Source organism: Moheibacter lacus (genome assembly GCF_014042165.1).
GTDB classification, from domain to species: domain Bacteria; phylum Bacteroidota; class Bacteroidia; order Flavobacteriales; family Weeksellaceae; genus Moheibacter; species Moheibacter lacus.
The window spans coordinates 1-57,671 of sequence record NZ_JACDZE010000004.1 but is presented as its reverse complement, the minus strand read 5'-3'; the positions used below and the strand labels follow the sequence as shown (position 1 = coordinate 57,671).

The 57,671-nt window shown below is 36.8% G+C and carries 53 protein-coding genes and 3 pseudogenes (1 of these 56 running past the window's edge); 35 read left to right on the top strand and 21 right to left on the bottom strand.

All coding sequences use genetic code 11. The features are described 5' to 3' along the window. The 10 genes from HU137_RS10855 to HU137_RS10810 all read right to left on the bottom strand — a co-directional run. Positions 1–56 carry the 5' portion of a DUF4403 family protein gene (locus HU137_RS10855; protein WP_182043877.1) on the bottom strand. It extends 1,303 nt beyond the left edge of the window, so 56 of the gene's 1,359 nt are visible here — the first part of the coding sequence; it begins with the start codon at positions 54–56; the stop codon falls past the left edge of the window. 120 nt (positions 57–176) lie between these two features. Continuing rightward, positions 177–2,087: an acetate--CoA ligase gene (acs, locus tag HU137_RS10850; RefSeq protein WP_182043876.1), complete on the bottom strand. Its 1,911-nt coding sequence runs from the start codon at positions 2,085–2,087 to the stop codon at positions 177–179. A gap of 146 nt (positions 2,088–2,233) precedes the next feature. Beyond that, entirely contained in the window at positions 2,234–2,602 is a 369-nt protein-coding gene (locus tag HU137_RS10845; protein ID WP_182043875.1) for a response regulator transcription factor, read from the bottom strand. Next, positions 2,599–5,247, bottom strand: coding sequence for a sodium:solute symporter family transporter (locus HU137_RS10840; protein ID WP_182043874.1), 2,649 nt, complete (start codon positions 5,245–5,247; stop codon positions 2,599–2,601). The genes HU137_RS10845 and HU137_RS10840 overlap by 4 nt, the downstream gene beginning before the upstream one ends. A gap of 34 nt (positions 5,248–5,281) precedes the next feature. Next, a complete protein-coding gene (locus tag HU137_RS10835; RefSeq protein WP_182043873.1) occupies positions 5,282–5,476 on the bottom strand; it encodes a hypothetical protein in 195 nt (64 codons plus the stop codon). Positions 5,477–5,651: 175 nt separating this feature from the next. After that, on the bottom strand, positions 5,652–7,364 hold the full coding sequence (locus tag HU137_RS10830; RefSeq protein WP_182043872.1) for a sodium:solute symporter family protein: 1,713 nt from the start codon (positions 7,362–7,364) through the stop codon (positions 5,652–5,654). A 17-nt stretch (positions 7,365–7,381) separates the two neighbouring features. After that, a complete protein-coding gene (locus HU137_RS10825; protein ID WP_182043871.1) occupies positions 7,382–7,639 on the bottom strand; it encodes a DUF4212 domain-containing protein in 258 nt (85 codons plus the stop codon). Positions 7,640–7,657: 18 nt separating this feature from the next. Beyond that, a complete protein-coding gene (locus HU137_RS10820; protein ID WP_182043870.1) occupies positions 7,658–8,878 on the bottom strand; it encodes a hypothetical protein in 1,221 nt (406 codons plus the stop codon). A 170-nt stretch (positions 8,879–9,048) separates the two neighbouring features. Beyond that, complete coding sequence (locus HU137_RS10815; protein WP_182043869.1) at positions 9,049–9,468, bottom strand: IS1/IS1595 family N-terminal zinc-binding domain-containing protein; 420 nt, start codon at positions 9,466–9,468, stop codon at positions 9,049–9,051. Between the two features lie 780 nt (positions 9,469–10,248). After that, entirely contained in the window at positions 10,249–11,370 is a 1,122-nt protein-coding gene (locus HU137_RS10810) for a M23 family metallopeptidase (protein WP_182043868.1), read from the bottom strand. A gap of 156 nt (positions 11,371–11,526) precedes the next feature. Here HU137_RS10810 and HU137_RS10805 point away from each other — a divergent pair, with 156 nt between their 5' ends. The 7 genes from HU137_RS10805 (at position 11,527) to HU137_RS10775 (ending at position 18,786) form a co-directional block, all read left to right on the top strand. Then, complete coding sequence (locus HU137_RS10805; RefSeq protein WP_182043867.1) at positions 11,527–12,300, top strand: ParA family protein; 774 nt, start codon at positions 11,527–11,529, stop codon at positions 12,298–12,300. Between the two features lie 39 nt (positions 12,301–12,339). Continuing rightward, positions 12,340–13,221 carry a ParB/RepB/Spo0J family partition protein gene (locus tag HU137_RS10800; RefSeq protein ID WP_182043866.1) on the top strand — a complete coding sequence of 294 codons (882 nt, stop codon included), beginning with the start codon at positions 12,340–12,342 and terminating at the stop codon, positions 13,219–13,221. 77 nt (positions 13,222–13,298) lie between these two features. Then, entirely contained in the window at positions 13,299–13,892 is a 594-nt protein-coding gene (locus HU137_RS10795) for a DUF5683 domain-containing protein (RefSeq protein ID WP_182043865.1), read from the top strand. 96 nt (positions 13,893–13,988) lie between these two features. After that, positions 13,989–14,693, top strand: coding sequence for a 4-hydroxy-tetrahydrodipicolinate reductase (gene dapB / locus HU137_RS10790; protein ID WP_182043864.1), 705 nt, complete (start codon positions 13,989–13,991; stop codon positions 14,691–14,693). A gap of 53 nt (positions 14,694–14,746) precedes the next feature. Next, complete coding sequence (gene lepB, locus HU137_RS10785) at positions 14,747–16,300, top strand: signal peptidase I (RefSeq protein WP_246361547.1); 1,554 nt, start codon at positions 14,747–14,749, stop codon at positions 16,298–16,300. Positions 16,301–16,376: 76 nt separating this feature from the next. After that, positions 16,377–16,982: a WbqC family protein gene (locus HU137_RS10780; RefSeq protein ID WP_182043862.1), complete on the top strand. Its 606-nt coding sequence runs from the start codon at positions 16,377–16,379 to the stop codon at positions 16,980–16,982. A gap of 196 nt (positions 16,983–17,178) precedes the next feature. After that, on the top strand, positions 17,179–18,786 hold the full coding sequence (locus HU137_RS10775; protein WP_182043861.1) for a S8 family serine peptidase: 1,608 nt from the start codon (positions 17,179–17,181) through the stop codon (positions 18,784–18,786). Positions 18,787–18,923: 137 nt separating this feature from the next. On the opposite strand, the gene HU137_RS10770 is transcribed toward HU137_RS10775, so the two are convergent. After that, the gene (locus HU137_RS10770; RefSeq protein WP_182043860.1) at positions 18,924–20,459 is read right to left on the bottom strand and encodes a YifB family Mg chelatase-like AAA ATPase; all 1,536 of its coding nucleotides are present in this window, start codon (positions 20,457–20,459) and stop codon (positions 18,924–18,926) included. A 68-nt stretch (positions 20,460–20,527) separates the two neighbouring features. On the opposite strand from HU137_RS10770, the gene cdd reads away from it, so the two are divergent. The 4 genes from cdd (at position 20,528) to HU137_RS10750 (ending at position 26,941) form a co-directional block, all read left to right on the top strand. Next, positions 20,528–21,004, top strand: a complete 477-nt coding sequence (gene cdd / locus HU137_RS10765; RefSeq protein WP_182043859.1) for a cytidine deaminase — start codon at positions 20,528–20,530, stop codon at positions 21,002–21,004. Between the two features lie 53 nt (positions 21,005–21,057). Next, the gene (pdhA, locus tag HU137_RS10760) at positions 21,058–22,062 is read left to right on the top strand and encodes a pyruvate dehydrogenase (acetyl-transferring) E1 component subunit alpha (protein ID WP_182043858.1); all 1,005 of its coding nucleotides are present in this window, start codon (positions 21,058–21,060) and stop codon (positions 22,060–22,062) included. Positions 22,063–22,064: 2 nt separating this feature from the next. Continuing rightward, on the top strand, positions 22,065–23,672 hold the full coding sequence (locus tag HU137_RS10755) for a pyruvate dehydrogenase complex dihydrolipoamide acetyltransferase (RefSeq protein ID WP_182043857.1): 1,608 nt from the start codon (positions 22,065–22,067) through the stop codon (positions 23,670–23,672). A gap of 71 nt (positions 23,673–23,743) precedes the next feature. Continuing rightward, positions 23,744–26,941, top strand: a complete 3,198-nt coding sequence (locus tag HU137_RS10750) for a T9SS type A sorting domain-containing protein (RefSeq protein ID WP_182043856.1) — start codon at positions 23,744–23,746, stop codon at positions 26,939–26,941. Positions 26,942–27,052: 111 nt separating this feature from the next. Here the strand turns inward: HU137_RS10750 and gcvT are convergent, their stop codons facing one another. The 5 genes from gcvT to HU137_RS10725 all read right to left on the bottom strand — a co-directional run bounded on the left by gcvT (position 27,053) and on the right by HU137_RS10725 (position 30,770). Beyond that, the gene (gcvT, locus tag HU137_RS10745; RefSeq protein WP_182043855.1) at positions 27,053–28,129 is read right to left on the bottom strand and encodes a glycine cleavage system aminomethyltransferase GcvT; all 1,077 of its coding nucleotides are present in this window, start codon (positions 28,127–28,129) and stop codon (positions 27,053–27,055) included. Positions 28,130–28,197: 68 nt separating this feature from the next. Further along, the gene (locus HU137_RS10740) at positions 28,198–28,836 is read right to left on the bottom strand and encodes a response regulator transcription factor (protein WP_182043854.1); all 639 of its coding nucleotides are present in this window, start codon (positions 28,834–28,836) and stop codon (positions 28,198–28,200) included. Further along, positions 28,826–29,581: a sensor histidine kinase gene (locus HU137_RS10735; RefSeq protein ID WP_182043853.1), complete on the bottom strand. Its 756-nt coding sequence runs from the start codon at positions 29,579–29,581 to the stop codon at positions 28,826–28,828. The genes HU137_RS10740 and HU137_RS10735 overlap by 11 nt, the downstream gene beginning before the upstream one ends. Then, a complete protein-coding gene (locus HU137_RS10730) occupies positions 29,554–30,192 on the bottom strand; it encodes a hypothetical protein (RefSeq protein WP_182043852.1) in 639 nt (212 codons plus the stop codon). Before HU137_RS10730 ends, HU137_RS10735 begins: the two co-directional genes overlap by 28 nt. A gap of 20 nt (positions 30,193–30,212) precedes the next feature. Further along, positions 30,213–30,770 carry a hypothetical protein gene (locus tag HU137_RS10725; protein ID WP_182043851.1) on the bottom strand — a complete coding sequence of 186 codons (558 nt, stop codon included), beginning with the start codon at positions 30,768–30,770 and terminating at the stop codon, positions 30,213–30,215. Positions 30,771–31,078: 308 nt separating this feature from the next. On the opposite strand from HU137_RS10725, the gene HU137_RS10720 reads away from it, so the two are divergent. From HU137_RS10720 to HU137_RS10685, 8 genes are all read left to right on the top strand, one after another. Beyond that, a complete protein-coding gene (locus tag HU137_RS10720) occupies positions 31,079–31,702 on the top strand; it encodes a YiiX/YebB-like N1pC/P60 family cysteine hydrolase (RefSeq protein WP_182043850.1) in 624 nt (207 codons plus the stop codon). A 28-nt stretch (positions 31,703–31,730) separates the two neighbouring features. Further along, complete coding sequence (crcB, locus tag HU137_RS10715; RefSeq protein ID WP_220457220.1) at positions 31,731–32,105, top strand: fluoride efflux transporter CrcB; 375 nt, start codon at positions 31,731–31,733, stop codon at positions 32,103–32,105. 4 nt (positions 32,106–32,109) lie between these two features. After that, the gene (locus HU137_RS10710; protein ID WP_182043849.1) at positions 32,110–32,670 is read left to right on the top strand and encodes an inorganic diphosphatase; all 561 of its coding nucleotides are present in this window, start codon (positions 32,110–32,112) and stop codon (positions 32,668–32,670) included. Between the two features lie 213 nt (positions 32,671–32,883). Beyond that, entirely contained in the window at positions 32,884–34,689 is a 1,806-nt protein-coding gene (locus HU137_RS10705; protein WP_182043848.1) for a helix-turn-helix transcriptional regulator, read from the top strand. 650 nt (positions 34,690–35,339) lie between these two features. Further along, a complete protein-coding gene (locus HU137_RS10700) occupies positions 35,340–36,539 on the top strand; it encodes a DegT/DnrJ/EryC1/StrS family aminotransferase (RefSeq protein ID WP_182043847.1) in 1,200 nt (399 codons plus the stop codon). Between the two features lie 2 nt (positions 36,540–36,541). Next, positions 36,542–37,024, top strand: coding sequence for a SixA phosphatase family protein (locus HU137_RS10695; RefSeq protein WP_182043846.1), 483 nt, complete (start codon positions 36,542–36,544; stop codon positions 37,022–37,024). Continuing rightward, complete coding sequence (gene ppk1, locus HU137_RS10690) at positions 37,021–39,099, top strand: polyphosphate kinase 1 (RefSeq protein ID WP_317169921.1); 2,079 nt, start codon at positions 37,021–37,023, stop codon at positions 39,097–39,099. Before HU137_RS10695 ends, ppk1 begins: the two co-directional genes overlap by 4 nt. Before the next feature lie 10 nt (positions 39,100–39,109). Continuing rightward, positions 39,110–39,994, top strand: coding sequence for a Ppx/GppA phosphatase family protein (locus tag HU137_RS10685; protein ID WP_182043845.1), 885 nt, complete (start codon positions 39,110–39,112; stop codon positions 39,992–39,994). 9 nt (positions 39,995–40,003) lie between these two features. Here HU137_RS10685 and HU137_RS10680 read toward each other — a convergent pair whose 3' ends face one another. Beyond that, positions 40,004–41,077, bottom strand: coding sequence for a tyrosine-type recombinase/integrase (locus HU137_RS10680; protein WP_182043844.1), 1,074 nt, complete (start codon positions 41,075–41,077; stop codon positions 40,004–40,006). Between the two features lie 192 nt (positions 41,078–41,269). Between HU137_RS10680 and HU137_RS10675 the strand changes: the two genes are divergently transcribed. After that, complete coding sequence (locus HU137_RS10675) at positions 41,270–42,436, top strand: tetracycline-inactivating monooxygenase Tet(X2) (protein ID WP_008651082.1); 1,167 nt, start codon at positions 41,270–41,272, stop codon at positions 42,434–42,436. 208 nt (positions 42,437–42,644) lie between these two features. On the opposite strand, the gene HU137_RS10670 is transcribed toward HU137_RS10675, so the two are convergent. Continuing rightward, on the bottom strand, positions 42,645–44,171 hold the full coding sequence (locus tag HU137_RS10670; RefSeq protein ID WP_182043843.1) for a SulP family inorganic anion transporter: 1,527 nt from the start codon (positions 44,169–44,171) through the stop codon (positions 42,645–42,647). Between the two features lie 655 nt (positions 44,172–44,826). Here HU137_RS10670 and HU137_RS10665 point away from each other — a divergent pair. The 9 genes from HU137_RS10665 to HU137_RS10630 all read left to right on the top strand — a co-directional run bounded on the left by HU137_RS10665 (position 44,827) and on the right by HU137_RS10630 (position 51,008). Further along, positions 44,827–45,357, top strand: a complete 531-nt coding sequence (locus HU137_RS10665) for a GNAT family N-acetyltransferase (protein WP_182043842.1) — start codon at positions 44,827–44,829, stop codon at positions 45,355–45,357. Positions 45,358–45,587: 230 nt separating this feature from the next. Continuing rightward, a complete protein-coding gene (locus HU137_RS10660; RefSeq protein ID WP_182043841.1) occupies positions 45,588–46,406 on the top strand; it encodes an AraC family transcriptional regulator in 819 nt (272 codons plus the stop codon). A 76-nt stretch (positions 46,407–46,482) separates the two neighbouring features. Next, positions 46,483–46,959, top strand: a complete 477-nt coding sequence (locus HU137_RS10655) for a hypothetical protein (RefSeq protein WP_182043840.1) — start codon at positions 46,483–46,485, stop codon at positions 46,957–46,959. A 2-nt stretch (positions 46,960–46,961) separates the two neighbouring features. Then, positions 46,962–47,390: a DoxX family protein gene (locus HU137_RS10650; RefSeq protein WP_182043839.1), complete on the top strand. Its 429-nt coding sequence runs from the start codon at positions 46,962–46,964 to the stop codon at positions 47,388–47,390. Between the two features lie 2 nt (positions 47,391–47,392). Further along, positions 47,393–48,682, top strand: coding sequence for an APC family permease (locus HU137_RS10645; protein ID WP_182043838.1), 1,290 nt, complete (start codon positions 47,393–47,395; stop codon positions 48,680–48,682). A 389-nt stretch (positions 48,683–49,071) separates the two neighbouring features. Next, the gene (locus HU137_RS10640) at positions 49,072–49,446 is read left to right on the top strand and encodes an ArsR/SmtB family transcription factor (protein ID WP_182043837.1); all 375 of its coding nucleotides are present in this window, start codon (positions 49,072–49,074) and stop codon (positions 49,444–49,446) included. Next, positions 49,443–50,042, top strand: a complete 600-nt coding sequence (gene merTP, locus HU137_RS10635) for a mercuric transport protein MerTP (RefSeq protein ID WP_182043836.1) — start codon at positions 49,443–49,445, stop codon at positions 50,040–50,042. The genes HU137_RS10640 and merTP overlap by 4 nt, the downstream gene beginning before the upstream one ends. Before the next feature lies 1 nt (position 50,043). Then, a complete protein-coding gene (locus HU137_RS13010) occupies positions 50,044–50,250 on the top strand; it encodes a GDCCVxC domain-containing (seleno)protein (protein ID WP_246361546.1) in 207 nt (68 codons plus the stop codon). Between the two features lie 197 nt (positions 50,251–50,447). Next, entirely contained in the window at positions 50,448–51,008 is a 561-nt protein-coding gene (locus tag HU137_RS10630) for a DUF305 domain-containing protein (RefSeq protein WP_008992243.1), read from the top strand. A 277-nt stretch (positions 51,009–51,285) separates the two neighbouring features. On the opposite strand, the pseudogene HU137_RS10625 reads toward HU137_RS10630, so the two are convergent. Continuing rightward, positions 51,286–51,558, bottom strand: a pseudogene (locus HU137_RS10625) (transposase); the annotation flags it as partial. A 341-nt stretch (positions 51,559–51,899) separates the two neighbouring features. On the opposite strand from HU137_RS10625, the gene HU137_RS10620 reads away from it, so the two are divergent. Then, positions 51,900–52,895 (top strand): ligand-binding sensor domain-containing protein, encoded by a 996-nt coding sequence (locus tag HU137_RS10620; protein ID WP_182043835.1) that lies wholly within the window; start codon positions 51,900–51,902, stop codon positions 52,893–52,895. A 275-nt stretch (positions 52,896–53,170) separates the two neighbouring features. On the opposite strand, the pseudogene HU137_RS10615 reads toward HU137_RS10620, so the two are convergent. Beyond that, positions 53,171–53,443, bottom strand: a pseudogene (locus HU137_RS10615) (transposase); the annotation flags it as partial. A gap of 358 nt (positions 53,444–53,801) precedes the next feature. Between HU137_RS10615 and HU137_RS10610 the strand changes: the two are divergent. The 5 genes from HU137_RS10610 to HU137_RS10590 all read left to right on the top strand — a co-directional run bounded on the left by HU137_RS10610 (position 53,802) and on the right by HU137_RS10590 (position 57,081). Next, positions 53,802–54,494 (top strand): helix-turn-helix transcriptional regulator, encoded by a 693-nt coding sequence (locus HU137_RS10610; protein WP_182043834.1) that lies wholly within the window; start codon positions 53,802–53,804, stop codon positions 54,492–54,494. Between the two features lie 77 nt (positions 54,495–54,571). Then, the gene (locus tag HU137_RS10605) at positions 54,572–54,964 is read left to right on the top strand and encodes a RidA family protein (RefSeq protein WP_182043833.1); all 393 of its coding nucleotides are present in this window, start codon (positions 54,572–54,574) and stop codon (positions 54,962–54,964) included. Further along, positions 54,964–55,542, top strand: a complete 579-nt coding sequence (locus HU137_RS10600; RefSeq protein WP_182043832.1) for a YdeI/OmpD-associated family protein — start codon at positions 54,964–54,966, stop codon at positions 55,540–55,542. The genes HU137_RS10605 and HU137_RS10600 overlap by 1 nt, the downstream gene beginning before the upstream one ends. Positions 55,543–55,694: 152 nt before the next feature. Further along, the gene (locus HU137_RS10595) at positions 55,695–56,261 is read left to right on the top strand and encodes a Crp/Fnr family transcriptional regulator (RefSeq protein ID WP_182043831.1); all 567 of its coding nucleotides are present in this window, start codon (positions 55,695–55,697) and stop codon (positions 56,259–56,261) included. 79 nt (positions 56,262–56,340) lie between these two features. Beyond that, positions 56,341–57,081, top strand: a complete 741-nt coding sequence (locus HU137_RS10590) for an SDR family oxidoreductase (protein ID WP_182043830.1) — start codon at positions 56,341–56,343, stop codon at positions 57,079–57,081. A gap of 291 nt (positions 57,082–57,372) precedes the next feature. On the opposite strand, the pseudogene HU137_RS10585 reads toward HU137_RS10590, so the two are convergent. After that, positions 57,373–57,645, bottom strand: a pseudogene (locus HU137_RS10585) (transposase); the annotation flags it as partial. Between the last annotated feature and the right edge of the window lie 26 nt (positions 57,646–57,671).

The window sequence follows — 57,671 nt, the reverse complement described above, 5'->3', positions numbered from 1 at the left end:
TCGGTTTGGGCGAATGAAAATCCACTTAAAATCAATAAACCGACGATGAATAACATTCGAAAATAATTTGACTTCATATAAGGCAAAATGAATCGTTATCATAACAAGATTTGCACCAAAAAATTGTCCGAATAAAAATTTATCCGGACAATCATTTTTTATGATTTGAATTTCAACTAGTCGATGCGTTCATTTTTGATTTCTTCTACGATCTCCGGATTTAAAAGCGTAGAAATATCCCCGAAATTGGAGAAATCTCCTTCTGCTATTTTGCGAAGGATCCTACGCATGATTTTACCGGAACGGGTTTTTGGAAGACCGGAAACGAATTGGATTTTGTCCAATTTAGCAATCGGACCGATGTGACTTGAAATATGTTCGTTGATCTCACGCCTCAAATTATCACGATCGCGTACTTCTCCTGTTTCTTTTAACGTAATATAGCCATAAAGTGCATTTCCTTTCACATCATGTGGAAAACCTACGATCGCTGATTCTGCAACTGCCGGATGCTCGTTGATCGCATCTTCAATCGGTGCCGTTCCAAGGTTATGACCTGAAACAATTACGACATCATCTACTCTACCAGTTATCCTGTAATAACCCACTTCGTCACGTAATGCGCCGTCACCTGTAAAATATTTCCCTCGGAAAGCAGAAAAATACGTATCCACAAATCGTTGATGATCACCCCAGATCGTTCTTGCCATTCCCGGCCAAGGGAATTTGATGCAGAGACTTCCTACGACTTGGTTGTCTTCCAGTTCATTTCGGCGTTCATCCATCAAAACCGGTTGAATCCCCGGAAGTGGTAGCGTCGCATAAGTCGGTTTGGTCGGCGTAATAAATGGAAGTGGCGCAATCATGATTCCACCAGTTTCGGTTTGCCACCAAGTATCGGTAATTGGTGCTGTCTTTTTCCCGACATTGTTGTTGTACCAATGCCAAGCTTCTTCATTAATCGGTTCACCAACGGAACCCAAAACCTTGATGGAGGATAAATCATGGTTTTCTACAAAACTGAGATTTTCTTTGGCAAGTGCACGAATCGCTGTAGGAGCGGTATAAAATTGTGTAACTTCATGTTTATCAATCACATTCCAAAATCTACCAAAATCAGGATACGAAGGAACGCCTTCAAATAAAACCGTTGTCGCACCATTTAAAAGTGGACCATACACGATGTAGGAATGACCGGTAATCCAACCGATATCAGCCGTACACCAATAGACATCGTTTTCTTTGTAATTGAAAATATTTTTAAAGGTATAAGCTGTGTAGACCATATATCCGCCTATCGTATGTACCATTCCTTTTGGTTTTCCTGTAGATCCTGATGTATATAAAATGAACAATGGATCTTCTGCGTCCATGATTTCGGCGACATGATCTTTGGCTGCATTTTCCAGTAATTCTTCCATCCAAAAATCACGTCCTTCTTTCATTTGGATTTCAGAGTTGGTTCGTTTTACGACCAAAACTTTTTCAATGGTTGGACAGTTCACAAGTGCATCATCTACAATTCCTTTTAAATCGATGGATTTACTTCCTCGGTAAGCTCCATCTGAAGTCAAAACCAGTTTACAATCAGAATCTTGTATGCGTGATGATAAAGCTGATGCGGAGAAACCGGCAAATACGACCGAATGAATCGCTCCTACCCTTGCGCAGGCCAATAAAGCGATGGCCAACTCGGGTATCATCGGAAGATAGATACAGACCCGATCTCCTTTTTGGATGCCTTGTTCTTTCAACACATTGGCCATTTTACAAACCCTTTCGTGCAATTCTAAATACGAGATATGCTGTGCTGGTTCATTTGGATTATTGGGTTCAAAAATGATGGCTGTCTTCTCACCTCTTTTATTCAGATGCCGATCGATACAGTTTTTTACAATGTTAACTTTCCCGTTTTTGAACCATTTGATGTCCGCATGGATCATATCATATTCCAGTACTTTGTCCCATTTTTGGTACCAATTGAAATTCTCATCGGCAATGGTTCCCCAAAATTCTTCCGGATTTCGTACTGATTTGTTATAGATTTTAAAGTAGTCTTCTAAACTTCCGATTTCGTAGTAATTCATTGTGTCAATTAATTTTAATAGTTAAAAATACAAATTTAATATGCGTTAAAAAAAGTATATTTACTAATTTGGTATACATCAAAAGCATTTATTCCCATTCAAAACAAAGGTTTTGAAATCAATTGACCCTAAACCATATATCAAAATCAGGCTTCCATCAATTCATTGACTTTCTCTACGACATTTTTTAAAGAAAAAGGTTTGGTAATATAAGCATCAACACCCATTTCCAACCCTTTCTGGATATCATCTTCTTTATTTTTGGCGGTTAAAAACACAACCTTACAGTCTTGCAGTCTTTTATCTGATCTGATTGTATTTAAGGTTTCATAACCGTCCACTTTTGGCATCATGATATCGAGGATGATGGCCTCTGGAATTTCATTTTCCAAAATAGATAAAGCTTCTTCACCATCTCTTGCAATAAATACTTCAAAATCATTTTTTTTAAAGGTATATTCAAGCGTCATCACGATATTGGGTTCATCATCTACGATTAATATTTTTTTCTTCATTTGATGAATTTAGGGATTATAAAACAAAAGGTAACGCCTATTTTTTCATTTTCTGCCCAAATTTTTCCTTTATGAGCATCGATAATTTGTTTACAAATCGTCAATCCAAGACCACTACCAATCGGCTTTTTCAATGTTTGTTGACTAGATTGAAAGAATTTATCAAACAATAAATTTACATCATCTTCCGGAATATGTTTTCCGTTGTTATAAAATTTAAAAAGGGTTTCGTTTTCTGATTCAAAAACTGAAATTTCTATCTGCGGATGCTCTTTGTCACTAAATTTAATGGCATTTGAAACCAAATTTTGGATGACTTGGATGATTCTTTCTTGATCAAATTGAATTGGATTCAAATTCGCAGGAATATGAAATTCTATTTCTATATTTTCTTTTTGGATCAATTGATTCAAAGGGCTCAATGCTTGATTTAGGGTTTCCAGTATTTTGTGCTCATTCAGATGAATTTTCTGATTTCCCGATTCAAATTTCTCTAAATCCAAAACGGTATTGATCAATCGATTCAACCGATCAGATTCAGTTATGATATTTTGTAAAAATTTCATTTTCAGTTCTTCCGGCACTTCATGATCATCATGTAATATTTCGCCTGCTGCGCGAATGGCGGTAATGGGCGTTCTTAATTCATGGGTTACCGTACTAAGGAATTCGTCTTTTTGTTTGTCTTTTATCAGCAATTTTTCGTTGGCCAACTTCAATTGAGCCGAAAGATTTTTTAATTCATTTGAGGTTTCGGTCAGTTTTTTATTCAGCATGATGGTTTCTTTAGATTCTTCCAAAATGGTCAAAACTTCAGGTAACGTAATTTTCTCTTCTTTGACCACACTCGAAATCAAAATGCGCGCTGAAGCCGTTCCGATATGTCCTGTCAATAAATTTTCTGCAAACTTTATCAATCGGGAATCTGCTTTTTCTTGCTTTTTATCGACATTGTACTTCAAATTAAAAATATTCAAAGCTCTTTTGGTTCTTGCTTCACCTAAAAATCGGATCAAAACTTGTTCGATGTCACGCGTATAAGCTGTTCCCTTCCAAATAAATGCGTTCTCATGATTGTTCGTGTATTGATCGATATCGACATACATTTCTGCATAATTTCGTTCTCTATAATTTCCCTTAAAGCTAACTGAGACGGCGGCATAAGTAAAAACATTGACCCATAAACTCCAAAAAAGTGCATGCGGAATGGGTTCTAAGAATTCAATTCCCAATAGTTGAAATGGTTTGAGTGCAGAAATATGAAAAGGACCATCTGAAATAAACGTAGATGAACTATCATAAACGCCTATAAAAGTCGGTAAAAGCAGGGTATAAAAACAAACCAAAAATCCGAGGATGATTCCGGATATTGCGCCCGCTTCTGATCCTCTTTTCCAAAATAAAGACCCAAAAAACACCGGTCCAAGTTGGGCGATAATCACAAATGAAATCATCCCGATCGAGACCAAATTATAATCTAAAACTAAAAATCGATAGATGAAATAGGCCAAAATGATCAATAAAAAAATGCTGATTCGACGGATATTTAAAATGCGACTTTCATTTTCCCTTGGTTCTACAGATTTTAATTGTCCTAAAAAACCATAAGGAATCAATATATTATTACTCAACATCGTAGACAAACCGATACACGAAACAATGATCATGGAAATGGCGGCTGAAAATCCACCTAAAAATACAAGGACAGTAATGAATTTGTTTCCAAATAATTGCGGAATCAATAAAGCATATAAGTCAGAATTTACTTTTTCACCTTCAAATAAAATATTTCCACCCCAAGCGATCGGATAAACAAATAAATTGAAAATCAACATATACAAGGGAAACAACCATATCGCTGTTTTGATATGACTTTCTCGGTTGTTCTCTATGACGGTCATTTGGAATTGTCGAGGCAGTAAGAATATAGCAAACATGGAAAGTACACAAAGGAAAAACCAATTCACACCGCCGGAAAGACTGCCAATCGTATTGCGTTGATCAAAATTCGCAAACTGACTTGCTTTTGCATAAATATCCCCAAATCCGTCAAAAACAAAAAAAGTCACATAAACCCCAACCAACACAAAGAAAAACAATTTCAACACGGATTCCATTGCGACAGCCGTAACTATCCCGATTCTTTTCTGCGAAGCATCACTATAACGAGTTCCATAATATGACGCAAATCCAGCCAAAACAATGGCTACATAAGTGGTCGTGTCATTAAAAATATGCGTGGATTCAGTTTGGGTTACGACATGAAAGGTTTCTGAAATCGCTTTGAGTTGTAAAGAAATATAGGGCAATATCCCAAATATACAGATCAAAGTCACCAGCCCACCTAAAATCCTACTATTTTGATACCTGAGCGAAATAAAATCAGCCAAACTGGAAATCTTATTGATACGCGAAATCCGCAAAATCTTACGTAAAACCACTATCCAAAAGGGAATAATGATAATAGGACCTATATAAGTAGTCAAATATGTAATACCGGAATGAGCCGCCACACCTGTACTTCCATAGTAAGTCCAAGCTGAACAGTATACAGCCAAAGAAAGCGAATATACATAGGGATTATTTAACAATCGACTCTGTCTCTTTTTTTCACTCCAATGGGCTACTGCAAATAAAATCCCCATGTAGAACAATAAAATTACCAGAAGAATCAAGACATTATTCACCGTATCGCTTTATTATTAAGAAACTGAACAAACTGGTCAATGCCCAAACCGAAAAAATATACACATAAAAAACCGGCATTCCTCCTATTTGTCCACGGTAATCTGCTACTAAAACCAAAGGCAAGTTAAAGGCAATCAAAAGGAAAATCGATATAATGACCAATTTCTGTTCGTGGCGTTTTTTCATCTATTAAAATTTCCATCAAAAACCTATGATTCAGGCACTTAATCATTTTGGAGATTATCGAACTTTGCTCTGACAAATGCCCACTATGGGTTTTCATACTAAATTTTGTTAAAAATACGAATTCTACTTCCAAAAATGGAAGTAGAATTCGAAATTCGAAACCAATTATCAATTATCAATGATTTACGGCTTCACCTGCGCCAGAAGGAATCCTGATGTTTTCTACTATTTCTTGAACTTCTTCCGGAGGAGCCGGTGTAAACTGATTGATCACCAGTGCAACGATAAAGTTCACCAACATCGCAATCGTTCCAAATCCTTCAGGAGAAATCCCAAACCACCAACTCTCTTTTAGTCCTGCAACTGCGTCTTTTCCTCCATCAAATATTCCAAATTTAAATTTCAACATATAGAAAAGCATCAATGACATTCCCACTACCATACCGGCAATCGCGCCTTCTTTGTTCATCTTTTTATAGAAAATACCCAAAATAATGGCCGGAAAGAAAGAAGCTGCCGCCAATCCAAATGCAAGCGCCACAACAGCTGCGACAAATCCCGGAGGATTGATCCCGAAATAGCCGGCAACACAAACCGCCAAAGCTGCAGAAATACGCGCTGCCCATAATTCTCCTTTTTCTGAAATATCCGGTTTGACCATTTTTTTGATCAAATCATGCGAAACCGAAGACGAAATTACCAGAAGCAGTCCGGCAGCTGTTGATAGCGCTGCAGCCAATCCTCCAGCTGCAACCAATGCTATGACCCAATTTGGAAGTTGTGCGATTTCAGGATTAGCCAAAACCATGATGTCGTTATCGATGGTCAATTCATTTGCATTGGCATCTGCAACATATTGGATTTTCCCATCTTGGTTTTTATCATCAAAGGCCAATAATCCGGTTTCTTCCCAATTACTGAACCATTGAGGCATGCTAGCATATTCATTATTGCTAACGGTTTCGATCAAATTCGTTTTGGCAAAAACCGCAATTGCAGGTGCTGTCGTATACAAAATAGCGATGAACAACAATGCCAAACCTGCAGATTTTCTGGCATCTTTTACTCGTTTCACCGTAAAAAACCTAACAATTACATGCGGTAATCCTGCCGTACCTACCATCAAAGCGAGTGTAATGGCAAAAACATCTATGGTGGATTTCGTGCCGCTCGTATATTCGGCAAAGCCCAATTCGGTTTGCAATCCATTGAGTTTATCCAACAAATAAACGCCAGAACCATCTGAAAGCGTACCGCCCATCCCAAATTGTGGAATCGGATTGTTGGTCATTTGGATCGAAATAAAAATGGCCGGAACCATAAAGGCAAAAATCAAAACACAATATTGTGCAACTTGTGTGTAAGTAATTCCTTTCATTCCTCCTAAAACCGCATAAAAAAGCACGATGATCATCCCGATGATCACGCCGGTATTGATGTCCACTTCCAGAAATCTTGAAAAAACAACACCTACACCCCGCATTTGACCTGCGATATAAGTAAAAGAAACGATCAGTGCACAAATTACTGCAACAGCTCTAGCTGTTTTAGAATAAAATCGGTCACCGATGAAATCCGGAACGGTAAACTTCCCAAACTTCCTCAAATAAGGCGCTAAAAGCAATGCCAATAAGACATATCCGCCTGTCCAACCCATCAAATAAACTGCCCCGTCATATCCGGCAAATGAAATGATTCCCGCCATCGAAATAAAAGAGGCCGCACTCATCCAGTCTGCCGCTGTTGCCATTCCATTTGCAAGTGGCGAAACTCCTCCACCTGCAACATAAAATTCTTTAGTAGAACCGGCTCTCGACCAAATTGCAATTCCGATGTAAAGCGCAAAAGAAATTCCTACTATGATATAAGTCCATATTTGTACATTCATAAAATTCGTTTTAAAGGTTAGTTATCGTATCCGTATTTTTTATCCAACTTGTTCATCAAGACTACATACACAAATATGAGGATGACAAACACATAAATAGATCCTTGTTGCGCAAACCAAAACCCTAACGGGAATCCGCCCAATTTCACGGCATTCAACGCATCTGCAAAGATGATCCCGGCTGCGTACGAAACTAAAAACCAAATGGTCAGTAAAATGGATAGATACTTTAAATTCTCTTTCCAATATGCTTTTGCTTTATTGTCTAAATTCATAATGCTTATTTTAAATTTTTATAAAAAGATCATCGCTTGGATGGTGATTTGGTCGTTTTGATTTTCAGGTAAATCAAATGCTTTTTGGTATTCCACTGTCAATTTTGCATTTTGACCATCGATGTACCAATTGGCGCCGGCGCGTAGTTCTTTTGCCGGTTCGATTAAACCTTTGAAATCTCTGTGCGAATAAGCCACATAGGGCTGGATGCGGTTTCTGAATTTATTTTCTTCTGCAGATTTCGGAATCAAATAGCCGACATGACCATAAAATTGACCGCCATTTCCATAAATCCTACCATTTAAATAATCTTCACCCATCTTTGAATTTTGGTAACCGGCATACGCTGTGATTGCTCCTCCTGAACTCCCGATCGGTGAATCATAAAAAACATCTGCTCCTATATGCGAAACGTCCTCCGCTTCAAGGGTTCCGGCATTATTAAAAGCGATCCCATCCGGATGATAGAAAAATCCTGCACCGACATTCAGGACTTTTTTGGTTCCCAAATAGGTTCCGACTTTATAAGGAAGAAAATTGGATTCGCTGTCCAGAAATTGATATTCAAAATAGCCTGAATAAGCATATTTTCCTTCATTTAAAAGAGCTTTTCCTAAATAGGCTTCCTGACCTGACTCCAAAACGGTATTGGCATCGCCATCGAGTGAATTGGTCAGCACATCATTTACTGAAGCTCGATACTCCAATTTCCCTATTTTCCCTTTGGCATAAATCCCCAAATGACGCGCAAACTGATCTGTCAACCCGAGCGTACTCCATGAAGACCTGTTGTTATCCATGGTCAAAAAATTCAAAGTACTTGCACTGTTCAGTCGGCTGATTCCGTTCCAATAATGTAATCCGGCACCAACCTGAAGCTCAGGAATCACATTAAATTCTCCCCAAGCATCATGGAGAAACAATTGCGCATCTCCATTTTTACCTGTTGGAGATAAATTGTTGTCATTCAAAGAATTCAACCCAAAATGTGTCAAAATCATAAAACGTTGACTGATCTGCGCATACATTAAAACCCGGGCACGACGCACCGAAATTCCATCATTTGGGCTACTTCCCTCTACATCCTGCGCCCAAAATTGCCCCCAAGAAATAAAACGAAGGTGTTTGCTTCCATCCTCATTGAATTTGATGTTCAATCCTCCAGTGTATTCGTCGGCATATTGCGCCATTGAAAATATCCCCAAAGAAAAAAGGATGATAAAAAATTTGTTCCTCATAGTGTAATTAATTTTAGTGTTAATTGCACACTTCAACTTGAATAAAATAGATTTTTCAAGTCATTTACAATTATTTATACAACAATTGTCCAAGTGTATAGCGAACACTAAAATGAATTAATCCTAAAAAAAATAAAAATTAGATATATATTTTTGCTAATTTACAATAGCTAATCTTTAAAACGCTCCCATTTGATCAACATGAACTTATCTCCAAGCTCCGTTATGACCATTCCCGCACCTGATAGATTCTGTTTATTTTTCATGAATTCTACAATTTCTTCATGGTTATAAATTTTATAAGTAGGATGATAGTCTTTATGTACAGGTTTTTTGATTTTGAACTCTTTCACCCAATTGCTGACTGAAACATGAGAAATACCCAAAATCCTTTCAATTTCACGGTAACTCAACCCTTCCAGATAAAGCTGCAAGGCTTTGGTCACATAATAATCATCAATCTTTTTCCCGATCTTGTTGACGGTAAAAAAATAATTGCATTTTTTACAGCGGTACCGTTGTTTATCGTTTACGATTCCACTTTTAACTATTTGCTTATGGTCACATCGGGGGCAATTGGAAATCATCATGTATATTAATTTTCCATAAATATACCAATTTTGCAAATTAATTTAAATGTTAAATAATCATTACGTTTAGATAAAATCAACAAATACCAAGATTTTGGTATAGCTACAACCAAAAATTTGCCTTTAATTTGTGCCAACGAAAAAGCTTTAATGGCTTTTCATAGGTTTAGGTTAGTTAGGTTATACCCTCGTTCTTTCAGTACGAGGGTATTTTTTTTATTTCCCAATCTAAAAATACCAAGATCTTGGTATACCGAGAGCGAAGAAAACGTCCTTACTTTGCCACATCGAAAAGCCATAATAGCTTTTCATAGGTTTAGGTTAGTTAGGTTATACCCGCATTCTTAGAGGATGCGGGTATTTTTTTATCTAAAAACATGAGAATACCAAGATCTTGGTATATTCCAATCTAAAAAAACAACCTTACTTTGTACCAACGAAAAAGCTTTAATGGCTTTTCATAGGTTTAGGTTAGTTAGGTTATACCCGCATTCTTAGAGGATGCGGGTATTTTTTTTGTAGTTCGCTGAATTTTACTTCTATTTCCCCTAGATTTACAGGGATGGATTTTAATTTAATCCTTTAAAAAATTATCTTAAAGATGAGAAAACTGAAGGGTTCGACGAGTACCGCGAGTCAATTGCTTTAACTCATAGCTTTTAGTACTTGTATTACATTCGCTGAATCTCTTTCCTCGATTTCAAGATTTTGACATGCGAAGCATCGATGGACTCCTTAAATAAATGATGAATTCGTGAATAAATTTTAAAGACGTTCATTTTAAAACTCAATCACATCACTTTCAGAAGGCAATTGATGCTGGCAGCTTTCTGACATGGTTGGCACAAATGGAACTAAGGGCGATTCATCTAGATAACCCGGTGGCAGAGCGCCCAGTTTGGTAAAGTCCGCAAAACGATATGGAAGACTTTCCATGAAAAATCCATCGGAATATTCGGTTATGCTTTGGTTCTCCGGATTGGTCAATACATGCATATGTAGATGTGGTCCGAAAGAGTTCCCTGAATTGCCCAATCGGCCTATTTCCTGACCGGTGGTCACCTCATCGCCTACTTCTACCAAAACGGAATTGGGCACCATATGACAATAAGTCCCGATGCTTCCGTCAGGATGTTTGATGTAAACGACATTTCCCGTCGCATTGTCAATACCGGTTTCATAATCCAATTCGCCCGGCGTTTGGTTATCGGGAATATCGGATCGTGTAAAAACAACGGTACCGCCCTCAGCCGCCAAAATAGGTAAGTTATAACAATGCCAATCTGAGAGCTGCGTCCCATCATTTTCATAAGGCAATCCATCTATCAATAATGCATAGTCAATCGCATAACGTTGTGGGTTATTGCCAAATAAATAGCCATTTTGGTCTTCATCAAAAATCGGTTCCGGATAAGAAAACAAGGCTCTGGTATGATAGGAATTGGCTCCGGGAGCGCCTTCTGCGATCCAAACTCCGTGAGGAACCGGAAATTGGATGGTGATCGGATCAGGGAAATCGGAAGGCAAGGTTAAATTGAAATCAAATTCTTTTTCATTTCCCATTGCATCTAAATAAGTAAACCTATGGTTCAATTGTGAAACATTCCAACCATTTTCAGGAAAAGGAAGCCAGATACTTGCCAAATGCATGTCTTCGCTCGAATTAAAATCGGTATAAGTCAGCAATTCGTTTTCAGCATTTGAAATATCAACTTTTTGAACGGATGGTGTTTTGATGTGCATTTCATAGACCAACCAAGTCCCGGAAGTATTCACCATTTTTACCGGTGGTGATGGAAGAGCAACATAAAAATCGGAAGGAGTGCTTTGGGCTTCGTCATTTTTACATGCAAAAAGCCCAATCAAGATCAAAAGACCTAAAAAGATTTGTTTCAAAGACATCATAGAGAGTTTTAGATTTTAAAGATAATCAAAACTGATTTACAAATAGAAGCACAAGGCTGTTTATAAAAATTAAGGATTGAATTTTATTCCTCGTTTTAGTTGTTGTATTTTTACCCGGAATTCAAAAAAATCAAACGTATTCAGTAGCATTTTATGGGGAAAATAATTGCCATAGCCAATCAAAAAGGAGGCGTAGGAAAAACCACAACCGCTGTCAATTTAGCAGCTTCGTTGGGTGTATTAGAAAAAAAGACTTTGTTGATTGATGCAGATCCGCAGGCCAATGCAACCTCCGGCCTGGGTTTAAATGTAGAAGAAGTAGAAGAAGGAACTTATGAAGTGCTCGAACATGAAATTACAGCCAAAGAAGCCATCCAAAAAACGGACTCTCCAAATCTGGACATCATTCCGGCACACGTAGATTTGGTAGCAGCAGAAATCGAAATCGTCGATCATGAAAACCGCGAATATTTACTCAAAGAAGCACTCAAAGAAATCAAAGACGATTACGATTACATCATCATCGATTGCGCTCCATCACTGGGCTTGATCACTTTAAATGCTTTGACCTCAGCTGATTCAGTCGTGATTCCGATCCAATGCGAATATTTCGCGCTGGAAGGTTTGGGGAAACTTTTGAATACAATCAAAGGCGTTCAACAACATCACAATAAAAACCTAGATATCGAAGGGCTTTTACTCACTATGCATGATTCGCGTTTACGACTTTCCAACCAAGTGGTAGAAGAAGTCAACAGCCATTTCCCACAAATGGTTTTTGATACGATCATCCAACGAAACGTCCGGCTTTCAGAAGCGCCGAGTTTCGGGGAAGCGATCATCGCCTATGATGCCGGAAGCAAGGGTGCGGAAAATTATTTAAATTTGGCCCGAGAATTATTGGTGAAAAATAACGATACTGTCTAAACTATTTTAAATTCAACATTTAAAATAATTATAAAAATTATGGCAAAAACGAATAATAGTCGACTAGGAAGAGGACTTTCTGCTTTGTTAAAAGACGAACCAAGTGTGGTTTCAGCTTCGGACAAGGGTGCAGAAAAGTTGGTAGGAAATATCGTAGAAGTCGATTTAAAGAAAATCAAAACCAATCCTTATCAGCCCAGAACCAATTTCGACAAAAATGCACTGGAAGATTTGGTAAAATCCATTGCGGTGCTTGGTGTGATCCAACCCATTACGGTTCGTAAAATCGATGATGGATATGAATTAATTTCGGGAGAAAGAAGATTCAGAGCTTCGCAAATCGTAGGATTGGAAACCATTCCGGCTTATATCCGATTGGCAAACGATCAGGAAATGCTCGAAATGGCATTGGTCGAAAACATCCAACGACAGGATTTAGATGCCATCGAGATCGCCCTTTCGTACCAAAGACTGCTTGATGAAATCAATTTGACCCAAGAACAATTGAGCCATAGAGTCGGAAAAGACAGAACTTCTGTTTCCAACTATTTGCGACTTTTAAAATTGGACCCCATCATCCAAACCGGAATCCGCGACGGCATGATTTCCATGGGACATGGTCGCGCTATCATCGCCATTGACGACATCGATTTGCAATTGGAAATTTATGAAAAAGTCATTGCAGACAATCTTTCTGTACGTGAAACAGAAAAACTTTTGCAACTTTATAAAAAACCGAACGCAAAGAAAATTTCGAAATCAAAAGAATTACCCAACGAATTCAAACGCTCTCAACTTTTGATTGCAGAGAACATTCAGTCCAAAGTTGAAATCAAAAGATCACAAAACGGAAAAGGAAAAATCATCATCGATTTCAGTTCTGATCAGGAGTTTGAGCGAATTCGAAAAATATTGGAATGAAACCGAAATGATTAAAATAATTATTTTTAATCATCAAAGGTTACATGTGAACATTGAAAAGCAATAATAATAAACACATGAAAAATCAGATCCTAACCATACTTCTCATTTTACCCATTTTGGCTTTTTCACAAGTCGAAAACGATTCTGTACAAACTACCGAACCTATCACGGAAATCGTCGCAGTAAATGAAACAGAAAAATTGGATACGATCGACTATCTGACCATGAAAAACCCGATCAGGGCTTCGTTATATTCTGCTATTTTACCGGGAATGGGTCAGATTTACAATAAAAAATGGTGGAAAGCACCGTTGGTTTGGGGAATACTGGGAACCGGAGCCGGATTTATCATTTATTATAACAACCAATACAAAGAATACCGAGGTTATTATTTGGACAAATTGTATGGGTATGAATTGGAAAATCCGACACTGAACAACATGAGTGTGGAACAATTGGCCAATATCCAAGACGATCGAAAACGTACACGGGATTACGCCATCGCACTGACAGCACTCGGATATATTTTAAACATCGTGGACGCAACGGTTGATGCACATCTCTACGGCATCAAAAAAGATCCCGATTTATCTTTTCAACCCATCATGCTACAAAACCTCCAAACCGCTGAACTCGCCATGGGATTTGGGGTGAGTTATAAATTTTAGTGATGGAGTGGTTGAGTGGACGAGAATGGATGTTGGATGTTCTAAGATTAACTTTAAACTTGAAACCTCAAACTTTAAACTTTTAAACAAATTTAAATGAACATAGCAATCGTCGGATACGGAAAAATGGGCAAAGCCATTGAAGAAATCTTAATCGAAAGAGGTCATCAAGTCGTTGCGAAATTGAATCGAAAACCTAAAGCTGAAGATTTGAAAGATGTAGATGTTGCCATCGAATTTTCCAATCCTGAGGTCGCTTTTGAAAACCTAAAAGTATTACTTGAGAATAAAATACCAACTATTTCAGGTACAACAGGTTGGTTAGCTCATTTAGAAGAAATCAAAACGATCAATCAAGAAAATAATGCGGCTTTTTTATATGGTTCCAATTTTAGTTTGGGAGTGAATTTATTTTTCGAATTGAACCATCATTTAGCGAAATTGATGGCGAAATATCCCGAATACAAAGTCGAAATCGAAGAAATCCATCATACCCAAAAACTGGATGCACCGAGTGGAACCGCCATTTCGCTCGCAGAGCAAATCATGGAAAATTCGGCTATAAAAAATTGGGAGTTAGACTCAAAAACTTCAGAGGAAAATCTCCCCATTTACGCCAAACGCATCGACCATGTTCCCGGAACGCATACCGTTTCTTACCATTCTGAAATCGATTCTATCGAAATCAAACACACCGCACATACGAGAAAGGGATTTGCATTGGGCGCAGTTCTAGCTGCAGAATGGATCCATGGAAAACAAGGTTTTTTTACGATGAAAGACGTTTTGGGTTTAAATTAACAAAGACATTCGCCGAAAATCTTAAATTAGCAGACTTAAAATAAAAATTGAATATGTTACTCTACTGGTTAGTCGCTTTTATTCTTTACAACATCATCTACGGAGCATCCACTTGGCAATTGTACAAAAATGCAGGCAGAAAGGCTTGGGAAGCTTTCATTCCTTTTTATAATTTCTGGATCGGTTTAGACCTCATCAAACGACCGAAATGGTGGATCATCCTATTTTTCACTCCAATTGTTGCACCGATTATGTGGTGGGTTTATTGGGTAGATTTCGGAAGAAGTTTCGGGAAAAGAACTTGGACAGATGCGATTTTGATGGTGGTAACCGTTGGACTCTATTCTTTTTATTTAAATTATGTAGAAAAACCCGATTATGAAGGACCAGAAGAACGAAAAGGAACTTTTATTGCAGCACTATTATTTGCTGTCGTTTTGGCGACTTTGGTGCATACATGGTTCATCCAGCCGATGGTCGTACCGACTGGTTCTATGGAAAACACGATCAAAATCGGGGACGCACTTTTCGTGGAAAAAGTAAGCTATGGAATCAGAGTTCCATTCACTCCTATCGGAATTCCTTTTTCAGAATTCATCAATAGAAAAGCTTATGTCGACCAAGCCAGATTACCATATATGCGATTGCCGGGTTGGAGAGATTTAAAAGCCAACGATATCGTGGTTTTTAATTATCCGACCGATTCTGCTTTTGATGCGATTGACCGTAAAGATGCCTATGTAAAACGTTTGGTGGGAATGCCCGGTGATTCTATCGAATTTGACAATAGTGTTTTAAAAGTAAATGGAAAACCTTTCATTCCGAAAAAGGATGCTTGGGTTCAACACAGTTATTTGGTGATTTCAAAAGTCCCTTTCAGTCCACAATTGATGTATGAAAATTATGGATTACTGGAAGGAACTGATTTTGGTGTAATTGGAAGAAGTGACAACCAATACACGTATATTTTCAAAGCCTTGACAAAATCCATGGCAGAGGATTTCAAACGAAATCCAAATGTCATTTCGGTGGATCAAAAAATCACCCCAAAGGGTCAAAAAGACGAACGCAAATACGCAAATGGTCAAATCGACAGTACTTATACGATTTTCCCCTTGGATAAAAATTGGAACCAAGACAATTATGGACCGCTTTATATTCCGAAAAAAGGCGATGTTGTGAAATTGGATAAAAATTCGATTACCCAATATTACAATATCATCAAAAATTATGAACGCAACGATCTGAAAATTGAAGGTGATAAATATTGGATCAATGGAAAAGAAACCAACCAATATGAAATCAAACAAGATTATTTCTACATGATCGGTGACAACCGAAACCAATCTTTGGATGCGCGTTTCTTTGGCTATGTTCCGGAAGAAAACATCATCGGTCGACCTATTTTTGTTTGGGCCAACATGAACGGAATGTTTGAACCGGCACCGAACAAGTTCATTTGGAGTCGATTCATGACTTCGATCAACAACGATAATCCGGACAAAAAATCCTATGGTCTTTATGTATTGATCGCTTTGATCGCTTTCTTTACTTGGGATTATTTCCGTATCAAAAAGAAAAAAGCTAAAGAAGGCAATAAAAACTAAGCCTTCCCAACCTTGTCAAGGTTAATCTTCAGAATGAAATAATCTTGACAAGGTTTATTAAATAAATTCACTTAAAATGATTTTTCCAATCTTTTATTTCGGCCCTATTTCCTATTTCGCAGCTCTGGTTCAGGCTAAAAGTTTTCAATTGGAAGCTTATGAACATTTTCCGAAACAAACCTTCCGGAACCGATGTTACATCCAGGGTGCAAACGGAAAATTGCGATTGGCGATTCCCACAAAACACAATGGCGCAAGGGTTTTCAAAGACATTCAAATTTCAGATGAATACAATTGGCAGAAAGAACATTTTAAATCCCTCGTTTCAGCTTATAAAAGTTCGCCGTATTTTGAATACTACGAAGATGATTTGGCACCGATTTTTGAATCCAAAGAGAAATATTTACTCGATTTGAATTTAAAAACGATGGAATTTATTGCTTCGAAATTAAAATTGGATTTAACTTATAATTTGACTGAAACTTATGAAATCGTTTCAGAAGAATTGGATTTCCGAAATCAATTTAGTGCTAAAAAAGAACCAACCGGAAATTTTCCGGAGTACTTTCAAGTCTTTGATGAGAAGTTTGAATTCATGCCCGATTTGAGCATTTTGGATCTAATTTGTAACGAAGGACCAAAAGCTTCGACCTATATCTCAAATCTCATCCAAAATCACTAAGATTTTGATTTAAAACACTTTGTAGGTTGAGAAATTGTACAGAATTTATAAAAAAATATGATTTACACCTTTCTCTTACAGACCTTTTCAGTAAAAGTGTAGATCATTTCGACTCAAAATTCGGTGAAGATTTTATCAATAAATTGATGGAAGTTGGATGATAGAAAAATGAATTGTAAAAGTAAATAAATAAGAAATGAATAAAATTATCATGACGTTGGGAATGGCATTTATGCTTTCTTTCAGCGGATACGGACAAGATGCAGTAGCAGAAACTACTATGGAAGTATGGTACAATGCTGACAAAGAAGCTACCGGGAAATTTGGTGTGAATACAGAGAAAGCGCATCAGTTTTTAAAAGAAAACAAACGCAAACCGACAGATTTTATCGTTGGTGTTTTGGATGGTGGTGTTCAGGCTGACCATGTTGATTTGGCTGATAATATGTGGATCAATCCAAAAGAAAAAGCCGGAAACGGAAAAGATGACGATAAAAACGGATATATCGATGATATTTACGGTTGGAATTTCATAGGTGGAGCTGATGGTAAAAACGTAGATGGTGACACACTTGAAAAAGTAAGGATGTACAAATACACCTATTTACCAATGTTTGAAAGCAGCGATGCAAACAAAAATGCGGAAAATAAAACCAAACATCCGGAAGCTTATGCTGATTACCAATCCATAAAAGCAGAAATCTCGTCCAAACTTGCAGAAGCCAAAGGTTACCTACCGCAATACCAAGGCATGATGGATATGGTCAACAAAGGTTTCCCGGCTTTGATCAAGGATTTTGGAGATGTTCCGGTTACTGAAGAAAATTTAGGAAAATATACGCCGACTGAAGAGTCGATGATGGGATTACAGTTTTTCGCTCAAATTCCAAAAGATTATTGGGATGGAAAAACCATGCAGGCTATTTATGATGAATTGAAGGACGAATTTCAAGGTGGATTGGATTATTTGAACGGACAAATCAATTATCACTACAATGTTGATTTTGAATCAAGAGGAATAGTCGGGGACAATTATGATGATAAAAAAGAAAAAAATTACGGAAACGCTGATGTTGAAGGACCAGATGCAGGACATGGAAGTCATGTTGCCGGATTGATTTCAGCTGTAAGAGGAAACAACCGTGGAATCGATGGAATTGCCGGAAACCATGTAAAAATCATGGGCGTACGCACTGTTCCAAATGGAGACGAACGCGACAAAGACGTTGCCAATTCCATTCGTTATGCTGTAGACAATGGAGCAAAAATTCTGAATATGTCATTTGGGAAAAGTCATTCGCCCGATAAAGAATTGGTTTGGGATGCGATGCGTTATGCAGAAAAGAAAGGTGTTTTATTGGTCAAAGCAGCCGGAAATGACAATGAAAACATCGACGAAATAATTCATTATCCGACCAATTTTGACGAAAAAGGAAATCCAATTATTCAGTCATTATTGACCGTAGGTGCTTCCACAGAAGATCCCTTGGTTTTAAAAGCGAGTTTTTCCAATTTTGGTAAAAAATCGGTAGATGTTTTTGCGCCGGGAGCCGACATCATGTCGACTGTTCCACATAACAAATACAAATCAGAAAACGGAACGAGTATGGCTTCACCGGTTACAGCCGGAGTTGCGGCTTTGGTTTGGTCTCACTATCCAAAGTTGACTGCACTTGAAGTAAAAGAAATCATCATGAATTCAGTCAATAAAGATCCACAATTAACGGACATTTCAGTTACAGGTGGTGTCGTAGATGCCTATAAAGCAGTTCAATTGGCAGAAGAAATGTACAAGAAGAAATGATGGATAATGCCATTCAACATTTATAGCATAAAATCCCGTTTGAGTTTTCAGGCGGGATTTTTTGGTAAAAATTAGGAAAATTGTATTTATAGCCCCCCTCCTCACTCTCCAACTCAATCTCTCAACCACTCTCCAACTCAAATCCCCCAGCCTTCTCTATCCAAACTTCGGTATTGGATCGCTTCTGCTATATGATCGCTTTTCAAATCATCACTCCCTTCCAAATCTGCAATGGTCCTGGCGACACGCAAAATCCGGTCATAAGCTCTGGCAGACAAATTCAATTTCTCCATGGCATTTTTTATCAACTTTTTCCCGGTTTCGTCCAATTGACAATAAACATCCAATTCCTTTGGTCCCATTTGCGCATTGCTATGAATTTTATTCAAATCTTGGTACCGAAGCGTTTGGATATTCCTCGCATTGACCACTCTTTTTCTGATTTCGATGCTCTTTTCACCATTTCTCTCCGCAGACAAATCATCAAATGGAACCGGATTTACTTCGATATGTAAATCAATTCGATCGATTAATGGTCCTGAGATTTTGTTCATATAGCGTTGCATTTCTTGAAGAGAAGAAGTATTGTTCGGATCATCAGGAAAATAACCGCTCGGACTTGGGTTCATCGAAGCGACAAGCATAAAGCTCGACGGATAGGTCACTGTAAATTTCGCTCGGGAAATGGTGATTTCCCTATCTTCAAGCGGTTGCCGCATCACTTCAAGAACCGTTCTTTTAAATTCGGGCAATTCATCTAAAAACAAAACCCCATTATGCGCAAGCGAAATTTCTCCGGGTTGAGGAAATGAGCCGCCACCCACCAAACCTACGTCTGAAACGGTATGATGTGGCGAACAATAAGGTCTCACAGTCATCAAACCTGATTTCTCACCTAATTTTCCTGCTACCGAATGGATTTTGGTTGTTTCCAAAGCTTCTTCTAAAGTCAAAGGGGGAAGTATCGATGGAATTCGTTTGGCCAACATCGTTTTTCCACTCCCCGGCGGTCCTATGAGGATGATATTGTGTCCTCCGGCTGCTGCAATTTCCAAAGCGCGTTTGACATTTTCCTGTCCTTTGACATCACCAAAATCAAATGGAAAAGCATTGAGTTGTTCAAAAAACTCCTTTTGAATATCAATTTTTGTAGGTTCAATTTTTTTCTTTTCATCAAAGAAATCGATGACTTCCATGATATTTTCTACCCCAATCACTTCCAAATCACTCACTATAGCTGCTTCCTTTGCATTTTGTTTGGGTAGTATAAATCCTTTGAATCCTTCATCTCTAGCTTGAACAGCGATTGGCAATACACCTTTTATCGGTCTGATTTCACCATCCAATGAAAGTTCGCCCATGATCAAATATTCAGAAATCCCTTCAGCATTGATGAGTTCAGAGGAAGCCAAAATCCCCATTGCAATGGTCAAATCATAAGCAGAACCTTCTTTATGAAGATCAGCCGGCGCCATGTTTATCGTGATTTTTTTTCCCGGAATTTTGTATCCAGAATTTAACAATGCGGTTCCGATTCTATAATTGCTTTCTTTGATCGCATTATCCGGAAGACCTACTAAAAAATAGCCAACACCTATGTCGACATTTACTTCTATAGTAATGGTTTTTGCATTGACACCGTAAATAGCGCTACCGTAAACTTTGGTTAACATTTAAGTTGGATTTGGAATTAAAAGTTAAGAATAATTTTTAAATTGCTTCTCATTTTGTGAAAATTAGTATGAGAAAGATAAAACAGGTATCAGAATTTCAAATATTTGACAACTTAGAAGAATTAGAAGAAATAGAAAAAAAATTAATTCAAATTTCAATTGAAGCAGCAAAAAAAGCCTATGCTCCCTATTCCAATTTCAGAGTGGGCGCAGCAGTTTTGTTAGAGAATGGAGAAATTCTAAGCGGAAACAACCAAGAAAATGCTTCGTATCCGGTTGGGATTTGTGCAGAAAGAACGTTGCTTTCTTATGCAAACGCCAATTTCCCCAATCAAAAAAAAATAAAATTGGCCATCTCCGTATTGGATTCAGATCAAACTGTTTCTCCTTGTGGTCTATGCAGGCAGACACTTTTAGAATACGAAACATCTCAAAATCAACCAATTGAAATATTCCTTCATAACAGAAAAGGCAAGGTTTTGGTAATTCCGACGGCTGCTTCTCTCCTACCACTTTATTTTGATAAAGAATCCTTAATAAACTAGTGGTTTGCACAACTAAATTATTCCAATTAAATTTGCCTCTCACGAGAACTTTTATGGAAAAGATTACAAAAGAAACTTATCTCCAGTGGTATAGAGAAATGAATTTCTGGAGAAGATTTGAGGACAAATGCCGTTCCTTGTACTTGAAACAAAAAATCAGAGGATTTTTACATTTATACAATGGTCAAGAAGCTTTGCCTGCCGGATTTTTACACGCAATGAAATCGGGAGACAAAGTCATAACTGCTTATCGATGTCATGTTTGGCCGATGGCGATGGGTGTTGACCCAAAAAGAATCATGGCAGAACTTTGTGGAAAAGAATCCGGAACCTCAAGAGGTTTAGGTGGTTCTATGCACATATTCAGTAAAGAACACCATTTTTATGGAGGGCATGGAATCGTAGGTGGTCAAATTCCAGTTGGTGCCGGAATGGCCTTTGGTGACAAATACAATAACCGAGATCATGTTTCTATTTGTCTTTTTGGTGATGGTGCTGCACGTCAGGGAACACTTCATGAGACTTTTAACATGGCGATGAACTGGAAACTTCCGGTGGTTTTTGTTTGTGAGAACAATGGATATGCTATGGGAACCTCAGTTGAAAGAACAGCCAACCATAATGATATTTATAAATTAGGATTGGGGTATGAAATGCCTTCTATTCCGGTTGATGGGATGGATCCTGTGAAAGTTGCAGAAGCTGCATTTGAAGCTTTAGAAAGAGCAAGGCGCGGTGACGGCCCTACCTTTTTAGACATCAGAACCTATAGATACCGTGGGCATTCCATGTCTGATGCTGAACCTTATCGTACTAAAGAAGAAGTGGAGAAATACAAAGATGAAGACCCTATTTTATTGGTTCAACACCATATTTTAGAGAATAAATTTGCTACGCAAGAAGAATTGGACAAAATCATAGATGAAGTAAAAGAAGATGTCGAAGAATGTGTAAAATATGCTGATGACTCTGCTTTCCCACCTGTTGAAAATATGTACAAATACACTTATTCACAAGAAGATTATCCATTTATTGATTTAATCGAAAACAACAAATAACTATGGCTGAAAAAATTACAATGCCACGTCTGAGTGACACAATGGAAGAAGGGACGGTTGTAAAATGGCACAAAAAGGTAGGAGATAAAGTTTCGGAAGGCGATATTTTGGCTGAAATTGAAACCGATAAAGCCATCCAGGAATTTGAAAGTGAATACGATGGTTTCCTTATTTTTCAAGGAGTTGAAGAAGGAAAAACAGCCAAAGTGGATTCGATTTTAGCCGTGATCGGTGAAGAAGGAGAAAGTTTCGCTGAAGGAGAAGAGAAATCAGAAAAAAGTCCTGTTCAGTCTGAAGAAGCGACGGCTGAAGAAAATTCAGAAGAAGCTGTTGAAGAAGTTGAAGTTTCGACTGAAATCCCAGAAGGTGTAAATGTCATTTCCATGCCTCGATTAAGTGATACGATGGAAGAAGGAACTGTAGCAAAATGGCATAAGAAAGTTGGTGATAAAGTGGCTGAAGGTGATATTCTAGCTGAAATCGAAACCGACAAAGCCGTTCAAGAATTTGAGAGCGAATATGATGGTACTTTATTGTTCATCGGTGCGGAAGAAGGAAAATCGGCGCCTGTTGATACTGTTTTGGCGATCATAGGCCCTGAAGGAACAGATGTATCAGGTTTAACTTCTTCGAAAAAACCTTCACCTAAAAAAGAAGAAAAACAAGCTGAGAAATCGGAAGAAAAAAAGACCGAAAAACCAGTAGAAATAAAAGCTGAGCCAAAGGAAACGAAAACGGAAAAACCGGCAGTTGTTTCATCCGGAGAAAGAATTTTCGCTTCTCCTCTAGCCAAAAGTTTAGCAAAAGAAAAAGGAATCGACCTTGCGCAAGTCGAAGGAAGTGGTGATAATGGAAGAATTATCAAAAAAGATGTTGAGAACTTCACACCAAAGGCAATTGCTTCCACTTCTCTAAATTATGTAAAACAAGAGAGCCAAACGGTAGCCAATTCGCAGATGCGAAAAGTCATAGCCAAACGATTGGCCGAATCCAAATTCACCGCACCGCATTATTATCTCAATGTGGAAGTGAATATGGACAATTGTATGAGTTCGCGTGAGCAAATCAACAAAGTCCATACTGAATCTAAAATTTCATTTAACGATATCATCGTAAAAGCATGTGCTTTGGCTTTGAGAAAGCATCCACAGGTCAATTCCAGCTGGAAAGGAGATGAAACTTTGATCCATGGAGACATCAACATAGGAGTTGCAGTTGCCGTAGAAGATGGACTTCTCGTTCCGGTGATTAAAAATACCGATTTCAAATCTTTTGCTGATATTTCTGGTGAAGTAAAAGATATGGCCAAAAGAGCCCGGGATAGAAAACTAAAAGCAGATGAAATGGAAGGAAGTACTTTTTCTGTTTCAAATTTAGGGATGTTTGGAATCGAGTCCTTTACCTCCATTATCAATCAACCGAATTCATGTATTTTGTCTGTCGGAGCCATCATCGAAAAACCCATTGTAAAGAACGGACAAATCGTGATTGGCAATACCATGAAACTCTCTATGGCATGCGATCACAGAACAGTTGATGGAGCAACAGGTGCCCAATTTTTACAAACTTTAGTGATGTATTTAGAGAATCCAATTACGATGTTTATTTAGATTTTTTAATATCTTAACATAAAAGTGTTAATTTTTTTCCTAATTTAGGGGAAATTAACACTTTTTGTTTTATGAGAAAATTCTATTTATTATGGAGTACTTTCTTACTCCTACCTTTTAGTTTATTCGCCCAAAGCTATACAGCGGAAGAACTAGATGAGATCGACCAAGCCCAATATGAAGCCATGATGGGTTTAACAATTCAATCCCAAAATTTTGGTGGATTTGAATATGGAAATGATGGAATCAATGAAGATTTTATACCTACAGCTGGAGCCACAGAAACCTTTAATCCCGCAGTTGGGGATTTCTTTTATGATCCGGGAGGACCAGGCGGATCAAGTACAAGTGGTACGCCAGGCAACTATCCAAATTGTGGTTGTATCACCAATACTACACTTGCCGGCGTGAATGAAATTCAATTCAATTTTTTTAGCGTATTTGGCACTTTTGATTGGTTAAGGATTTACGATGGCATTGACAATACAGGCACTGTTTTATACGATAACGGTGAAGATGGTGCTAATGAAGGTGATATTACATTAAATGATATGATTGCTTCACATGGATCCGCAATATTTACATCTACATCCGGTAATTTCTTTTTTGAGTTTAGATCCTCAACTGTTGTCGATTATGGAGGATGGGAAGTTGAGATAACTGGAGGTGGAGAACCAGGAGGCGGGAACTGTGAGCTGGATGGAGATACTACGGATGGAGAAATTTGGGATAGACCACTTGCAGATGGTTCAGGAATGTCTGGAGCCGGAGTTGATGTACGTTATAAAGTTTATGGTCCATTTACAGTAGATACTGCGGGAGACTACACCGTAAATTCTGTTCAAGATGGTGGTTGGGATGGGTTTATTTTTGTTTACCAAGATGTTTTCGACCCAACTGATCCTTTGACCAATTTCGTTGCAGGAGACGATGATGGTCCTGGTGGAATAGGTACTTCAGAAGCCGTTGCCAGTTTGGTAACCGGAACAGAGTATTTTATCATTACTACAGGATTTGATGACGAAGAATTTGGACCTTATACAACTACGATAACCGGACCTGGTACTTATACTTGTGATGGAGGTTCTGAGCCAGGTGGAGAATGTGAGCAAGGAATACCATCTGCTGATGAGATATTTGAAGGATATAACATTACACTTGGAAATGCCTTCCGTTCAGCTGAAGATTTTACAGTTGATGCTGGGACAATGTTTACATTGGAAACCATCACAGTAGATGTCAACAACATAACTTCTCCAAATGAAGCAACCATATTAATCAGAGAAGACAATGCGGGTATCCCTGGAGCTATATTGCATACCATTTCAGGTGGCCCGGATGATTCGGAGGTTGTAGGGACAGGATTTGGCGAACCGGTATATCATCTAACTTTTAATTTGGATACACCAATTGAACTGACGGAAGGAATTTACTGGATAGACCCAAAAATGTCTGCAACTACAGGTGAAACAATTTGGTGGGCAACAATTGAAGATTTTTCACATGGTTCTGATCCATATAGAAGTAATGATGATGGCGCTACTTGGACTGCTGATGTAGGTGCTAGTTCTATATTTACTGTTTCAGGTACTTGTGAAGATGATGTCCCTCCAGGAGATAATGACGAATGTGATGGCGCAATTGCTGTAAGTTGTGGAGATTCCGTTTCCGGAACGACATCAGATGCCACAGATTCCGGTGCAAACCCAGCACCAGACAGATTTTATTCTTTTACTGGTAACGGAGAAACTCAACTTGTAACAGTTTCACTATGTGGCTCTTCTTATGATACTTATGTCCGTATATTTTCTGATTGTACATTGACCAATGAAATTAATGGAAACGATGACTTCTGCGGTCTTCAATCTCAAGTGACTTTTGAATCAGATGGAACCTCAACTTACGTCATTATGGTCGAAGGATACAGCTCTAATTCAGGAGATTACACTATGGCAGTTACCTGTACGACACCGCCTGTTGTAGAGGAACCTGATTATCCTTGTTTCCAAGGTGATGGCTTAGAAAGTAATAATTTTGAGAATGGTTACAATGTTACAGCTGGATCTGTTTACAGAAACGCAGATGACTTTATTGTAGATGATGTCTTTACCATACAATATTTGCGTATGAACATCTTCATGAATCCGGGTGCTACTGCTACATCAGTTACATTTAATATCCGTGCAGACGATGGTGGTGCTCCGAGTGAATCCAATATCGTGGATAGTTTTACAGCTACTCCAACAAACCAAGGTGTACTTGGCACTAACTTTGGATTTGATATTTCTCAAGTTGAATTTGTTTTGGATGCAGACAGACCTGAATTGCCAGCAGGAACTTATTGGTTACAACCAGAAGTTTCGGTTTCAGATGCTGGTCCTGCTTATTGGGAAGTAACCTCTACTGGATCTCTAGGTTCATATGTTCACACTAGTGAGGCTGGAGGTTCTTGGAACTCTGACCCAGAAAACATGCAAGCTGTATTCTTTGTAGCAGGTGTTTGTGGTGATACACAACCGGTTGATTGTAACCAAGAGGTATTATCAAACGCGTTGGAAAATGGTTCATTCTTAGGTGGTGATACTGACCAAAGATTGGCCATAGATTTAACTGTCGATGCAGACACCCAAATGACAATTGCTGCAATTGAACCAACGATCATCATTCCTGAAGGAGGTCAAGCCACTACATTCAGCTTTATCTTCTATGAAGACAATGCCGGTTTACCAGGTGCTGAAGTTGCAAATGTAGATGGTACCATTACTTCCAGTACGGTTACAGGTCAGAATTTCGGACGTGACTTCATCAGATATGCAGTAGACTTAAATACTCCGGTCATTTTAGATGCAGGAACTTACTGGATGGAAATGACAAGTGATGCTGAAGGATGGGAAACTACAACTGCTTCTGTAATTGGTTCGCCATTGATTTTCAATAGCACAACCACAAGTGGTGAGTGGATTGTAACAAGTTCAGGTGCCGAATTGGTTTATGAAATTGTAGCTACTTGTGAAACTTTGGGTGTAAGTGATATGGATGCTTTCGATTTTGCTTATTATCCAAATCCTGTGAAAGATGTATTGAACATCAATTCCAAAAAACAGGTAGAGAACATTGCTGTATTTAATTTAGCTGGTCAACAAGTATTGGTTAAATCGCAAATCGCAAATGGACAAATCAATGTTGCTTCCTTACCTACAGGAGTTTATATTTTCAAAGCAACTTTACAAGGTGGACAAGTTGAAACCTTTAAAATTGTTAAGAAATAATGATTTAATTCACTTATTAAAAATGAAGGTGGGGATTTTCCCCACCTTTTTTATATAAAAAAGTCCCAATTTCTAATTGAGACTTTTTTTGATTTCTTAAACCTATTCAAATTAAACAAAAGGTAATTTCACCACTTCTGCTAAAATATTTTTATCCCTGATTTGAATGTAAATTGAAGTTCCGGGTTTAGCAAATTCAATGGAAACATATCCCAAACCGATTCCTTCTTTCAACATCGGGGATTGCGTTCCTGAAGTAACAATTCCTATGGTATTTTCATATTCGTCCACGATTGTATAATCATGTCGCGGAATTCCTTTTTCCTTCATCTTAAATCCAACCAACTTCTTTTTGATCCCTTCTTCTTTTTGTTTAGCCAAAATATCTTTTGCCACAAAATCGGTATCCAGTTTGGTGATCCAACCCAGTCCAGCTTCCAAAGGAGTCGTTTCATCATTAATATCATTTCCATATAAACAATATCCCTTTTCTAAACGAAGTGTATCACGAGCTGCCAATCCACAAGGTTCTATACCGAAATCTTTCCCCGCTTCCATCACTTTTTTCCAGATTTGTTCCGCATATTGATTTTCAAAATAAATTTCAAAACCGCCTGATCCTGTATATCCGGTTGCTGAAATGATCACATTTTCAATTCCAGCAAAAGTTCCGATCTGGAAATGATAAAAAGGAATTTCTGATAAGTTGATGTCGGTCAAAGATTGCATAGATGCTACAGCTTTTGGTCCTTGAATGGCCAATAAAGACATTTCGTCAGATCTATTTTCCAATTGAACATCCCATTTATTTTGAAGGTTGATCCAATTCCAATCTTTCTCAATATTGGATGCGTTCACCACCAACATCCATTCATCATTTGACATTTTATAAATGATTAAATCATCAATGATGCCGCCTTTTTCATTGGTCATACAATTGTATTGCGCTTGACCAATTTCAACTTTTGTCGAATCGTTGGTTCCGATGAATTCTAATAATTGAGCTACTTCCGGACCTTTCGCAAAAAATTGACCCATATGACTAACGTCAAAAACCCCCACTCCTTCTCGGACGATAAAATGTTCATGATTTACTCCGGTATACTGAACCGGCATCTCAAATCCGGCAAAAGGAACCATTTTTGCTCCCAAATCTTTGTGAATCTGATTAAAGGCTGTAACTTTCATTTGTATTGCTGTTTTTAAAAGAAAAATACAAATGTATTAAATAAAGAGAATTAATAAAGCGATTTATATCAATCGACAATTTTTTGGTGCATGGCAAAAAGCACCAGTCCTACACGACTTTTGATATTGAGTTTATCAAAAAGTGCTTGCCTGTAACCATCTATGGTTTTGGGACTTAGGCACATTTCATCGGCTATTTCCTTATAAGTCATTTCAGTACATGCCAATTTTAAGAATCTGATTTCTTGATCTTTTAACTCTTCATGCGGTTTTTTAGGTTTGGCATTTACACTATTTAGTAAAACCGAGCTTACCAATTCATTGTGGTAAAATCCATTGGTCAAAAGATGATCCAATGCTAATTTTAAATCGTTAGGCGTTGTGTTTTTCAACAAATAACCATTTGAACCTTCCCGTACGGCTTTTAAAATGTTGGACTCTTCGTCGTTCATGGACAAAATCAATACTTTCAAATCAAAATGATGAGATTTGATCCAAGCAAGTGTTTCAAAGCCATTCATGATCGGCATGTTCAAGTCGAGTAAAACAACGTCTACTTTATTTTTTTGTTTGGACATTTTGTCGATAAAATCTTTACCGTTTTCAGCACAAAATATAACTTCATAGCCATCAAAATTATTTACCATGTCTTCAAGGGCTTTGGTAAATAAATAATGATCATCAACTATGGCAATTTTATGCGACATTGTCTATATTTTTTTTCCGGTATTTGATTTCGAGTTGAGTTCCTTTTTTTATTTCTGAGTCTAAGATAAGAAAAGCTCCGATAAGTTTTGCACGATTTTTCATATTTATTATCCCGGTCCCCATCACAACTGTACTGTCATAACCGACTCCATTGTCCCTTACCTTAATATTTAGGTCACGACCTTGGAAAACAAAACTGATTTCCATTTTTGTCGCACGGGCATATTTGATGGAATTGGAAAAAAATTCTTGGATAATCCTTAATAGGACCAATTCTTTATCGTCTGGGATAATAAATGGCTTTCCCTCTACAGTAAGTTGAGTTTCCATAAATTTCAAACGCTCAAATCTTGCCAATTCCAATTCTAAAGATTTGATCAGACCTACATTTTTGATATAATCAGTATTCAAGGCTTTGGAAAGACTCCTGACTTCCGTGATGGCAGTCTGAGTTAAATCCTGAAGTTCTTCAACCTTTGGTTTTAATTCGTTAGGAGAATCTTCCAAAACCTTGTAACTGTATAAATTTAAGGTAGATAAAATTTGTCCGATATTATCATGAATTTCCCATGAAATGTTTTTCAGCGTTTGTTCTTTGATTTCGATGCGTGTTTTGGTAATCTCTTTTCGATAATAATCTTTTCTTTTTTGGTACAAGATGAATAAGGTAACCAGTGAAATACTGAAAACCAATGAAGTAACTGATGCTGAAATGATCAGTAAGTATATTTCCTTTTGCTCCATATAAATCCAAAAATCAAAATCGCATGAGATGCCAGAATGGAAAAAAGTAAAATTTTTATCAAACTACCTTTAAAATCTCCAACCGTTTCATTCCATTTACTTATAGAAAACAATGGAAGAGATGTAGCATGAAATACCAATAAACTAAAACAAAGCCAAAACAAAAGGTTATATGTAAATCCTACAAAATTTTCTATTCTTAACATTTGGTTGAACATCATGATCAATAGGACGATCAATATCACGACGCTTATTACATGAGGGAAAGATGCCATTTCATCAAAAAATGAATTCAAATTAATCACAAAAGATAGGACATAGAAAATATTATAACCTATGATCAACAGAAGTGCTATTTTTTTACTTATCTCTTCCAAATACCAGTAAAACAAAAAAGCATAAAAATTAAATTGAACCAATGTCACCAAATTGTATATCCAAACATTATTCTGTTTGTAATAATAACCACAAAATAGCTCTACGAATGCAACCAATCCTAAATAGATCGGTAACCATTTCATAGCGGTATGTTTGTATTTATAATAATAAAATACACTGAAAATAAATGTCGCCAGTTGAATATACATCCCAGCATATTTTACGAATTCCATCTAAAGTATTAATATAAAAATCAAAGACAAATTGTTGGACATGCACCAAAATGATTGGCAATTCCAGAAGGACCACCCGTTGCATTAGACATCATTTTTGCGTTAGTAGAATCTTGAGGAGCCAAAATATCTTTCAAAAATGCCGGTTTTCCTTTTTCGGAACTTAAAGGATCAAATGCCATATTACTCGTTCCTTCTTTTACCGTCGGCGCAATCATAAATGTCAATTCATAATCCTCATTATTTGCGTTGGGCATTCCCGGTTTTCCTTCTTTGGTTTGGCTATACATAAAATCAATTCCATTTACCGTGATACCATTTTTCAAAGATTCTGCTTTTACGTAAGCGATATAATTTTCCAATTCTTCTAAAGAAATCCATGTACGTAAGGCAAATTGATCACCTTTCACACCAGGATGAGCAACATCATATAGATTCAATTGATTTTTGGCATCTTCCAGCGAAATTAAATTTTTGGGTTGGGTTGGAGGATCTGGTTTTGGACATTCCATTTCTTGACTACACGAAAAAAGACCCATAATGAACATGCTGATTGCAACTAATTTAATAGTTTTCATAGTTTAATTGTTTTAGAATGAAGCCACTAAAATAGGCGAATATTCAGAATTTTCAAATTCCCACGAAATAAAACACTAAACTACCATAATGACCTCCAGTAACTTAACCAATTTCACACAGTTAAAATATAGGAAAAATCCTGTGAGCAAATAGGAAAATTGAAAAAATAACCCCTCCATTTCTTCTACAATTCTAATCCCTTTATCTTTGCTATATGGAACCAAAATGATAAAAATAAATTTTAATCACCAACGTAAAGATTATTTTAATCATCTAAGGTTGCATATGTCTATTGAAAAAATAAAAAATGAAAAGGATTTTCTTGTTCGTATTGTTCGCGATTTTTTCCTGTCAGGTTTATCAACCTTCTGAAAATTTGAGAAATGGAGATTTACTTTTGGTTGGAAGTTCTGAAGGAAATCTATCTGAAGCCATCAATGCCGTCACCCAAACTTCAAAAAAAACCAATTATTCGCACATCGCAATGGTTGAAAAATCAGGAAATGATATTTGGGTTTTACATGCTTCAACTGAAAATGGTTCTGAACGGATTCCATTAAAAAAGTTTATAAAAAACCAAAAGGAAAATGATGTCCAAATCGATATTTATCGGATTAAAAATGAATATTCTCCGGATTTTGATCAAGCCATTTTAAAGGCCAAATCCATGTTGGGAAAACCCTATAATTACAGTTACATCTTAAGTGACACCGCTTATTATTGTTCCGACTTTGTATACCATTCATTTATAAAAGACAGCATTTTTGAAATGAATCCCATGACTTTTAAAAATCCGGGTGAAACAGAATTCAACTCCGGTTGGATAGCCTTTTATAAAAAGCTAAATTTGGAAATACCGGAAGGAGAACCGGGATGTAATCCAAATGGGATGGCAGCTTCTGAAAAATTAGAACCAATCGGAAGCTTGTAAAATTCAATTTTCAATAAAAACCGAAAAAATGGTGAAATTATTTTTATGGGTAGGATTGGGCGGTGGCATCGGAAGTATAGCCAGATATGCCATACATTTAGGTATGCTCAGGTATTTTCCGAATCATTTTCCAATTGGAACATTTACGGTCAACATTTTAGGAAGTTTCTTAATTGGCTTATTTTTAGGACTTTCAGCTAAATCAGTCGGTTGGTCAGATGAATTTCGTATATTTTTAACCATTGGTTTATGTGGTGGTTTTACAACGTTTTCTACCTTTGCAGTGGAAAATTTGAAATTATTAGAAAATTCCAATTATTCCGGATTTCTCTTTTATACAGTTGGAAGCATCATTTTGGGCATACTGGCTGTTTGGGGAGGATTTGCATTAACTAAAATATAAAAAAATGAAATTTAATCCATGGCACCATGTTTCTGTAGGAACGAAACAACCAGAAACTGTTGAGGCAATCATCGAAATACCGCAAGGAAGTAAAGCAAAATATGAGTTGGATAAGGCATCTGGTCTTTTAAGACTGGATCGAGTGCTTTTCTCTTCGGTTTCTTACCCTCATAACTATGGTTTCATCCCACAAACTTTGGGAGATGATAACGACCCATTGGACATCATCGTGATTTGTCAAATTGCCGTAGATCCGCTTTGTGTCATCGAAGCCAAAGTAATCGGTGTTTTAAGGATGATCGACAATGGTGAAGGTGATGATAAAATCATCGCGGTTGCAAGTAACGACATGAGTGTCAACCATATCAATGATGTATCTGAGCTTCCGCCCCATCTTACCGTAGAATTGCAAAACTTTTTTGAAGATTATAAAAAGTTGGAAAACAAAGTAGTAATCGTGGAAGAATTCCAAAATGCTGAAGTTGCTCAAGAAATTATCACCAAAGCAATTGAAAACTACCAAGTCAATGCTAAAAAATTGAAAAGCGAATCAAAAAACGCTTAAAAAATTGGGATTTCGGAACATGAGCTGCATGTTCCGAAATTTTGATCTATCTAAAATCTCAATTTCACCTTAAGAGATAAAAATCTTTTACTGAGAGATTTTTTTTTATTCTAAATTTTAACATTTTATTAAACAAAAGTAATTTTTGGAAAAATCCTTATTACATTTGTATCAGACACCTCCTAAATCTATGGCACGACAAAGTATTTTGCCATGGTTGTCAAAAACGCCCTATTTCTACTTCTTTTCTTTAGGATAACCATTCTGAATGCACAAAACCTGAACGCTAGTGATTTGATCGAAAAATGGGATAGAAACGATGTTTACCAAACCATAGAAGCCGAAAAAACGTATTCAGATTTAAAATCCAATTATGATCCATTGAAATTTCAACAAAATGTTTCAGGGATCAAAGAACATTTAAAAAAGGAACCAAATCCTAGATTGGAAGTCCGTCTAAATATGTATGAAATTTTAAATTCCATACAATTTGAAAAGAAAATTTCTTCAAAAACAGAAAAAGACATAGCCGATTTATTTCAAAAGGCTATTTTGATTAATGATGAACAAATATTGTCCGAAATCTATTCCATATATGTCGAAAACGGAAATGCAACTTTTGAAGACAATCTTTTTTACATCACTAAGACGGTAGAAATTCAAGAAAAAATCGGCACTGCATATTTTCCAAAATTTTACTTGCGTTTATTTTTTGCAAGTCTGGTTTATTACAATCTTTCCATGTACAATGAAAGCATTTATTATTCAAAAAAAAGTTTGAAACACCTCGGAAAAGCAGAAAACAATTTAAGTAGTTATGTCTGGAACAAGGATTTGCTCGGAGCATCCTATTATCGGCTGAATAAGATAGACAGCGGCATGTACCATTACCAAAACATCTATGATGTGCTTCTGGATTATAATGCTCATTTTAAAAATTACAAAGAAGGATTTGAAAATTACGACTCGCCATTTTTCAATATTTGGTTAGGAATTTCGCAAGGAGGAATTGGGAAAGGACTAGTACTTCAAGGAAAGTACGATGAAGCCATTCCCTATCTTGAATACAATTTAAAACAAAGTCAAAGCCATCATGAACCCAATGATGTAGCCAAAGTCCAAAATTTGCTGGCGGAAGTTTATCAAAATCAAAACTTACCAGAAAAAGCTTTCCAGTTCAGATGGGCCGCTTTAAAAAATGCCAAAATCAGAAATACGCTGAAAGAAGCCATCATCGCTTCAAAAGGATTGGAAAACATGTACAAGTCTAGCAATCAATTTGATAGCGCCTATTTTTACAATGAACTCAGTCATACTTTTGAAAAAGAATTGTTCCAAACCATCAATCATTCAAAATTTTTATCGGTAACCAATCGTTTGCAACATGAAAAGATGCAAAACGCCATTTCCAAAGCTGAAAAAAAAATTTCAGAACAAAAGTTGGCAAGAAATCTCATTTTGATCTTCAGCATCGTTAGTTTGGGGCTTGTGTTATTATTTTACCAGCGTTACCGAGATCAACAGAAAAACAAATTGGATAAAATCAATCATAAAAAAAATGTTGCAGAGAAAGGTCTTCAGGAAAGTCAAGAAACCTTAAAAGAAGCCAAAGATCAGCTTCAGATTTTCAAAAAGAGTTTGAAACAAAATAATAAATTAATAGAATCCTTAAAAAATAATTCTGAAAAAGCGAAACCAAATTATTCAGAATTACAATCCTGCACCATTTTAACCAAAGAAGATTGGATCCATTTCCGTAAACAGTTTGATAAAGTGTATCCAAATTATCTCTATTCACTTCGCGAAGCTTTTCCGCAATTCTCACAAGCAGAAATTCGCTATCTCTGTTTGGTAAAACTCAATTTAAGACAGAGCGAAATTGCCTCGGCTCTTGGTATCTCAGATTCTTCCGTTCGGGTCACTTGGCATAGAATGAGAAAAAAATTGGACGTGGAAAATCCCATAAATCCGTATGAATTCTTATCAGAATTTGAACAAAACCATCAATTGAATCTATAAAACAAAATCAATACAACTTACTGATTATTAACCTTTTAACAAATGTAACGTTTTTGTAACTGCATTTTTTTACAAAAAAAAAACTGATTTCTTACATTTGTTTCAATGTTAAAAAAATGAACCCTACTCTTTTCATACTCACCCTGTCTTTAAGAAACCTTTTCAAGGTTAATTTGAGCAGTAACGCAGTGAAAAGAATGATTTCAAATCGAAATCGAATCGTTAAACTTTTTCAATACAATTACATCTCACTAAAACAAACAAAGTACCGATTGAAATTTAAATTTCAGCCGTTTATGGGGCTCCTCTCTCCTGATTCAAATATTGTATTTAACCTGAAGCCTTTGATAACGAATAGAAATTACCAATTACTTTGTACTCAAATCAAAAACTTTTATCACACCTTTCAAACTGAAAACCAAACCTTAAAAAACCAATTAAAATTAGTGCTTACCTTTCGCTGACCTTAATTACCAAAAGAATTCAATTATAAAACATTAGAATTCTGTGAATTGTGTGATGAATTACCTCCTAAACCAGAAGGCCGATTGTTTCAATCGGCCTTTTTTTGTTTTCTCTTTTATTTTTTATGAATTAACCACAAGATTAACCTGAATTCCTATATTTGTTTGAATAGAAATTAGGACCATATGCCGGGATTTGAAACCATTGGAAAAGAAGAAAAAGACCATGTAAACGAAATATTGGAAACCGGCATACTCATGCGGTACAACTTCGACAACCAAAGAAATAACCATTGGAAAGCAAAAGAATGGGAAGAAGCCATTCAGGATAAAATCCAAATCAGACATGCGCATTTGACCAGTAGTGGAACCACGGCATTGATTACCGCTGTAAAAGCATTGGGAATAGGTGCTGGAGATGAAATCATCCTTCCTACATTTACTTTTGTCGCAAGTGTTGAAGCTTTGATATTTTGCAATGTAATTCCGGTTTTTGCAGATGTAGATGAAACCTTAACCCTATCACCGGAATCAGTCCTAAAGGCGATTTCTCCTAGAACCAAAGCCATCATGCCAGTTCATATGTGTGGCGGCATGGCCGATCTAGATCAACTAAACCAAATCGCCAAAGCAAATGATCTCTACTTGATAGAAGATGCCTGTCAATCCATTGGTGGGAAATTCCAAAACCAATATTTGGGAACCATTGGTGATGTCGGATGCTTCTCATTTGATTTCGTCAAAACCATTACAAGTGGTGAAGGTGGAGCTGTTTTAACCCAAGATTCTTCTATTTATGAATATGCACATCAATTTTCCGACCACGGACATGATCATTTGGGAAATGACAGAGGTGCAGAAAAACATCCAACTCTAGGTCTAAATTTCAGGATTTCGGAACTTCAAGCTGCCGTAGGTTTAGCACAATGGCATAAACTCGATGAAATTCTCAGCCAACAAAGAAAAATTAAATCCATAATAAAAAACGAACTCCTGCAATTTCCTGAAATCCAATTCAGAAAATACCCAGATCCATCAGGAGACAATGGTTCTTTTTTAAGCATTTTTCTTACAGATGAAACCATGACCAGAAAAGTAGTTGAAAACCTAAAATCTGAGGGAATTCCGTGTGCTTATTGGTACGATAACCATTGGCATTACATCAAAAAATGGGACCATTTTAAGCATCTGAAAAATGATGAAACCTATTTTGCTGAATTTAGGGATCTCCTTCCCGACTATGAAAACCAAGATTTTTCCATTTCGGATCAAATCATCAGCAGAACCATTACTTTTCCCATTTCATTGAAAATCAACGAAATAACCGCAAAAGAATTGGGAAAGAAAATAACAGAAATCATTATCAATCAATACAATAAAAAGTAGAGATGAAAAAAATAATCCTTTTCAGACATGCCAAAAGCCGATGGGACATGGGCGTAAGTGATCTCAAGAGAGATTTGGAAGAAATAGGCATCGACCGAACAGAAAAATCGGCAGCTTATTTAAGTTCAATTCCCGATTTAAAAATCGATGCATGGTTTACGAGTCCGGCAGTTCGCGCAAAAAAAACAGCGAAACTGGCTGTTCAACAATTTAAGGAAAACCCTGAAATTCAGGTTTTGGAAAATTTATATACTTTTTCCTTTTTTGATTTGTTAAAGGAAGTAAAAAAACTGGATGACTCCATACAGACTGCCATTTTATTTGGTCATAATGAAGCTTTTACAGAGTTTGCCAACCGTATGGGAAATGAATATTTATATAATTTACCCACTTCCGGAATTGCGATTTTGTCGTTTGATACAGACCATTGGAAAGAAATAGAAAGAGGTGAAACCCTGAGCATCATAAAACCAAAAAAATTGTGAGCAAAATTTATGTAAATAGAGAGATCAGTTGGTTGAAATTCAATGCCCGCGTACTTCAGGAAGTGAAAGATTCAAATGTTCCACTTCTAGAAAGATTGCGGTTTTTGGGAATTTATTCCAATAATTTGGACGAATTTTATTCCGTTCGTTATTCGGCTTTATTAAGATCTATCCAATTGAAAAGCAGAGGTTATCGCAATATCATCGCAGAACAAACTGATGAGGATTTGATCGAGGAAATCAATCAATCTGTTGCCATTCAAAGAGAGGATTATGATCGTTTTTATGATCAGATTTTACTTGAGTTGGAAGCCAATAACATCTTTTTTATCGATGATAAAAACGTACCGCTGGAACACATCCAATTTGTTTCTCAGTATTTTAATTCAGAATTAAGTCATTCCATTGCGGTGTATATTTTGGATAAAAAATTAACCGCTCCAGCTATCAGAGATGGTGCTTTTTATTTGGCGGTGAAATTTATAGAAGATGAAGTGCCCAAATATGCCTTGATCGACGTCCCTACCCAGATTTTCCCTCGATTTGTCATCCTTCCAAAAATCAACCAAAAACAATATGTGATGTATCTGGAGGATATCATTCGTTATCATTTGGATGAAATTTTCAAAGTTTTCCAATACGAATTCATCGAAGCCCATTCCATCAAAATCACGCGAGATTCGGAGTTGGATATGGATACTGATTTGGAGAATAGTTTGCTAGAAAAAGTTGCCAAAAGTCTCGAAGGAAGAAGAAAAGGAGAACCTGTTCGTATCGTTTATGACAGAGAAATCGCCCAAGACACCTTGCAGTTTTTGACCCGAAAGTTAAACATCGATGATTATGACAGCATCAATGCCGGCGGAAAGTACCACAACAAAAGGGACTTGATGAAATTCCCCAATTTGGGACGAAACGATTTGGAATATGAAAAAATCACACCGATCGTTCCCTATAAATTCAATTGTTACCGAAATAATTTCGAAGCCATTTCTGCAGAAGACCATATACTCTATGCGCCTTATCATGATTATTCTGTCTTTTTGCGATTTCTACGTGAAGCAGCCATCGACCCAAAGGTGACCAAAATCAAAATCACGATTTATAGAGTTGCGAGTGAATCTCAAGTCATGAGTGCACTGATCAATGCAGCTCGAAATGGAAAGGAAGTGACAGCCGTTTTGGAATTAAGGGCCAGATTTGATGAAGCCAATAACGTAAAATGGTCCAAAAGACTTCAAGATGCTGGTGTTCATGTGATATTTGGTGTTCAAGGCTTAAAAGTTCATAGTAAAATCGGATACATCGAACGACTTCCAGAACACAATATGGCTTCGAGTTACGCCTTTATCAGTACGGGAAATTTTCATGCCGGAACCGCAAAATTGTATACAGATTATACACTGCTTACCTCCCAGCCCGAAATTACCCAAGAAATCAATCAGGTCTTTAAGTTTTTCAATGCCAATTATCAGACCCAGTCTTATAAACATTTGTTGGTCTCACCCATGCAAACCCGTAAAAAGATCGTCAAATTTATCAAAAAAGAAATCAAAAACCACCGAAAAGGACTTCCTTCCGGTATCAATTTGAAACTGAATAGTTTGAGCGATAAAGAAATCATCGACATGTTGTATTTGGCTTCAAATGAAGGTGTTAAAGTTCGTTTGGTCGTCAGAGGCATCCATAGTTTGATCACGGGGATTCCGGGTATTTCTGAAAACATAGCATCTGTCAGCATCATCGATAAATTTCTGGAACATCCACGGGTTTATTGGTTCAAAAATGCCGGATCAGATCGGGTTTTCATCTCCTCTGCCGACATGATGGAAAGAAATCTCGATGCACGTGTAGAAGTAGCTTGTCCAATTTATGATCCTCAAATTAAAAAATTGGTCATGGATACATTTGAATTGAGTTTTAATGACAATGTTAAAGCCCGAATCCATGATGCAGACGAGAGTTTGACCTATCGGGTCAATACCAAACCGGTGCTGCGCTCTCAATTTGTGACCTATGATTATTTGTACGAATGGAATAAAAAATTAGAAAAAAAAGAATCTGAAATTCAATAAAAAAAACTGAATGAACATCCGAAAATTAGCCGCAATCGACATCGGTTCAAACGCCATGCGATTATTGATCAACTATGTTTACGAAATGCCCGGTGCCGATCCGGTTTTTAATAAAACAAGCATCGTGCGTATGCCCATAAGGTTGGGTGAAGATGTATTTATTGAAAAAAAGATTTCGGAGAAAAATATCGACCGGATGGTCAATGCGATGCAAGCTTATCAATTGATGATGGACATCTACGGAATTGAAAATTATCTGGCTTATGCCACATCTGCCATGCGAGAAGCAACCAACGGTAAAGAAATCGTCAAAAAAATCAAAAGAAAAACGGGAATTGATATCGAAATCATCGATGGATCTGTGGAAGCGGAACTCACTTTTGCTACAGAATTAAAAAATTTCGTATTGGATGGAAACAATTATCTTTATGTAGATGTAGGCGGAGGAAGCACCGAATTGACGGTTCTAACGGACGGTAGAGTCGCCAATTCCAAATCCTTTCCGGTCGGAACCGTGCGTTTGCTGGAAGGAAAAGTAGAAAAATCGGTTTATGCCGAGATGAAAAAATGGGTGGAAGAAAACGCTAAACACCTCAATGTCAGCCTGATCGGCTCAGGAGGAAACATCAATCATGTGTACAAATATTCAGGCGTAAAACTTGGTAAACCTTTGCGAGGTGCTTATTTACGCAGCCGATACAAAGTGATCAGAGAAATGAGTTATGATGATCGTTTGAAGGAGTTGAACATGAAGCCGGACCGAGCTGATGTCGTGGAATTTGCATTGGAAATCTATACCAAAGTCATGAAATGGTCACGTGCCAAATTGATCCATGTTCCTAAAATCGGGATTTCAGATGGGATGATTCATTCTTTGTATGAAAAGGTGAAATAAGGAAAAAAATTAGTTCTTCAAATTATCCAAAGGACTTTTTACTTTTTGCAATTCTCCAGGTGCTACATGCGTATAAGCCATGGTGGTTTTGATATTATGATGCCCCAATAATTCTTGTATAAATCGGATATCGGTTCCTTGCTGGAGTAAATGCGTCGCATAACTATGTCGAAGTCCATGAACGCCTATCTTTTTATAAATTTTTGCTTTGCGCATGGCTTTTCTGAAAATAGATTGAACCGCCTGTTTGGAATAAGGACCACCATACTGACCTTCAAATAAATATTCCTTTGGATGATACTCGAAGTAATAATTTCTCATCAATGGAATGATAGATGAAGGCAAAGGAACGTTTCTATCTTTTTTACCTTTTGCACTTATGATGTTTACGATTTTCTCTTTTGAATTGATGTGCTCCAATTTTAAATTAACAACTTCACTGACACGCAAACCCATTCCATAACAGAGTTGTAGTGCCAGTAAGTGTTTTTTATTTTCAACTTGATCAAATAACAACTTAATTTCTCTTGGAGTCAACATTTTGGGTAATGATTTCGGTTTTTTGGGGCGTGGGATGTCAAAAAACATTTTGGGTCTATGCAAAACTTGTTCAAAATAAAATTTAACCGCATTGATATTGGAATTTAACTTCCGCTCTTTCATTGCTTCTTGTTTGGCACAATATAAAAAATAGGATTTGAGTCTTTCAGGACTGAGTTCGGTCACAGGTTGATGTTTCAGCAATGCTAACAAATGACAGAATTCTGTACAATAAGTCCTGATGGTATTTGTGCTGTAAGACTTAAGAGTCAACTGGTCGATGAAATCCAACATGGCAGTTTGATTGACAGGATGAATTTTATCCAGAAAACGATCTGAAATAGGATTTTGCGCCAAACCTATGGTTTCCCTCACAGCTGGAATATCCCTTACGTACCATTTTTTTTCTGACTGACTCCATTTGGCATAAGGAAGTTTCTGACGCAACTCATTTTTTATTGCTACGTCAAATGAAAAAACAATCCAAATCACTCTCTGATTTTTATATACGCCCGGAAAAAATTGAAATTTTGATAAATCCATGACTTTTTAGTATTAATCATTTCGTATATCAAAAATACAAAAACTATGACAATTAAATCCATCAGATATACAAAATGATTAACTCAAATAAACGTATATATCATTTTAAATCAGCCATTTGAAATTTATTTTACTTCAATTCATCCAATTCATAAAAGTTACGTATATTTACGTGTTATGTGCCATTTTTGAATGACAATGCGAATAGATACAGACAAACAAATGAATTTACTTAGTGATAAGAACGTTGCAATAATTGGTGGTGGACCCGTTGGACTGACTATGGCAAAATTATTACAGCAAAACGGCATAGACGTTTCAGTTTACGAAAGAGACAACGACCGAGAGGCAAGAATTTTTGGTGGAACCCTTGACCTACACAAAGGTTCAGGTCAGGAAGCAATGAAAAAAGCGGGATTGTTACAAACTTATTATGACTTAGCCTTACCAATGGGTGTAAATATTGCTGATGAAAAAGGCAATATTTTATCCACAAAAAATGTAAAGCCCGAAAATCGATTTGACAATCCTGAAATAAACAGAAATGACTTAAGGGCTATCTTGTTGAATAGTTTAGAAAACGACACGGTTATTTGGGATAGAAAACTTGTTATGCTTGAACCTGGTAAGAAGAAGTGGACACTAACTTTTGAGAATAAACCGAGTGAAACAGCAGATTTGGTTATTCTTGCCAATGGCGGGATGTCCAAGGTAAGAAAATTTGTTACCGACACGGAAGTTGAAGAAACAGGTACTTTCAATATACAAGCCGATATTCATCAACCAGAGATAAACTGTCCTGGATTTTTTCAGCTATGCAATGGAAACCGGCTAATGGCATCTCACCAAGGTAATTTATTATTTGCTAACCCCAATAATAATGGTGCATTGCATTTTGGAATAAGTTTTAAAACACCTGATGAATGGAAAAACCAAACGCAGGTAGATTTTCAAAACAGAAATAGTGTCGTTGATTTTCTTCTGAAAGAATTTTCCGATTGGGACGAACGCTACAAAGAATTGATTCATACGACGTTGTCATTTGTAGGATTGGCTACACGGATATTTCCTTTAGAAAAGCCTTGGAAAAGCAAGCGCCCATTACCCATAACAATGATTGGGGATGCCGCACATTTGATGCCGCCTTTTGCAGGGCAGGGAGTAAATAGTGGGTTGGTGGATGCCTTGATATTGTCTGATAATCTAGCCGATGGAAAATTTAATAGCATTGAAGAGGCTGTTAAAAATTATGAACAGCAAATGTTTATCTATGGCAAAGAAGCACAAGAAGAATCAACTCAAAACGAAATTGAAATGTTTAAACCCGACTTTACGTTTCAGCAATTGTTAAATGTATAAAATGGAATAAAACGGCACATAACAAACAAATTGGCAATAGAGCCGGTGAAGTACTTCTATTGAACTTTTGTGCAATGTTGAAGATTAGTAATTCTATTCAACATTTGTGCTAAAAGTCGGCTCCATCGCCAATTTGCCAAACGTTACCTGCAACCCTTTCCAAACACTCCGCAACAAAAAAGCGACCTCAAAAAGTCGCTAAAAAAAATTAATCATTTAACATTACGTTGTACGTTGGGTCTTCAATTACATTGACATCAATAATGCTTTCTGCATTTTTAATTAATTTTCTACAATCGGGACTTAAATGTTTTAAATGTATTTTTTTGTTTTGTTTGTGGTATCGTTCGGTGAGTTTATTCAATGCTTCAATTGCCGACATATCTACTACTCGACTTTCTTTAAAATCAATAATGACTTCTTCAGGGTCGTTCAGTACATCAAATTTTTCTGTAAATGCAGTGGTTGAACCAAAGAAAAGTGGTCCATAAATTTCATAATGTTTCACGCCATTATCATCTACAAATTTTCTTGCTCTAATACGTTTTGCATTGTCCCACGCAAAAACCAACGCTGCAATGATGACTCCAATTAAAACTGCCAAAGCCAAATTGTGCAAGAAAACCGTAACCAATGTTACTAAAACCATTACCAATATATCCGACTTTGGAAACTTCGTAAATGTTCTAAGACTTGCCCATTCAAACGTACCAATCGCTACCATAATCATAAGTCCTGTAAGTGCAGCCATCGGAACTTTTTCTATCAAACCGCTTCCAAACATTACAAAAACGAGCAACATTACAGATGCTACAATTCCCGAAAGTCTTGCTCTTGCTCCGTTGGAAACGTTGATTAAACTTTGTCCAAGCATTGCACAACCGCCCATTCCTGAAAAGAAACCCGATAAAATATTAGCCGTTCCTTGTGCCACTGCTTCTCTATTGCTATGTCCTCTTGTTTCAGTAATTTCATCAATAATATTCAAAGTCAATAAACTTTCAATCAAACCAACCCCTGCAACAATAGCCGCATACGGAAAAATAATTTGAAGTGTTTCTAAATTAAAAGGAATTTGAGGAATATGAAATGGCGGAAAACCACCTTTGATAGAAGCAATATCGCCAACAGTTTTGGTATCCAATTTTAAAAAATAAACCAAACTAAAAACCACTAAAATAGCAGTAAGCGAAGCGGGAACAGCTTTTGTAATTTTAGGTAATCCCCAAATGATAAGCATTGTTAAACCCACCAAAGCCAAAAGAATATACATATTTGAACCTGTGAGCCAATTGCCCGAAGCATCTTTGAATTGGTCTAACTGCGACATAAAAATAATGATGGCTAAACCATTGACAAAACCAAAAATTACTGGATGCGGAACCAACCGTATGAGTTTTCCTAACTTTAAAAATCCTGCTAACATTTGAATAATTCCTGCTAAAATAACGGTGGCAAAAACGTATTCCACACCGTGCGTTTTTGCTAAAACAACTATGACTACTGCTATTGCACCCGTTGCTCCCGAAATCATTCCGGGACGACCACCTAAAATGGACGTAACCAAGCCCATCATAAAAGCGGCATAAAGACCCACAAGCGGAGAAAGTCCTGCAATTAAGGCAAACGCAACTGCTTCCGGAACTAAAGCCAAAGCAACGGTAATACCTGATAAAATTTCGGTTTTGTAATCTACTTTTTGTTTGAAATCAAACAAATTGATAATTTTCTGCATAAGATATTTGTATTGTAAAAATTTATAAAATGTAATTTGCACCGAACATCTAAATTTCGGGTACACTAAAGAAACCAATAAAAGGAATTGGGGGAAAACAACAATTAATCAACCATTAAGGCGGAGTAACTTGAGAAGATATTTGAGTTGCTTTTTTCATTGAGGTTGCAAAATTAACATTTTATGACAACTTGACAAAACAAAACTTGACAAAACCTAATAAAAAATTAGGGCTGCAGGTAACAAGGTATTGCCAAAAGCGGGGCTAAAGTGCTAAATTCAAAGTTTATTCTACGTTCATCGCCAAAAACGAATTTTATTCGTTTTTTCTTTTTAAATTTAACTCATAAAAATTCGTTTTGGCTCGCCTCGGTGCAAAATTGAAACTTTCGGCTTCGATTTCCCCGCCTTCGGCAATACCCAAAACGATGTGTCTGAATGGCAAAGCACTAACGTGCAGCCTATTCAGACACATCGTCCCGCCGGATTACATCCGGAGATGTACTTCGTCATCATGCTTTGCATGAACTCAGCACATCTCCGGATTTACGAAATACCTCAGGATTTTGTACATCTTCGATTAACAAAACTCCTCGAGGAACTTCGTAAATCCGGCGGGACGTTGTAGCCAATTAAAACAAACCGTATCAAATAAATGAAAATATTTGAAACTGAAAGATTAGAAATTAGACGTTTAAAAAGTATGGACAGGGAACACTTTGCTGAATTGTTCACTGACCCTAAAGTTTTAGAACTTATACCTCAAACGGCATTTACGGAAAATCAAATAACAGATAGATTTAATAAAAGCCTGAATTTGAAATTAAGTGATTTAAATGACCAAAAATGTGCGTTCGGAATATTTAAAAAAAGGGAAACTGAATTAATTGGACTTGCTCTGTTTTTAATAAATGAAGATAACGAAAAAGAATTGGGTTATCGCTTTAGAAAAAAATATTGGGGAAAAGGATACGGAACAGAAACGACCAAAGGAATGTTGGAATATTATTTTCAGCAAATGAATGTAAGCAAAGTTACTGCTGATGTGAATATTGCGAATGTTGGGTCTGTGAAAATTTTAGACAAGTTTATGAAACCTGTATCTGAATTTTTTAATGAAAGAGATAATTGTACGGACAGAAGATATGAATTAGAAAAAAATAACTGGCTACAACAATGGCTATAAGTAATTGCTTGTTCTTACCTATTTCTGAAAATCCTCGCGGATTTTCAGTTTGGTGTGTACTTGCAAAGTTAAGTGCTAACCCACGCAACTACTCATAGCCGAGACCGTTGTAGGTAATGCAAAAAGCCGGCCCGCATTAGGCACATTTGGTTTTTTGCCGACACCCAAAGCCAACGCTGAAAAACCAAAAGAGCCTAATTTTGCCACCGCACGGACGGACAAGACAATAAATGAAAACAGAACTCGAAATAAAAGACAAAACCAGACAGACCGAAGGACTAAAAATTGCTCCGTTCAGACAACACATCAGAAAAACATCTCCACACAAACACAACAGCTATTTTGAAATTATCTACCTGACTAAAGGAAAAGGTTCACACACCATTGACACCAAAGAATATGAAATAAAACCTCCTGTAATCTTCACTATCCGAAAAGAACAAGTTCATTTTTGGGACATCAAAACAGAACCCGAAGGCTTTGTGCTTATCATCAAAAAATTCTTTATCGACAACTGTTTGGACAAGGACATCAAATGCCTGATTTCAGAATTGAGCGCACAAACCTGCCTTTTCCCTAAAGACAATACTGCAATAGACATTTTTAACATTTTACTAAAGGAATATCAAGAAAAGAAAAAACCAAATCAACCAATCATTGACGGACTGTTGAAAGCACTTTTGGCAAAACTTCTTGAATCAGTAACACCAAAAATTTCTAAAAACGGCAATAGCACTACCTTTCAAAAATTCATTGACCTTTTGAGCAAAGAAAATGAACTCACAAACAAGGTAAACCATTATGCCAAATTGTTGAACACCACTCCGCAAAACCTAAATGCCATTTGCAGAAAAGAAACAGGACTATCTTCTGCCGAGATACTTTCAGAACACATCATCAATGAAGCAAAAAGACTTTTGCTTTACACAGACATTACCGTAAGCGAGATTGCTCACAGACTTGATTTCAAAGACAATTCCCATTTTTCAAAATACTTCAAACGACACGTTGACCAAACTCCAGTGGGCTTTAGAAGCAACAACAACTAAATACCACTCTTTTTTCAAATAGACCATACTATTGGTTAAGTGTTGTATAATTTTACGACATTAAAAACCACGAAATATGAAATGGTCAATATCAATTATCGCTTTGCTTTTGCTTTGGTCTTGTGGAAAAAATCAAGAGCAAAATGCACAAGGCAAATGGATAAAAGGAACGGAACAGGAAAAATTAGAAACCATTGAAAACCAATTCAGGGGTTTTGATATGGCAATGGTAGAAACAGGCTACCGTTATCAGGAACTGTATTGGGCAGGACAAGACGAAAATTGGGAATATGCCGACTATCAAATTGAAAAAATCCGAAAAGCAATTGAGAACGGATTAGAACGAAGACCCAAACGTGCAAAATCTGCAGAACATTTCTTAACCGTAGCACTTCCAGAAATGGAAAAAGCACTTGAAAAAAGAGATACGGTTGTGTTCAACAAAAATTTCCGAATACTGACAAACAGCTGTATCAGTTGCCACGCAATGGAAAAAGTACCGCACTTTACAGTAAAGAAACCACTTTACAGACAATCACCAATTCGCAAATAAGTATGTTTCAAAAAATAATTAATTCAGACCATTCAAAAACCACCATCATTATTCGCTTAATGGTCGGTGCGGTTTTTCTTTCCGAAGGCATTCAAAAGTTCTTATTTCCTGCTATTCGTGGTGCAGGGCGATTTGAAAAAATCGGACTTCCATCACCTGAATTTCTCGGTGCTTTTGTCGGCACGTTTGAAATTGTTTGTGGCGCATTGATTTTACTTGGCTTGCTGACAAGATTGGCAAGTATTCCAACACTCGTAATTATGTTGGTCGCCATTGCTACTACAAAATCAGAAGTTTTAGCCAATGATGGATTTTGGGCAATGATGCACGGCAGCCGAACTGATTGGGCAATGCTTTTGGGAAGTCTGTTTTTGATAATTAAAGGTGGTGGGAAATGGTCAGTTGACTCGATATTTCAAAAAAATAATTAAGAATGAAGAACGAACTAAAACGAGAACTAAAAACACCAGGAGCCATTTTAATGGGCTTGGGTTCAATAGTAGGGACAGGCATTTTTGTAAGTATAGCCATTGCTACCCAGATAGCAGGTAGTGGCATTATTATCGCAGTGGTAATCGCTGCTGTACTTGCAGCTTTCAATGGTTTAAGCAGTGCCCAACTTGCTGCTGCACATTCGGTGAGTGGAGGCACATATGAGTATGGAAACCGCTTTCTAAACTCTTATTTTGGATTTGCTGCCGGATGGATGTTCTTGATAGCAAAGTCAGCGTCTGCTGCAACGGCAGTATTAGGTTGTATAGGCTACCTGTTTTATGCTTTTGGTGTAAACGCTGACAATGTGGGCATTGTAGGAGCCGGACTTTTGTTACTTTTTGTGATGACATTACTTGTTTCCGGTGGTATTAGGCGAAGCAATCAGGCCAATATAATAATTGTTTCTGCAACCTTATTAGGTCTTACTGCACTCGTAATTGTCAGTTTCTTTGTTAAGGGCTTTCCTGTTCAACCAATTGTTGACTCTGTAAAAGACACCTCTATTACATCAATTCTCTATGGGTCAGCCCTTATGTTTGTGGCATATACCGGATATGGGCGAATTGCAACACTCGGGGAAGAGGTATCCGAGCCACGTAGTACAATTCCCAAAGCCATTATTCTAGCAATGGTAATTATTGTAATACTCTACCTTGCCGTTTCACTTACAGCGATAAATGTAATGGGAGCGGAAGCATTTGGTTTAAGCGTTGAGGGAAAAGCAGCGCCCCTGATGCTAGTTGCTCAGTCACTTTCCGTACCTGTTATTGGCCCTGTAATCACTATTGCTGCCATTACTGCTATGTTAGGTGTAGTGCTTAATTTACTGCTTGGTTTGTCGCGTGTAATTCTAAGTATGGCACGGAGAAAAGACCTGCCCACTAAATTGTCCAAAATAAATCATAAGACTCAAAGTCCGGCTATTGCTGTTTGGGTGACAGGAGGAATAATAGGAGTATTAGTGTTAAGCGGAGATGTGGTTTTTACTTGGTCATTCAGTGCGTTTACGGTATTAATTTATTACGCTATTACTAATCTTGCAGCTCTGAGAATGCCTGCGGACTTACGCTTATATCCTCGTTGGATTCCGGCTTTTGGGTTATTTGGATGCCTGTTTCTCGCCTTTTGGATTGAACCCACTTTTTGGATAGGTGGTCTTGCATTACTAGGTGTTGGTTTGATTTGGCATTCAATCGCTTTAAAGTTGAAATCCCGAAGCAAAGATTAATTTAACCGTCTAAAGTCTAACTACTTCAATTAACATTAGTAGGAAAGCCAACGCTCGACAGCCACACACATTGCCAAGCCGCTCGAAATCAGCCGCACAATCCCAAGCTTGTCAATAAGTGTGTCTGCCCCAACGCACGGACGAAAAAGAAAGCACTACCTACAACATTGTATAAGCGTAATGCGGGCTGAGTGGCTAAAATTAAGTATTTTGGCATCTATCAAAGTTTGGTGCGTGCGGACAGTGAATCGCTCCGAAATCCCGCACTACGCTTATACTTGACCGTTAGCGGTCAGGCAAAAAAACTACCCGAGAAACCAATCGGGTTATTTTTAGAAAGTTGTATTTTAGTAGTTGCTTAAATAAACAAATTAACTATCTTTGTGCTTATGGAAAAGAATTCTTGCATAAGACAACAAGCGGACATTAAGCAAATCAACCGTTGTAAAGACCGAGTTTCAGAACTCAACGGCTCGTTTGACTACTTATCGAACGGACTTGAATTGGCGGGTAACAACGTCAGACTGAAAATCCTGTTCCTGCTTTATGAAGAGAAACAACTTTGTGTTTGCGACCTGAGTGACATTCTTGGAATGACCATTTCGGCAGTTTCTCAACACCTGCGAAAACTCAAAGACAGAAAACTCATTGAAACAGAAAGGCAAGCACAGACCATTTTCTACTCTCTGACAAACGAGTACAAAAACTTGCTTGAACCTTTTTTCAAAATACTTGACGAAAACAAAATTTTGGAGACAATATGAAAAAGGACAATAAACTAATCGGAGCAGGACTTTTAACGGCATTCGCTGCTTCTCTATGCTGTATTACGCCAGTTTTGGCACTCATTGCAGGAACAAGCGGACTTGCTTCGTCTTTTTCGTGGCTTGAACCTTTCCGTCCATATTTTGTCGGTCTGACAATATTGGTACTTGGCTTTGCTTGGTATCAAAAACTAAAACCGAAAAAGGAAATAGATTGTGATTGTGAAGCGGACGAAAAGCCAATATTCATTCAGAGTAAAAAGTTTTTAGGAATTGTAACAGCATTTGCTATTGTAATGCTTGCCTTTCCTTATTATGCTCACATATTTTACCCAAAGACAGAAAAACAAATCATAGTAGTTGACAAATCAAATGTTCAGACCGTTGAGATTTCTATCAAAGGAATGACTTGTGCAGGATGTGAAGAACACGTAAACCACGAAGTGAACAAACTTTCCGGAATAATAAAATCAACTGTTTCATACGCAAACGGAAATGCAATTGTAGAATTTGATAACACAAAAACGAACATAACCGAAATCGAAACAGCAATTAACGGAACAGGATATTCAGTAACAGACAAAAAGGAAAAATAAAATGGAAATCATATTGCAATCAATAATCACTTGCCCCAACTGCGGACACAAAAAAGAAGAAACTATGCCGACAGACGCTTGTCAATATTTTTACGAGTGTGAAAACTGCAAGACCATTTTAAAACCGCAACAAGGCGACTGCTGTGTTTATTGCAGTTATGGTAGTGAGAAATGTCCGCCAATTCAGCAAGACAAGAAATGTTGCTGACAGAAAAAAAGAAATCCCGAACCGCTAACAATGTGTATAAGCAATAGCGGGTTTATTGTTAAATCAAAGGTGTGTTCCATTAATAAACTTTGTGGTAAACTGAAAGGTTTGTACTTTTAAAACCGCTACTGCTCATACACTAACCGTTAGCTGCAAGCTGAATAACTCAAAACTTATAATTTAAAAATTTGAACAAAATGGAAAACGGACAACACAGTAAAAGGAAATACGGAAAATTTTTTGCGATGATTGCGACATCCATGATTGCAATGTTCTTTCTAATGTACACTCATTCTTATCAAATAATCGACCACTTTTGGTTTAGTGAAACTCGTCTGTTCATGACTATAATAATGGGTGGTTCGATGATTATTATCATGCTTGCATATATGCTTAATATGTACAAAAGCAGGACGACTAACATTGTAATATTTGGACTTGGAGCAATTATGATAATTGGAGCAATTTGGTTAGTAAGAAGTCAAGTAACTGTGACTGATACCGATTATATGGAAGGGATGATTCCACATCATTCAATTGCCATATTGACAAGCGAAAGAGCAAAAATCAAAGATATAAGAGTTCGGAAACTTGCGGATGAAATTATTAAAGCTCAACGCAGAGAAATTATGGAAATGGAATGGTTGATTAAGGATATTAAGGAGAACGGAATTGTTGAAACGGAATTAGAGAAAAAGGAGAGACCAGTTCCAAATTTTAAAGGCAAGTTAGAACAAGAAACTAAAGATATTGAATAAAAAGCCAGCAGCTAACAATGGTAGCCGTTGCACAACTCCATTTTTTTGATAAAATTCACAAAAAACCAAGAAAATCTGACCGATTTTAAAGCTCTCTAAGCGCAGCAAAATTCAAATTGATTAGAATTCCCTCCATTTTTGGCTATCTTAAATCCAAGCTTTTTCCCTTCTCAAAACAGCTTCAAGCAATTGCCACAATCTTCCCTTTGGGAAGGTTCAGGATTTGGGCTTGGGTTTTTACTTTTTTCACCTTGAACTTCAGAAGTTTCTTCAGATAAAACAAACGGATATCCAGACAATTACCGCAATATTGGAGCAAAGCCCGATCGCTGTTCAAATTGTTCAAATAACCCACCAATAAAATCTTGTAAAAAACCACCGGATCCAAACTCTGCTGGCCTTCGATACCGTAATACTTTTTAGTCGAATCGTACAGAAATTGAAAATCCAATTCCTCCCCGATTTTCCTGTAAATATTATCGGCCGGTACCAGTCTTTCCAAACTCAGTTCATAAAACAATTTTGGCCTAAATTCTTTTCGTCCTTGCATATACTAATTTACATAAAAATTATCACTCAAACAATTGATTTGAAGTGTTTTATATCAATTTTCAATCAATTTATTTGTGGATTTTAATTCTTTGCCTATTTTTGATCAGGAGTTGTGCAACAGGGACACGGGTTTTGCGTCAGGCGGGCTGACGTGCAAACTTGGAGCTTTGTGCTTCTAATGAACTTTAGTAATAAATTGAAGCTTTGTGCTCCGAAACCCGCCCGAACGCAAAGCCCGAAACCGTTAGCAGAAATTTTATGACGAAAATATATCTATCAATCTTATTATTATTCATTACAACTTCCACTATATATTCTCAAAAAATAATGGAAGCTAATATGAGTTCTATTGGTACACCTAGTTATCCAGGTACTGACAAATCTTTATTAACCAAAAAAATAACGGTTTTCACGCAATCTAACTCAGAGTTACCTTGGGATATGAATAGAGCAATAACTTCCGACAAGAATAACAATATCTGGATTGGAACTGATAATGGGATTGTTCAAATAAGTAACGGAAAATGGATAGTTTATAATACCGAAAATGAAATATTTGATACCTATCCATCAGGTGTTATAAGACCAATAAAGAATGCTTTCGTTGATTCTGACAATAACGTTTGGCTTACTATGGGAGGTAGTTTATATCAATATGAAAATTTTAAATGGAAAAGATTTGATGAAAATAATTCAATCTTAAAATCTGCTAGATTTATTTATGAAGACAGTAACAATAATATTTGGTTAACATCTTGGGATGGTTTATACAAATTTGATGGAAAGAAATGGACGGTAATAAATCAAGAAAATTCTGGAATACCTTCAAATAAAACATTTGGATTTCATATTGATAAGAATGATAAAATTCTATTAGGAACGCTTTCAGGTAACGTAATTATTGAAAATAATATTGTACATAAAATTGATGACCAAGATTCTCCGCTTTCAAGTTCAATAATTTTCAAAGCAATTGAAGATAAAAATGGAAATATATGGTTTTCACTTTACAACGAACATAACTATAAAAATAAAGGAATTTATATACTAGATAAAAGTTCAAATTGGACAAAAATTGACTTTCCCTTAGATAATGAAATTTTAAAAGAAAATGGATTGAATGATTTTCTATTAGATGAAGAGAATAATGAATTGTGGGTGTCGTTAAGTGGTGTTGGAATTTTACTATATCATTTAGATACAAAAAATTGGGAAATATATACTAATCAAAATTCCAATTTCCCGAGTATTTATACAGAACAAATAACAAAGGATAAATTTGGAAATATTTGGGTTTCAACTTTTGCTGGTGTTGCCAAAATTGAAAATAAATAAAACTTCTGCTAACAATGGTAGCTGTTGCACAACTCCATTTTTTTGATAAAATTTACAAAAAACCAAGAAAATCTGACCGATTTTAAAGCGCTCTAAGCGCAGCAAAATTCAAATTGATTTAGAATTCCCTCCATTTTTGGCTATCTTAAATCCAAGCTTTTTCCCTTCTTAAAACAGCTTCAAGCAATTGCCCCAATCTTCCCTTTGGGAAGATTCAGGATTTTGGCTTGGGTTTTTACTTTTTTCACCTTGAACTTCAGAAGTTTCTTCAGATAAAACAAACGGATATCCAGACAATTACCGCAATATTGGAGCAAAGCCCGATCGCTGTTCAAATTGTTCAAATAACCCACCAATAAAATCTTGTAAAAAACCACCGGATCCAAACTCTGCTGGCCTTCGCTACCGTAATACTTTTTAGTCGAATCGTACAGAAATTGAAAATCCAATTCCGAATTGATTTTCCTGTAAATATTATCGGCCGGTACAAGTCTTTCCAAACTCAGTTCATAAAACAATTTTGGCCTAAATTCTTTTCGTCCTTGCATGTACTAATTTACATAAAAATCATCATTCAAACAATTGATTTGAAGTGTTTTATGTCAATTTTCAATCAATTTATTTGTGGGTTTTAATTCTTTGCCTATTTTTGATCAGGAGTTGTGCAACAGGGACACGGGTTTTGCAAAATGGCGGGTTAAGTGCTAAGTTGAAGTTTTGTGCTTCGTAATCCGCAAAAGCCAATTTTATTGGCTTTTTTGTATAATTTAGCAAATAGAAATTGGCTTTTGCTACGGTAGTGCTAAACTGAACTTTTGTGCTTCCTTTTCCGCTCCTTCGCAAAGCCGTTTCCCGTAAGGCGTAATGCCACGAGACCCTGCAAACTTTAACAGTCAGACAAAATAAATGAACGACAACGATACAAAACGACTTTCACGACTGACTTCGATATTAACACAACTGCAAACAAAACGACTTTTGACTGCGACTAATCTTGCAGACAAATTCAATGTAAGTGTAAGAACAATTTACAGAGACATAAGAGCATTAGAACAAGCCGGAGTTCCAATCATCACAGAAGATGGAAAAGGCTATTCTTTAATGGAAGGCTACAAAATTCCACCAGTAATGTTTACCGAAAGCCAAGCCAATGCCTTAATCCTTGCCGAGCAGTTGGTGTTGAAAAACAAAGACACTTCATTTATCAAAGATTATACAGAAGCCATTGACAAAATAAAAGCTGTTTTAAAACAGACAGATAAAGACAGAGCTAATTTACTTGCTGACAGAACTCGTTTTGAACAAAACCTAAACAGAGAAAGAAATAGCAACAATATTTCTGAATTACAACGGGCACTTACGAATTTTCAATTGGTAAAATTTGACTATACAAACGAACAAAACAAAACTTCAAACAGAACAGTAGAACCGTTTGCATTAATTAGTACAACAGAAAATTGGTTGCTAATTGCTTGGTGTCGTTTACGCAAAGAATTTAGATATTTTCGTTTGGACAGAATTACAAAAATGCAAGTGCTAACAGAAAAATTTGAGCAACACAAAATGACTTTACAAGAGTATTTTGATAAATTTTACTAACTCGTTTTGACCCCTGACATAAGGCTGTCGCAAGTGCATTTTACTTTTGTGGCTTAACAATTTAAAATTTAAGTAAGATGCAAAAAGCAACATTTGACCCTTGGGCTTGGGGTAAAAACACAAATTCGGTTCAAGCCGTAGAAGTAAAGCAACCGAATGGAACTTTGTATTGCTCAGGACAAGTAGCTATTGACGCTAATGGAGTTCCAAGTAATGCTGATATGAGAAGTCAGCTCATTCAGACAATCGCAAATTTGGAACAACTGATTACTGAATCGGGTTACGAATGTAAAGACATTGTAAGGTTGAATGTATATACTACAAACACCAACGAGTTTTTCACCACTTGTATGGATGTGTATGTGCCATTCATAATGAAACACGGAATTCAACAAGCAACAACTCTATTGGAAGTTAAAGGATTATTTGCAACTTTGACAATAGAATTAGAAGCTACTGTAGTTAAGTAATGCAGAAAAATGAAATAGAAATATTTTATCCTAAAAGTCAAACAGCTTGGAGAAAGTGGTTAGAAAAAAATTATCTTTCTAAACAAGCTGTTTGGCTTGTTTTTTATAACAAAAATTCAGAATTAAAATCTATTACTTGGAGTGAAGCTGTTGATGTTGCATTGTGTTTTGGGTGGATAGATAGCAAAAAAATAAAAATTGACGAAGAAACTTCACACCAATTTTTTAGCAAACGAAAACCGAAAAGCACTTGGAGCAAAATCAACAAAAACAAAGTTGACAAACTCATAGAACAAGGCCTAATGACAAAAGCAGGATATGAAAGTGTAGCAATAGCAAAACAAAATGGCTCTTGGACAATATTGGACGAAGTGGAAGAATTAATTATTCCAGCAGACTTGGAAGCAAAATTTATTGACAAACCAAATCTAAAAGACTACTTTTTAAGCTTAAGCAAATCTGCAAAAAAGCTACTTTTGACACAGCTTTTATTTGCCAAGACAACTCAAACGCGACAAAAACGAATTGCAGAAATTATTGAACAAGCAGAACAAAAATTAAATCTAAAACACTTATAAAAAAGGCACATACGCCTAATAACTAAGCTTTCGTCTTGTCCGCAGGACAGAAGATGAAACCCCGTTAAAGGCAACGTTAAACCGACCACACATCCGAACACTTTTTACCAAATGGTAAATCATAGCTAAGGACATTTACTAACTTTGCAACAATGGAAAAATTGATTGAATATATTTTACAGTTCGGCAATCTAAATAAACAACAAATAGAATTTATTATAAGTAAAGTAACCGAAATTGAACTTGGCAAAGACAAGTATTTTTCGGAAGCGGGTAAAATTCCCCGACAAGTCGGTTTCGTTGTGGAAGGTGTTGTTCGTGGTTGCTATTACAACAACAAAGGCGAAGAAATTACACGTTGTTTTATCCCCGAAAATAATTTGGTGGTAGATTATCCCAATTTTGAAGCAAATTCGGCTTCTTCCGAGTACTTGCAAGGCAGTACAAACTGTAAACTCATCGTGTTTTCAAAACAAGACTGGGAAGAGTTATCTCATACAATTGTTGGTTGGGACAATATTAAAAATAAAATGGTGCAAAAGTGCCTTTATCAAAAATCCAGAAAAACCCCTGTCATTTCTCAAGACGCAACCACACGCTATTTGGAATTTTTAGAAAACTATCCAACACTTACTAATCGTGTCGCACTTTCTCATATTGCTTCGTATTTAGGCGTTACGCAACAATCATTGAGCAGAATCAGAAAAAACATACGCTAAAATCACTTTTTACCAAATGGTAAATGACTTCATTTTTTATCGGGCAATCTTTGCACCATAAATTTTAAATCAAAGAAAAATGAAGACAGTATTTATCACAGGAGCGAACAAGGGTATAGGCTTTGAAACAGCAAAGCAACTATTGCAAAAAGGATTTTACGTTTACATCGGAAGTAGAAATTTAGAAAATGGTTTACAAGCTATTGAAAAACTGAAAGCTGAAAACTTGACAAACGTTGAAGCCATTCAGATTGATGTAACCGATGATAATTCAGTAAAAAATGCTCGAATTGAAATCGGTAAGAAAACGGAAATTTTGGACGTTTTAATTAACAACGCAGGTATAAATGGCGGTGCACCACCTTACACAGCATTAGAAGCAAATTCGGAACAATTTTTATCAGCATTTAATACCAATGTGGTTGGCGTGGCAAGAGTTACACAAGCATTTATTGATTTATTACGCAAATCATCAGAACCAAGAATTGTGAATGTAAGCACAAGTGTTGGTTCAATTACACTTCAAAGCGACCCGAATTGGTTCGGCTACCACTTTGCAAAATATGCGGTCTATGGTTCGTCAAAAGCAGCTTTGAATATGCTTACCGTACATTTGGCTTACGAACTTCGGGATACACCATTCAAAGTAAATACCGTTTGTCCTGGTTACACAAAAACCGATTTTACAGGTTACAACGGTGGCGAAGTTGAAGAAGCAGGAAAACGTATTGTAAAATATGCTTTGCTTGACAAAAACGGAGTAACAGGAAAATTTATCAGCGAAGAAACCAATCCCGAAACAGGCGAAATTCCTTGGTGAAAATGGAGTGATAAAAACACTGCTTGTACCATCGGTAGCCGTTGCACAACTCCATTTTTTTGATAAAATTCACAAAAAACCAAGAAAATCTGACCGATTTTAAAGCGCTCTAAGCGCAGCAAAATTCAAATTGATTTAGAATTCCCTCCATTTTTGACTATCTTAAATCCAAGCTTTTTCCCTTCTCAAAACAGCTTCAAGCAATTGCCAGAATCTTCCCTTTGGGAAGGTTCAGGATTTGGCTTGGGTTTTTACTTTTTTCACCTTGATCTTCAGAAGTTTCTTCAGATAAAACAAACGGATATCTAGACAATTACCGCAATATTGGAGCAAAGCCCGATCGCTGTTCAAATTGTTCAAATAACCCACCAATAAAATCTTGTAAAAAACCACCGGATCCAAACTCTGCTGGCCTTCGCTACCGTAATACTTTTTAGTCGAATCGTACAAAAATTGAAAATCCAATTCCTCCCCGATTTTCCTGTAAATATTATCGGCCGGTACCAGTCTTTCCAAACTCAGTTCATAAAACAATTTTGGCCTAAATTCTTTTCGTCCTTGCATGTACTAATTTACATAAAAATTATCAC

Excerpts from the sequence above, each read along its gene's own strand:
- acs (WP_182043876.1), bottom strand. The coding sequence starts at position 2,087 with ATGAATTACTACGAAATCGGAAGTTTAGAAGACTACTTTAAAATCTAT.
- HU137_RS10845 (WP_182043875.1), bottom strand. The coding sequence starts at position 2,602 with ATGAAGAAAAAAATATTAATCGTAGATGATGAACCCAATATCGTGATG.
- HU137_RS10840 (WP_182043874.1), bottom strand. The coding sequence starts at position 5,247 with ATGGGGATTTTATTTGCAGTAGCCCATTGGAGTGAAAAAAAGAGACAG.
- HU137_RS10835 (WP_182043873.1), bottom strand. The coding sequence starts at position 5,476 with ATGAAAAAACGCCACGAACAGAAATTGGTCATTATATCGATTTTCCTT.
- HU137_RS10830 (WP_182043872.1), bottom strand. The coding sequence starts at position 7,364 with ATGAATGTACAAATATGGACTTATATCATAGTAGGAATTTCTTTTGCG.
- HU137_RS10825 (WP_182043871.1), bottom strand. The coding sequence starts at position 7,639 with ATGAATTTAGACAATAAAGCAAAAGCATATTGGAAAGAGAATTTAAAG.
- HU137_RS10820 (WP_182043870.1), bottom strand. The coding sequence starts at position 8,878 with ATGAGGAACAAATTTTTTATCATCCTTTTTTCTTTGGGGATATTTTCA.
- HU137_RS10815 (WP_182043869.1), bottom strand. The coding sequence starts at position 9,468 with ATGATGATTTCCAATTGCCCCCGATGTGACCATAAGCAAATAGTTAAA.
- HU137_RS10810 (WP_182043868.1), bottom strand. The coding sequence starts at position 11,370 with ATGTCTTTGAAACAAATCTTTTTAGGTCTTTTGATCTTGATTGGGCTT.
- HU137_RS10805 (WP_182043867.1), top strand. The coding sequence starts at position 11,527 with ATGGGGAAAATAATTGCCATAGCCAATCAAAAAGGAGGCGTAGGAAAA.
- HU137_RS10800 (WP_182043866.1), top strand. The coding sequence starts at position 12,340 with ATGGCAAAAACGAATAATAGTCGACTAGGAAGAGGACTTTCTGCTTTG.
- HU137_RS10795 (WP_182043865.1), top strand. The coding sequence starts at position 13,299 with ATGAAAAATCAGATCCTAACCATACTTCTCATTTTACCCATTTTGGCT.
- dapB (WP_182043864.1), top strand. The coding sequence starts at position 13,989 with ATGAACATAGCAATCGTCGGATACGGAAAAATGGGCAAAGCCATTGAA.
- lepB (WP_246361547.1), top strand. The coding sequence starts at position 14,747 with ATGTTACTCTACTGGTTAGTCGCTTTTATTCTTTACAACATCATCTAC.
- HU137_RS10780 (WP_182043862.1), top strand. The coding sequence starts at position 16,377 with ATGATTTTTCCAATCTTTTATTTCGGCCCTATTTCCTATTTCGCAGCT.
- HU137_RS10775 (WP_182043861.1), top strand. The coding sequence starts at position 17,179 with ATGAATAAAATTATCATGACGTTGGGAATGGCATTTATGCTTTCTTTC.
- HU137_RS10770 (WP_182043860.1), bottom strand. The coding sequence starts at position 20,459 with ATGTTAACCAAAGTTTACGGTAGCGCTATTTACGGTGTCAATGCAAAA.
- cdd (WP_182043859.1), top strand. The coding sequence starts at position 20,528 with ATGAGAAAGATAAAACAGGTATCAGAATTTCAAATATTTGACAACTTA.
- pdhA (WP_182043858.1), top strand. The coding sequence starts at position 21,058 with ATGGAAAAGATTACAAAAGAAACTTATCTCCAGTGGTATAGAGAAATG.
- HU137_RS10755 (WP_182043857.1), top strand. The coding sequence starts at position 22,065 with ATGGCTGAAAAAATTACAATGCCACGTCTGAGTGACACAATGGAAGAA.
- HU137_RS10750 (WP_182043856.1), top strand. The coding sequence starts at position 23,744 with ATGAGAAAATTCTATTTATTATGGAGTACTTTCTTACTCCTACCTTTT.
- gcvT (WP_182043855.1), bottom strand. The coding sequence starts at position 28,129 with ATGAAAGTTACAGCCTTTAATCAGATTCACAAAGATTTGGGAGCAAAA.
- HU137_RS10740 (WP_182043854.1), bottom strand. The coding sequence starts at position 28,836 with ATGTCGCATAAAATTGCCATAGTTGATGATCATTATTTATTTACCAAA.
- HU137_RS10735 (WP_182043853.1), bottom strand. The coding sequence starts at position 29,581 with ATGGAGCAAAAGGAAATATACTTACTGATCATTTCAGCATCAGTTACT.
- HU137_RS10730 (WP_182043852.1), bottom strand. The coding sequence starts at position 30,192 with ATGGAATTCGTAAAATATGCTGGGATGTATATTCAACTGGCGACATTT.
- HU137_RS10725 (WP_182043851.1), bottom strand. The coding sequence starts at position 30,770 with ATGAAAACTATTAAATTAGTTGCAATCAGCATGTTCATTATGGGTCTT.
- HU137_RS10720 (WP_182043850.1), top strand. The coding sequence starts at position 31,079 with ATGAAAAGGATTTTCTTGTTCGTATTGTTCGCGATTTTTTCCTGTCAG.
- crcB (WP_220457220.1), top strand. The coding sequence starts at position 31,731 with ATGGTGAAATTATTTTTATGGGTAGGATTGGGCGGTGGCATCGGAAGT.
- HU137_RS10710 (WP_182043849.1), top strand. The coding sequence starts at position 32,110 with ATGAAATTTAATCCATGGCACCATGTTTCTGTAGGAACGAAACAACCA.
- HU137_RS10705 (WP_182043848.1), top strand. The coding sequence starts at position 32,884 with ATGGTTGTCAAAAACGCCCTATTTCTACTTCTTTTCTTTAGGATAACC.
- HU137_RS10700 (WP_182043847.1), top strand. The coding sequence starts at position 35,340 with ATGCCGGGATTTGAAACCATTGGAAAAGAAGAAAAAGACCATGTAAAC.
- HU137_RS10695 (WP_182043846.1), top strand. The coding sequence starts at position 36,542 with ATGAAAAAAATAATCCTTTTCAGACATGCCAAAAGCCGATGGGACATG.
- HU137_RS10685 (WP_182043845.1), top strand. The coding sequence starts at position 39,110 with ATGAACATCCGAAAATTAGCCGCAATCGACATCGGTTCAAACGCCATG.
- HU137_RS10680 (WP_182043844.1), bottom strand. The coding sequence starts at position 41,077 with ATGGATTTATCAAAATTTCAATTTTTTCCGGGCGTATATAAAAATCAG.
- HU137_RS10675 (WP_008651082.1), top strand. The coding sequence starts at position 41,270 with ATGACAATGCGAATAGATACAGACAAACAAATGAATTTACTTAGTGAT.
- HU137_RS10670 (WP_182043843.1), bottom strand. The coding sequence starts at position 44,171 with ATGCAGAAAATTATCAATTTGTTTGATTTCAAACAAAAAGTAGATTAC.
- HU137_RS10665 (WP_182043842.1), top strand. The coding sequence starts at position 44,827 with ATGAAAATATTTGAAACTGAAAGATTAGAAATTAGACGTTTAAAAAGT.
- HU137_RS10660 (WP_182043841.1), top strand. The coding sequence starts at position 45,588 with ATGAAAACAGAACTCGAAATAAAAGACAAAACCAGACAGACCGAAGGA.
- HU137_RS10655 (WP_182043840.1), top strand. The coding sequence starts at position 46,483 with ATGAAATGGTCAATATCAATTATCGCTTTGCTTTTGCTTTGGTCTTGT.
- HU137_RS10650 (WP_182043839.1), top strand. The coding sequence starts at position 46,962 with ATGTTTCAAAAAATAATTAATTCAGACCATTCAAAAACCACCATCATT.
- HU137_RS10645 (WP_182043838.1), top strand. The coding sequence starts at position 47,393 with ATGAAGAACGAACTAAAACGAGAACTAAAAACACCAGGAGCCATTTTA.
- HU137_RS10640 (WP_182043837.1), top strand. The coding sequence starts at position 49,072 with ATGGAAAAGAATTCTTGCATAAGACAACAAGCGGACATTAAGCAAATC.
- merTP (WP_182043836.1), top strand. The coding sequence starts at position 49,443 with ATGAAAAAGGACAATAAACTAATCGGAGCAGGACTTTTAACGGCATTC.
- HU137_RS13010 (WP_246361546.1), top strand. The coding sequence starts at position 50,044 with ATGGAAATCATATTGCAATCAATAATCACTTGCCCCAACTGCGGACAC.
- HU137_RS10630 (WP_008992243.1), top strand. The coding sequence starts at position 50,448 with ATGGAAAACGGACAACACAGTAAAAGGAAATACGGAAAATTTTTTGCG.
- HU137_RS10620 (WP_182043835.1), top strand. The coding sequence starts at position 51,900 with ATGAGTTCTATTGGTACACCTAGTTATCCAGGTACTGACAAATCTTTA.
- HU137_RS10610 (WP_182043834.1), top strand. The coding sequence starts at position 53,802 with ATGAACGACAACGATACAAAACGACTTTCACGACTGACTTCGATATTA.
- HU137_RS10605 (WP_182043833.1), top strand. The coding sequence starts at position 54,572 with ATGCAAAAAGCAACATTTGACCCTTGGGCTTGGGGTAAAAACACAAAT.
- HU137_RS10600 (WP_182043832.1), top strand. The coding sequence starts at position 54,964 with ATGCAGAAAAATGAAATAGAAATATTTTATCCTAAAAGTCAAACAGCT.
- HU137_RS10595 (WP_182043831.1), top strand. The coding sequence starts at position 55,695 with ATGGAAAAATTGATTGAATATATTTTACAGTTCGGCAATCTAAATAAA.
- HU137_RS10590 (WP_182043830.1), top strand. The coding sequence starts at position 56,341 with ATGAAGACAGTATTTATCACAGGAGCGAACAAGGGTATAGGCTTTGAA.